Annotated in this window: 54 protein-coding genes and 1 tRNA gene (2 of these 55 cut by a window edge); 27 read left to right on the top strand and 28 right to left on the bottom strand. The window is 64.3% G+C overall.

Features of this window, described 5'->3' with window-relative positions:
- The 3 genes from F7R19_RS04725 to ltrA form a co-directional block, all read right to left on the bottom strand.
- Positions 1–73 (bottom strand) — tRNA-Pro (locus F7R19_RS04725) (it extends 4 nt beyond the left edge of the window).
- Between the two features lie 106 nt (positions 74–179).
- A complete protein-coding gene (ispB, locus tag F7R19_RS04730; RefSeq protein ID WP_061955316.1) occupies positions 180–1109 on the bottom strand; it encodes an octaprenyl diphosphate synthase in 930 nt (309 codons plus the stop codon).
- A gap of 163 nt (positions 1110–1272) precedes the next feature.
- On the bottom strand, positions 1273–2973 hold the full coding sequence (gene ltrA / locus F7R19_RS04735; RefSeq protein ID WP_150979519.1) for a group II intron reverse transcriptase/maturase: 1701 nt from the start codon (positions 2971–2973) through the stop codon (positions 1273–1275).
- A gap of 1579 nt (positions 2974–4552) precedes the next feature.
- Here ltrA and rplU point away from each other — a divergent pair.
- The 4 genes from rplU (at position 4553) to proB (ending at position 7697) form a co-directional block, all read left to right on the top strand.
- Complete coding sequence (gene rplU, locus F7R19_RS04740; protein WP_008647259.1) at positions 4553–4864, top strand: 50S ribosomal protein L21; 312 nt, start codon at positions 4553–4555, stop codon at positions 4862–4864.
- A 51-nt stretch (positions 4865–4915) separates the two neighbouring features.
- Entirely contained in the window at positions 4916–5176 is a 261-nt protein-coding gene (rpmA, locus tag F7R19_RS04745; RefSeq protein WP_061955320.1) for a 50S ribosomal protein L27, read from the top strand.
- A gap of 244 nt (positions 5177–5420) precedes the next feature.
- Complete coding sequence (gene obgE / locus F7R19_RS04750) at positions 5421–6521, top strand: GTPase ObgE (protein ID WP_150979520.1); 1101 nt, start codon at positions 5421–5423, stop codon at positions 6519–6521.
- A 57-nt stretch (positions 6522–6578) separates the two neighbouring features.
- Positions 6579–7697 (top strand): glutamate 5-kinase, encoded by a 1119-nt coding sequence (gene proB, locus F7R19_RS04755; protein WP_061955324.1) that lies wholly within the window; start codon positions 6579–6581, stop codon positions 7695–7697.
- Positions 7698–7773: 76 nt separating this feature from the next.
- Here proB and F7R19_RS04760 read toward each other — a convergent pair whose 3' ends face one another.
- Positions 7774–8349, bottom strand: a complete 576-nt coding sequence (locus tag F7R19_RS04760) for a CNP1-like family protein (RefSeq protein WP_061955326.1) — start codon at positions 8347–8349, stop codon at positions 7774–7776.
- Positions 8342–9037, bottom strand: coding sequence for an RNA pyrophosphohydrolase (locus tag F7R19_RS04765; protein ID WP_061955328.1), 696 nt, complete (start codon positions 9035–9037; stop codon positions 8342–8344). Before F7R19_RS04765 ends, F7R19_RS04760 begins: the two co-directional genes overlap by 8 nt.
- A 184-nt stretch (positions 9038–9221) precedes the next feature.
- On the opposite strand from F7R19_RS04765, the gene F7R19_RS04770 reads away from it, so the two are divergent.
- The 6 genes from F7R19_RS04770 (at position 9222) to F7R19_RS04795 (ending at position 14957) form a co-directional block, all read left to right on the top strand.
- Positions 9222–10943: a proline--tRNA ligase gene (locus F7R19_RS04770; protein WP_150979521.1), complete on the top strand. Its 1722-nt coding sequence runs from the start codon at positions 9222–9224 to the stop codon at positions 10941–10943.
- 33 nt (positions 10944–10976) lie between these two features.
- A complete protein-coding gene (locus F7R19_RS04775) occupies positions 10977–11741 on the top strand; it encodes a lytic transglycosylase domain-containing protein (protein WP_061955531.1) in 765 nt (254 codons plus the stop codon).
- Positions 11738–12646, top strand: coding sequence for a 2OG-Fe(II) oxygenase (locus tag F7R19_RS04780; protein WP_150979522.1), 909 nt, complete (start codon positions 11738–11740; stop codon positions 12644–12646). The genes F7R19_RS04775 and F7R19_RS04780 overlap by 4 nt, the downstream gene beginning before the upstream one ends.
- Positions 12610–13428, top strand: a complete 819-nt coding sequence (locus tag F7R19_RS04785) for an AraC family transcriptional regulator (RefSeq protein WP_150979523.1) — start codon at positions 12610–12612, stop codon at positions 13426–13428. Before F7R19_RS04780 ends, F7R19_RS04785 begins: the two co-directional genes overlap by 37 nt.
- 81 nt (positions 13429–13509) lie before the next feature.
- The gene (locus F7R19_RS04790; protein ID WP_061955336.1) at positions 13510–14166 is read left to right on the top strand and encodes a LysE family translocator; all 657 of its coding nucleotides are present in this window, start codon (positions 13510–13512) and stop codon (positions 14164–14166) included.
- Between the two features lie 149 nt (positions 14167–14315).
- Positions 14316–14957, top strand: a complete 642-nt coding sequence (locus F7R19_RS04795; protein ID WP_150979524.1) for a LysE family translocator — start codon at positions 14316–14318, stop codon at positions 14955–14957.
- Positions 14958–14980: 23 nt separating this feature from the next.
- Here F7R19_RS04795 and F7R19_RS04800 read toward each other — a convergent pair whose 3' ends face one another.
- Entirely contained in the window at positions 14981–15523 is a 543-nt protein-coding gene (locus F7R19_RS04800; RefSeq protein WP_061955340.1) for a hypoxanthine-guanine phosphoribosyltransferase, read from the bottom strand.
- 64 nt (positions 15524–15587) lie between these two features.
- Positions 15588–16979, bottom strand: a complete 1392-nt coding sequence (gene ffh / locus F7R19_RS04805) for a signal recognition particle protein (protein ID WP_061955342.1) — start codon at positions 16977–16979, stop codon at positions 15588–15590.
- 117 nt (positions 16980–17096) lie between these two features.
- On the opposite strand from ffh, the gene F7R19_RS04810 reads away from it, so the two are divergent.
- The 7 genes from F7R19_RS04810 (at position 17097) to F7R19_RS04840 (ending at position 27565) form a co-directional block, all read left to right on the top strand.
- Positions 17097–18044: a cytochrome C assembly family protein gene (locus F7R19_RS04810; RefSeq protein ID WP_150979525.1), complete on the top strand. Its 948-nt coding sequence runs from the start codon at positions 17097–17099 to the stop codon at positions 18042–18044.
- Between the two features lie 49 nt (positions 18045–18093).
- Positions 18094–18363: a PP0621 family protein gene (locus tag F7R19_RS04815; RefSeq protein WP_150979526.1), complete on the top strand. Its 270-nt coding sequence runs from the start codon at positions 18094–18096 to the stop codon at positions 18361–18363.
- Positions 18360–20369 (top strand): PAS domain-containing sensor histidine kinase, encoded by a 2010-nt coding sequence (locus tag F7R19_RS04820; protein WP_150979527.1) that lies wholly within the window; start codon positions 18360–18362, stop codon positions 20367–20369. Before F7R19_RS04815 ends, F7R19_RS04820 begins: the two co-directional genes overlap by 4 nt.
- Positions 20370–20402: 33 nt before the next feature.
- Positions 20403–22112: a sigma-54-dependent transcriptional regulator gene (locus F7R19_RS04825; protein WP_150979528.1), complete on the top strand. Its 1710-nt coding sequence runs from the start codon at positions 20403–20405 to the stop codon at positions 22110–22112.
- The gene (gene ampD, locus F7R19_RS04830) at positions 22105–22704 is read left to right on the top strand and encodes a 1,6-anhydro-N-acetylmuramyl-L-alanine amidase AmpD (protein WP_150979529.1); all 600 of its coding nucleotides are present in this window, start codon (positions 22105–22107) and stop codon (positions 22702–22704) included. Before F7R19_RS04825 ends, ampD begins: the two co-directional genes overlap by 8 nt.
- A 581-nt stretch (positions 22705–23285) precedes the next feature.
- Positions 23286–26225 carry a ribonucleoside-diphosphate reductase subunit alpha gene (locus F7R19_RS04835; RefSeq protein ID WP_150979530.1) on the top strand — a complete coding sequence of 980 codons (2940 nt, stop codon included), beginning with the start codon at positions 23286–23288 and terminating at the stop codon, positions 26223–26225.
- Positions 26226–26377: 152 nt separating this feature from the next.
- The gene (locus tag F7R19_RS04840) at positions 26378–27565 is read left to right on the top strand and encodes a ribonucleotide-diphosphate reductase subunit beta (protein ID WP_061955356.1); all 1188 of its coding nucleotides are present in this window, start codon (positions 26378–26380) and stop codon (positions 27563–27565) included.
- Between the two features lie 173 nt (positions 27566–27738).
- Here the strand turns inward: F7R19_RS04840 and F7R19_RS04845 are convergent, their stop codons facing one another.
- Entirely contained in the window at positions 27739–28758 is a 1020-nt protein-coding gene (locus F7R19_RS04845) for a tripartite tricarboxylate transporter substrate binding protein (protein ID WP_407648841.1), read from the bottom strand.
- Between the two features lie 111 nt (positions 28759–28869).
- On the opposite strand from F7R19_RS04845, the gene F7R19_RS04850 reads away from it, so the two are divergent.
- Positions 28870–29874 (top strand): quinone oxidoreductase family protein, encoded by a 1005-nt coding sequence (locus tag F7R19_RS04850; RefSeq protein WP_211922711.1) that lies wholly within the window; start codon positions 28870–28872, stop codon positions 29872–29874.
- Between the two features lie 65 nt (positions 29875–29939).
- Here the strand turns inward: F7R19_RS04850 and F7R19_RS04855 are convergent, their stop codons facing one another.
- Both F7R19_RS04855 and F7R19_RS04860 read right to left on the bottom strand, forming a co-directional pair.
- Positions 29940–30878, bottom strand: a complete 939-nt coding sequence (locus tag F7R19_RS04855) for a recombination-associated protein RdgC (RefSeq protein WP_150979531.1) — start codon at positions 30876–30878, stop codon at positions 29940–29942.
- Between the two features lie 171 nt (positions 30879–31049).
- Positions 31050–31649, bottom strand: a complete 600-nt coding sequence (locus F7R19_RS04860; protein ID WP_061955362.1) for a BPSL1445 family SYLF domain-containing lipoprotein — start codon at positions 31647–31649, stop codon at positions 31050–31052.
- Positions 31650–31834: 185 nt separating this feature from the next.
- On the opposite strand from F7R19_RS04860, the gene F7R19_RS04865 reads away from it, so the two are divergent.
- The gene (locus F7R19_RS04865; RefSeq protein ID WP_317851309.1) at positions 31835–32350 is read left to right on the top strand and encodes a hypothetical protein; all 516 of its coding nucleotides are present in this window, start codon (positions 31835–31837) and stop codon (positions 32348–32350) included.
- An 87-nt stretch (positions 32351–32437) separates the two neighbouring features.
- Here F7R19_RS04865 and F7R19_RS04870 read toward each other — a convergent pair whose 3' ends face one another.
- Both F7R19_RS04870 and F7R19_RS04875 read right to left on the bottom strand, forming a co-directional pair.
- Complete coding sequence (locus F7R19_RS04870) at positions 32438–33271, bottom strand: aldo/keto reductase (RefSeq protein ID WP_150979532.1); 834 nt, start codon at positions 33269–33271, stop codon at positions 32438–32440.
- A 110-nt stretch (positions 33272–33381) separates the two neighbouring features.
- Positions 33382–33780 (bottom strand): tautomerase family protein, encoded by a 399-nt coding sequence (locus F7R19_RS04875; RefSeq protein WP_150979670.1) that lies wholly within the window; start codon positions 33778–33780, stop codon positions 33382–33384.
- Positions 33781–33910: 130 nt separating this feature from the next.
- On the opposite strand from F7R19_RS04875, the gene F7R19_RS04880 reads away from it, so the two are divergent.
- Positions 33911–34798 carry a LysR family transcriptional regulator gene (locus F7R19_RS04880; RefSeq protein ID WP_061955366.1) on the top strand — a complete coding sequence of 296 codons (888 nt, stop codon included), beginning with the start codon at positions 33911–33913 and terminating at the stop codon, positions 34796–34798.
- Between the two features lie 53 nt (positions 34799–34851).
- Here the strand turns inward: F7R19_RS04880 and F7R19_RS04885 are convergent, their stop codons facing one another.
- From F7R19_RS04885 to F7R19_RS04905, 5 genes are all read right to left on the bottom strand, one after another.
- Positions 34852–35538 carry a Fe2+-dependent dioxygenase gene (locus F7R19_RS04885; RefSeq protein WP_061955367.1) on the bottom strand — a complete coding sequence of 229 codons (687 nt, stop codon included), beginning with the start codon at positions 35536–35538 and terminating at the stop codon, positions 34852–34854.
- Positions 35539–35600: 62 nt separating this feature from the next.
- Complete coding sequence (locus tag F7R19_RS04890; protein WP_150979533.1) at positions 35601–37874, bottom strand: TonB-dependent receptor; 2274 nt, start codon at positions 37872–37874, stop codon at positions 35601–35603.
- Positions 37875–38189: 315 nt separating this feature from the next.
- On the bottom strand, positions 38190–39161 hold the full coding sequence (locus tag F7R19_RS04895; protein ID WP_150979534.1) for a Bug family tripartite tricarboxylate transporter substrate binding protein: 972 nt from the start codon (positions 39159–39161) through the stop codon (positions 38190–38192).
- Between the two features lie 163 nt (positions 39162–39324).
- Positions 39325–39798, bottom strand: a complete 474-nt coding sequence (locus F7R19_RS04900; RefSeq protein WP_061955373.1) for a DUF2147 domain-containing protein — start codon at positions 39796–39798, stop codon at positions 39325–39327.
- A gap of 673 nt (positions 39799–40471) precedes the next feature.
- Positions 40472–40858, bottom strand: coding sequence for a hypothetical protein (locus F7R19_RS04905; protein WP_150979535.1), 387 nt, complete (start codon positions 40856–40858; stop codon positions 40472–40474).
- A gap of 448 nt (positions 40859–41306) precedes the next feature.
- Here F7R19_RS04905 and F7R19_RS04915 point away from each other — a divergent pair, with 448 nt between their 5' ends.
- Positions 41307–41732, top strand: a complete 426-nt coding sequence (locus F7R19_RS04915; protein WP_223505845.1) for a hypothetical protein — start codon at positions 41307–41309, stop codon at positions 41730–41732.
- 36 nt (positions 41733–41768) lie between these two features.
- Positions 41769–42335, top strand: coding sequence for a histone H1-like DNA-binding protein (locus F7R19_RS04920; RefSeq protein ID WP_061955379.1), 567 nt, complete (start codon positions 41769–41771; stop codon positions 42333–42335).
- 153 nt (positions 42336–42488) lie between these two features.
- Here the strand turns inward: F7R19_RS04920 and F7R19_RS04925 are convergent, their stop codons facing one another.
- The 11 genes from F7R19_RS04925 to F7R19_RS04975 all read right to left on the bottom strand — a co-directional run bounded on the left by F7R19_RS04925 (position 42489) and on the right by F7R19_RS04975 (position 52138).
- A complete protein-coding gene (locus F7R19_RS04925; protein ID WP_150979537.1) occupies positions 42489–42674 on the bottom strand; it encodes a hypothetical protein in 186 nt (61 codons plus the stop codon).
- A gap of 116 nt (positions 42675–42790) precedes the next feature.
- Entirely contained in the window at positions 42791–43258 is a 468-nt protein-coding gene (locus tag F7R19_RS04930; RefSeq protein ID WP_061955382.1) for an outer membrane lipoprotein, read from the bottom strand.
- 65 nt (positions 43259–43323) lie between these two features.
- On the bottom strand, positions 43324–44271 hold the full coding sequence (locus tag F7R19_RS04935; protein WP_150979538.1) for a carbohydrate kinase family protein: 948 nt from the start codon (positions 44269–44271) through the stop codon (positions 43324–43326).
- Between the two features lie 106 nt (positions 44272–44377).
- Entirely contained in the window at positions 44378–44878 is a 501-nt protein-coding gene (gene tpx, locus F7R19_RS04940; RefSeq protein WP_061955386.1) for a thiol peroxidase, read from the bottom strand.
- Between the two features lie 78 nt (positions 44879–44956).
- The gene (locus F7R19_RS04945; protein ID WP_150979539.1) at positions 44957–47071 is read right to left on the bottom strand and encodes a DUF3426 domain-containing protein; all 2115 of its coding nucleotides are present in this window, start codon (positions 47069–47071) and stop codon (positions 44957–44959) included.
- Positions 47072–47080: 9 nt separating this feature from the next.
- Complete coding sequence (gene prmA, locus F7R19_RS04950) at positions 47081–48010, bottom strand: 50S ribosomal protein L11 methyltransferase (RefSeq protein WP_150979540.1); 930 nt, start codon at positions 48008–48010, stop codon at positions 47081–47083.
- 42 nt (positions 48011–48052) lie between these two features.
- Positions 48053–49420 carry an acetyl-CoA carboxylase biotin carboxylase subunit gene (gene accC / locus F7R19_RS04955; protein ID WP_061955541.1) on the bottom strand — a complete coding sequence of 456 codons (1368 nt, stop codon included), beginning with the start codon at positions 49418–49420 and terminating at the stop codon, positions 48053–48055.
- 112 nt (positions 49421–49532) lie between these two features.
- Positions 49533–49994: an acetyl-CoA carboxylase biotin carboxyl carrier protein gene (gene accB, locus F7R19_RS04960; RefSeq protein ID WP_061955389.1), complete on the bottom strand. Its 462-nt coding sequence runs from the start codon at positions 49992–49994 to the stop codon at positions 49533–49535.
- A 131-nt stretch (positions 49995–50125) separates the two neighbouring features.
- Positions 50126–50620 (bottom strand): type II 3-dehydroquinate dehydratase, encoded by a 495-nt coding sequence (gene aroQ / locus F7R19_RS04965; RefSeq protein ID WP_061955391.1) that lies wholly within the window; start codon positions 50618–50620, stop codon positions 50126–50128.
- Positions 50621–50858: 238 nt separating this feature from the next.
- A complete protein-coding gene (locus tag F7R19_RS04970; RefSeq protein WP_150979541.1) occupies positions 50859–51413 on the bottom strand; it encodes a TlpA family protein disulfide reductase in 555 nt (184 codons plus the stop codon).
- Positions 51414–51454: 41 nt separating this feature from the next.
- Complete coding sequence (locus F7R19_RS04975) at positions 51455–52138, bottom strand: hypothetical protein (RefSeq protein ID WP_061955395.1); 684 nt, start codon at positions 52136–52138, stop codon at positions 51455–51457.
- Positions 52139–52298: 160 nt separating this feature from the next.
- Between F7R19_RS04975 and mpl the strand changes: the two genes are divergently transcribed.
- The 5 genes from mpl to F7R19_RS05000 form a co-directional block, all read left to right on the top strand.
- Positions 52299–53678 (top strand): UDP-N-acetylmuramate:L-alanyl-gamma-D-glutamyl-meso-diaminopimelate ligase, encoded by a 1380-nt coding sequence (mpl, locus tag F7R19_RS04980; RefSeq protein ID WP_150979542.1) that lies wholly within the window; start codon positions 52299–52301, stop codon positions 53676–53678.
- 15 nt (positions 53679–53693) lie between these two features.
- Entirely contained in the window at positions 53694–54293 is a 600-nt protein-coding gene (locus F7R19_RS04985; protein ID WP_150979543.1) for a YqiA/YcfP family alpha/beta fold hydrolase, read from the top strand.
- Positions 54294–54319: 26 nt separating this feature from the next.
- Positions 54320–54964 carry a chorismate--pyruvate lyase family protein gene (locus tag F7R19_RS04990; RefSeq protein ID WP_084003919.1) on the top strand — a complete coding sequence of 215 codons (645 nt, stop codon included), beginning with the start codon at positions 54320–54322 and terminating at the stop codon, positions 54962–54964.
- Positions 54961–55701 (top strand): 3-oxoacyl-ACP reductase FabG, encoded by a 741-nt coding sequence (gene fabG / locus F7R19_RS04995; RefSeq protein WP_061955401.1) that lies wholly within the window; start codon positions 54961–54963, stop codon positions 55699–55701. The genes F7R19_RS04990 and fabG overlap by 4 nt, the downstream gene beginning before the upstream one ends.
- 137 nt (positions 55702–55838) lie before the next feature.
- Positions 55839–57233 carry the 5' portion of a ribonuclease catalytic domain-containing protein gene (locus tag F7R19_RS05000; RefSeq protein WP_150979544.1) on the top strand. Its footprint extends 753 nt past the window's final position, so the window shows 1395 of its 2148 coding nt (coding positions 1–1395); the start codon lies at positions 55839–55841; its stop codon lies beyond the right edge, outside the window.

A 57233-nucleotide genomic window follows, 5' to 3' on the forward strand; every position in this document is an offset into this window, starting at 1 on the left:
CGGGGTGAGAGGATTCGAACCTCCGGCCTCTACGTCCCGAACGTAGCGCTCTACCAGGCTAAGCTACACCCCGATTTCGTTTGCCGTGCAACTTGCGTCGCGAGCAGCAAAGAACAAAATTCTAGCAGCGTTTTTTGCGGATGGGAAGTGAAAAGCCAAAGAAAAGGCGTCACCGATCTTTAGCTCTGGCGTTGCAGCGAATAGGCGCAGAGTTCCACCAGGGTCGTCTTGAGGTCCGAATCGGGAAATTGCCGTGCGGCTTTTTCCGCGGCTTCGGCTTCGCGCTGGGCGGCCGCGAACGTTACCTCGAGCGCGCCGCTGGCGTGGATCGCGGAGAAAACGGCGTCGAAATGTTCGGTGCCGCCTTGCACGATCGCGTCGCGCGCCAATTCACGCTGCTCGCGGGTGCCGTGTTCCAGCAAGTGCAGCAGCGGCAGCGTGGGCTTGCCCTCGCGCAGGTCGTCGCCAGCGTTCTTGCCCATCTGTTCCGCACTGGCCGTGTAATCGAGCATGTCGTCAATCAACTGGAACGCGGTGCCGATGCGGCGCCCGTATTCGGCGGCGGCTTCTTCCATTTCCGCGTCCGCGCCGGCCAGCACGGCGCCGAGTTGTGACGATGCCTCGAACAACTTGGCGGTCTTGTAGCGGATGACCTGGAGGTATCGTTCGACCGTCACATCGGGGTCGTGCATGTTCAGCAACTGCAGCACTTCGCCTTCGGCGATCACATTGGTGGCGTTGGAGAGAATCTCCATGATCCGCATGCTGCCGGCTTCCACCATCATCTGGAAGGCGCGCGAATAGAGGAAATCGCCCACCAGCACGCTGGCCGCATTGCCGAATACCGCGTTGGCGGTCTCGCGGCCGCGACGCAGCTCGGATTCGTCCACTACATCGTCATGCAGCAGCGTGGCGGTGTGGATGAATTCCACGACGGCGGCCAGTTCGTGGTGGCGGTGGCCCTCATAGCCGAACGCGCGCGCGGACAGCAGCAGGATGACCGGGCGCAGGCGCTTGCCGCCCGCGCCGATGATGTATTCGCCGATCTGTTCGATCAGCGGAACCTCCGACGACAGGCGTCGGCGGATAACGGCGTCAACGGCGCGCATGTCGGCAGCGAACGGGGCAAGCAAGGCAGTGGCGGAAGACTGGGACAAGATGAGATCACCGTTTCGGGAGGGTAGGAGGAGCCCATTGCTAGACCCCTCCCCCCTAAGAACCGTACGTGCGAGTTTCCCCGCATACGGCTCAAGCCTCTACAAAATGTATGAGTTATTCAAACACCGGCTTCACTGCGACTCTTCCGTAGTGATGAACCTGGACATGGCAGTCGGGATGTACCAGTACACGATTGCTTAGAGCGTCGGACCCACCTACTACTCGGGGTTCGATGTGATGGTCATGCCACCCGGTCTCTTTGCTTATCGCGCTGTGACACACCGCGCACAAGCCTCGCTGGGACATGAACAGCTTTGCCCACTGCTTCCGGTACGCCATGCTTTCTGCCATGCGTTCCTGTCGCAGCGTTTCGCCATACATTTCCTGCGCTGGGTCGAAAGGGTTGTAGTCCCCCCGCACCTTCTTGTGCCTCCGGATTGGCGTACTCGGGATCGAATACAGTCCTTTCCAGTAGCGTTCGCCAGCCTTGTTCACTTCCGTGGAACCGAACACCCAATTCCGATCATCGATTGATGCGAAATATTTCTTTCGCACCCAGTCAACTTTCTTTCTTCGATGTCGCCGTTTTGCCCACCGCCACAGAGCCCTAAAAATCAGGTGCTCCATTCTGGTGAACGTCGCCTTCGCAACCACTGGGCTGTGATACTGCGCCCAGCCCCTAAGCATCGGGTTCAGCGTTTGGACCAGGTCCGCCTGCTTTCGCCCGCTGTGAGTACTGATGACCTCCTTCACCTTGCAATAAAACGTTTGTGCGTTCTTCTTGCTCGGTTTGATGAGCAGGGTTCCCGAGTACTTCCGGAAATTCCACCCAAGGAAGTCAAAGCCTTCAGCGATGTTGACGATTCGCGTTTTCTCCGTGGACAGCGAAAGCCCCCTTGTTGCTAGGAACTGTTCCACCCACGGCTTCACTTCGTTTTCTAGGACTTCCGGCGTGTAGCCGGTGATCACGAAGTCATCCGCATACCGTACGACATTCACTTTCAACTTCTTAGTGTTGGTTACTCCCAGCTTTGCCCGTAGGGACTCGACCAGTTGTTGTTCCAACCCATTCAGTGCCACGTTAGCCAAGGTCGGGGAAATGATGCCCCCCTGTGGTGTTCCAGCGTCGGTCGCCTGAAACTGGCCTTGAAATACCACGCCAGCTTTCAGCCACTTCCGCAGGATTGCTTTGTCCATAGGGACATTGCGTTCCAGCCAGTCGTGGCTGATATGGTCGAAACACCCTTTGATATCCGCTTCTAGGATCCATTGGGCCGAAGCCTTTCTGGATAAGTTGACGAATAGCTGGGACATGGCATCCGCCGTGGATCGATTGATCCGGAACCCATAGGAGTTCGGATCGCTCGTCCCTTCGGACACTGGTTCCAGCGCCAGCAGATACAACGCCTGCATGGCTCTGTCCAACATGGTCGGAATACCCAGAGGGCGTTCCTTCCCGTTGGCTTTGGGGATAAAGACCCGCCGTAATGGCATGGGCCGATACCCCCGGCGCTTCAACCGCCCAATGGCTTCCCATCGGGCCTCAGGCGATTTCCACTTTTCGCGGTCGACTCCTGCCGTCCGCGCACCTTGGTTCATCGCCACTCGCCTTACCGCCGATGCTTTGGCGGAAAACGAGCGGGTCAGGGATCGTTGCAAGGCTTTCACCCTGCGCCAGTCCCTTTCCTGTGTTGCCTTCGCAATTCGAATCTGCATTGCCCGAACATTCCGATCGACGCGGCGCCAATTGATGTCGCCCCATCGTTGCGGGATGCCGGAGGGCGCAGATTCATCCTCTCGGATCAATGCTTCCATGCTGCTCTCCTATCTTGAGGACTTCCCCAAACAGCAGAGACAACATGCCCCCTTGGGGGCATGTCACCCCCCAAGGGAAGAAAATTAAACAAGCGAGTTCAGTCAGCCGCCTTGCGACGAAAGACCAGTTGGAAGTCTGCTCGCTTTCGCGTGGGATGATGTTTCAACCCCTATCCGGACCATTACAGCCTGGCGTTCGCTTTCTCCAACCTCCCATACCCGCACAGCCAACAGCGTTCCTTACGGTTCGCCTGCCTGAGTCAAACTGCACTCCGGCAGCCATACGGGCTTACCACGTTCCCTGCGCATTACACGACTGGGTTAGGGCCTGCCTCTCCGCCGGTGGTCATACTAGCGACGTGTCCCGAGTTTTGAGCGGGGCATCCGACCACGTACCTTTTGGTTAGTGCCTATCAGCAGCTTTGGCACCGCAATCCTTACGACGTTTATCAGCAGTTCACTGCGTTACCCATACCAGCCAGCCCGCACCTCGACCCCTTTGCTGCTTGGAGCCTTTACATCCCCGCCTCACGGCATGGACGCACCCTTACGGGGGCAGCGTTGTCAGAAGAGCTTCACACCCCACCGTTACCAGTGACGCATGTCTCCCTAGGCTACTGCTAGTCGCATAGCAGGTTCTCTATCGAGGCACCCTCGCGGGTGTATTCGACCGAACCATAACGCGCAGAGCTATACGCTCCGGGAAACCTCACTTCATTACTTCAGTGCCTCCGTGCTGGCAGGCGCTTGACAACAGACGGGCTCTTACGAGCGCATGGCCTGTGTCCCAAAGAACGTAGCGCCGACCCTATTGGGTCGGTTTAAATGCTATGTAGCGAACACGCAGCGAAACTGCCGCTGCATGTCCACCCGCACCCTCCGGGGAGAGCGCGTACTGCAAAGACACCTGCCCAAAGGCAAGCGTCCCCGCCTTTGGGCAATGGCTGGAAATCCATCCAGCAAATAGCAAGCTGCGAGTTAGCCGATACGCTGGCCTTCCCGCAACACATGGACTCGCTCCAACCTTGCGGCTGGGCTTGTCAAAGCAAGAAATGGTTGAGATTGGACGGTTCAGGCCGAGGCTTTCCCCTTGTCTCAACGGAAGGTCGATGCTCCTTACGTTGGAGCTACCCGGACACGAGTGTGCGTGTCGCACCAAAACCGGAGGATTATATGCGATGCGCGTGAGGCCATGACGGTCCATGCGCCGCATTGGAAGGGTTTATCGGCCGTCTCACGCGGTAGCAGCCGCCTCTATAATCCCGTCATGAACAAACAAAGGGTGACTCGACGGCCTGTCCGCCGCTCCGCCTGGTGGGTGGCGTTTGCTGCGCTTGCCGGGTTCCTGCTGGCCGACTTGACCTGACGCATCGCGCCACGAAGTGCGCAGTCCGCCGCAGCATGCGCCGCGGCGACGTATCTTATTGTTTTCTTTGCGCTTTTCTTTGAACCGGTCTATAATCGCCGGTTCCTTCGGTCGCGCTCACGCGCGCACCGTCTGCGGCGCACGAAACGGCGCCGACTCCGGAAGGTCTCGGAGCAGCATTCAACGTTTCACTCAACATCGAGAGGTTCGACAATGTACGCGGTCGTAAAAACCGGCGGCAAGCAATACAAGGTTGCTGCTGGCGAAAAACTGAAAGTAGAACAGATACCGGCTGACATTGGCGCAGAAATCACGCTGGACCAGGTGCTCGCAGTGGGCGCTGGCGACCAAATCAAATTTGGTACGCCGCTGGTGAGCGGGGCTTCCGTCAAGGCTACCGTTATCGCCCAAGGTCGTCACGACAAGGTGAAGATCTTCAAGATGCGCCGTCGCAAGCACTACCAGAAGCGTCAGGGCCATCGTCAGAATTACACCGAACTGCGCATCGAAGCCATCGTGGCCTGAGCTGGCGCTCAACCACAGGCAACATCGCAATAGGTCAACTGGAGTTAAGACATGGCACAGAAAAAAGGCGGCGGTTCTACGCGGAACGGCCGTGATTCGGAATCGAAGCGTCTGGGTGTGAAGGTGTACGGTGGCCAGGCCATCAACGCCGGCGGCATCATCGTTCGTCAACGCGGCACGCGCGTGCACGCCGGTGACAACGTGGGTATCGGCAAGGACCACACCCTGTTCGCGCTGGTGGACGGCCACGTGCAGTTCGCCGTCAAGGGCGCTGCCAAGAAGCAGCAAGTCAGCGTCGTCCCGGCGGCCTGATAACAGCCTTTGCAGCACGAAGGCCCCGCATCGCATGCGGGGCTTTTTGTTTTCCGGCGCCCAGAAGCGCCAGTCAAACGCTTCTGGCGTCGTGGTGCGGCCTTGCCGTACCATTTGCTCTGTCTGCCGCCATGCAGACGGCCCGTGCGCGGGCCGAAACCTTGCCGCGCGCTTGCCGGCACCGCTTCGCTTCGTTATGTCGACGTTTCCGGAGCGGGAGTCTGACCCACCACGGAAAACCAACATGAAGTTCATTGACGAAGCCCGTATCGAAGCGATCGCCGGCAATGGCGGTAACGGAAGCGCTTCGTTTCGGCGCGAGAAATTTGTGCCCTTCGGTGGCCCCGATGGCGGCGACGGCGGCCGCGGCGGCAGCGTGTTCGCGCAGGCCGACCGGAATATCAATACGCTGATCGACTTCCGCTACGCCAAGAAGCACGTGGCCAAGAACGGCGAAAACGGCCGCGGCTCCGACTGCTATGGCGCGGCCGGCGAAGACATCACGCTGCGCATGCCAGTGGGCACGCTGATCACCGACATGGATTCCGGCGAGGTCATTGCCGATCTGACCGAGCATGGCCAGATCGTGTGCCTGGCCGAGGGCGGCATGGGCGGCTGGGGCAACCTGCATTTCAAGTCGAGCACCAACCGCGCGCCGCGCCAGCAGGTCGACGGCAAGCCCGGCGAGCGCCGCATGCTCAAGCTCGAACTGAAGGTGCTGGCCGACGTCGGTCTGCTGGGCATGCCGAATGCCGGCAAGTCGACGTTCATCTCGCATATTTCTAACGCCCGGCCGAAAGTTGCCGATTACCCGTTCACCACGCTGCACCCGAACCTGGGCGTGGTGCGCGTCGATCACGAACAATCGTTCGTGGTGGCCGACATTCCCGGCCTGATCGAAGGCGCGGCCGAAGGCGCCGGGCTGGGACATCAGTTCCTGCGCCATCTGCAGCGCACCGGCCTGCTGCTGCATATCGTCGACATCGCGCCGTTCGATGAAACCGTCGATCCCGTGGCCGAAGCCAAGGCGATCGTCAACGAACTGAAGAAGTACGACGAAACGCTCTATCACAAGCCGCGCTGGCTGGTTCTGAACAAGCTGGACATGGTGCCGGACGAAGAGCGTGCCACGCGGGTCAAGGACTTCATCAAGCGTTACAAGTGGAAGGGCCCGGTGTTCCATATTTCGGCACTGACCGGCGAAGGCTGCCGCGAGCTGATCTATGCGATCAAGGACCATCTGGCGGCGCTCAAGGCCGAAGAGGCCGCGGCCTTGGCCGAGCCCGACATCCGCCTGGACGACCGCCTGCATAACGTCGAACGCGGCGACGGCAGCGAAGCCTAAAGCCCGCACGCATCGCCACAACCATAACAATCCGTTCCCCGAGACAGGAAATTCGTCATGCAATCGGTCATCGCCCAGGCAAAACGTATCGTCGTCAAGGTGGGTTCGAGCCTGGTTACCAACGACGGCAAGGGCTTGGACCACGACGCCATCGCGCGCTGGGCGGCGCAGATCGCCAAGCTGCGCGGCGCCGGCAAGGAAGTGGTGCTGGTCAGCTCGGGAGCGATTGCCGAAGGCATGCAGCGTCTGGGATGGGCGCGTCGTCCGAAAGAAATCCACGAGTTGCAGGCGGCGGCGGCGGTGGGGCAGATGGGACTGGCGCAGGTCTATGAGAGCCAGTTCGGCCGCTACGGCATTCGTACCGCGCAGGTGCTGCTGACCCACGCCGACCTGGCCGACCGCGAGCGCTACCTGAACGCGCGCTCCACGTTGCTGACGCTGTTGTCGCTGGGCGTCGTGCCGATCATCAATGAAAACGACACGGTCGTGACCGACGAAATCAAATTCGGCGATAACGACACGCTCGGCGCGCTGGTCACCAATCTGATCGAGGGCGATGTCCTGGTGATCCTGACCGATCAGCAGGGCCTCTACACCGCCGATCCCCGCAAGGACCCGAACGCCACGTTTGTCCACGAGGCGCTGGCCGGTACACCGGAGCTCGAGGCCATGGCCGGCGGCGCCGGTACGTCGATCGGGCGCGGCGGCATGCTGACCAAAATCCTGGCGGCCAAGCGCGCGGCGAAGTCCGGCGCGCATACGACCATCGCATCGGGGCGGGAGCCCGATGTGCTGGGCCGGCTGGCCAACGGCGAGGGCATCGGCACGCAACTGCTGGCGCCGACCGGGCGGCTCACCGCGCGCAAGCAATGGATGGCGGACCACCTGCAGCTGCGCGGCCGCGTGGTGATCGATGCCGGCGCGGTCGAGAAGCTGACCAGCGGCGGCAAGTCGCTCCTGCCGATCGGCGTGACAGAGGTGCAGGGCGAGTTCGCGCGCGGCGAAGTGATCGCCTGCGTGGATGGCGCCGGCCGGGAGGTCGCGCGTGGCATCACCAACTATTCCAGCGCGGAAGCGCGCCTGATCGCTCGTAAGCCATCGTCGGAAATTGAATCGGTGCTTGGCCACCTGAACGAGCCGGAACTGATTCATCGCGACAATCTCGTGCTGGTCTGAGCGCGCCTAGGCGACCAAACAAAAAGGCGAGTCCCGTAACAGGACTCGCCTTTTTTCGTCTGCGGACGCCGCCGGATCAGTGGCTCGGCGCGTAGGCCTTCAGATCGCGGATCAGCTTTTCCGGCTTGCCCGCAACGGTGCGGCCTTCGCAGAAATAGTCCGTCGCCAGGGTGGCCGCATAGGCATTGCGGGACCGCGTCTCCATGCGGCGCCACAGGTCGCGGTCCTCGCCGAGATTCGGCACCCAGGCCGTCGCGCCCTTCGGCAGCGTGGCGTAGATGCGCCGCTCGAATGCGTCGCAGCGCATGCCTTCGTAGGTCACGTTGCGTCCACCGCCAGCACTGGTGATCACGACTGTGTAGCGCACGACTCTGTCTGCGCCGACCGAAATCGACTTGGGATCCACTGCGAAACGGAAACTGTCGGATCCATTGACCGTGAATGGGATCAGGTCCTCGTCGCGCGGCAGCGCGGGCAAGGTGAACTCGTTTTCCTTGAACGGCTTGTCCTCGAAGGGATTGATCCAGGCGCTATCGGCCTGCTGTTCTTCCTCGGGCATGCCCTTGCCGGTGGTCTTGCAGCCGGCCAGGGCCAGGCAGGCCATGGCCAACAACAGGCCGGCGCGAATGCCCCGGCCGCTGAAACTAGTCATCGGAACTCCGTGAGGTGGTTGCCGGCGTGGCCGGCGATACGGGTGCTGCGGCCGCTACATCCTGCGCGGCCCCCTGAATGGTAGCCGATGCCGTGACCGTCACGCTCACCGTGGTCGACGCCACCGCCGCCACCGCCGGCGCGCGGGCCTGTCGGCCGCCGTCGCCGTGTCGTCCATGGCCGCCGTGATGCCCGTACGGGCTCAGTGGCGCGCGCCCGCGATGCAGGAAGCGCGACAACTCCGTCAGCGCCAACTGGTACACCTCGCGCTTGAATTCGATCACCGCGTCCAGCGGCACCCAGTAATCGCTCCAGCGCCACGCGTCGAATTCAGGATGATCGGTCGCACGCAGGTGGATGTCGCAATCGCGGCAGACCATGCGCAGCAAAAACCAGATCTGTTTCTGGCCCCTATAGTGGCCGCGGATCTCGCGGCGGATGAACTTGTCCGGCACCTCATAACGCAACCAGTCGCGCGTGCGACCGACGATCCTGACGTGCTCCGGAAGCAGGCCGACCTCTTCATGCAGCTCGCGGTACATGGCCTGTTCCGGCGTTTCGCCGTACTTGATGCCACCTTGCGGGAACTGCCAGGAGTGTTCGCCGATTCGCTTGCCCCAGAAAACCTCGTTACGTGCGTTGATGAGGATGATGCCGACGTTCGGGCGAAAGCCTTCACGATCGAGCATGACTGCACCTCGAATCCTTTAGAATTACGTCGATTATAAAGGATGCGCGCGCGACGGCCTGACACCGGGGATGCTGGTTTTCCCCGACGAAATGGGCAGTTTCAGGCGCGTCCGACCCAATGGATGCCGCGCGAGCGGCAAGTCGGGAAGCCCAGCCGGCGCCCGGCCTTACGAGAAAGCACGCATGAAAGCCTCGCAATTCTTTATTTCCACCCTCAAGGAAGCACCCGCCGACGCGGAAATCGTGTCGCACAAACTGATGATGCGCGCCGGCATGATCAAGAAGCTGGGCGCCGGCATCTACAGCTACATGCCGGTGGGATTGCGCGTGATCCGCAAGGTGGAAAACATCGTTCGCGAGGAAATGAACCGCGCCGGCGCGGTCGAGCTGCTGATGCCGGTGGTCCAGCCGGCCGAGCTGTGGCAGGAAACCGGCCGCTGGGACAAGATGGGCCCCGAACTGCTGCGCCTGAAGGATCGCCACGAGCGCGACTTCGCCGTGCAGCCGACTTCCGAGGAAGTGGTGACCGATATCGCCCGCAGCGACATCCGCAGCTACAAGCAGTTGCCGGTCAATTTCTACCAGATCCAGACCAAGTTCCGCGACGAGCGCCGCCCCCGTTTCGGCATCATGCGCGGCCGCGAATTCACGATGAAGGACGCGTATTCGTTCGATCGCGACATCGACGGCCTGAAGGTTTCGTACCAGAACATGTACGACGCCTACGTGCGCATCTTCAAGCGGTTCGGCCTGGAATTCCGCGCGGTGGCCGCCGATAACGGCGCCATCGGCGGCTCGGGCTCGCACGAATTCCACGTCATCGCCGATACCGGCGAGGATGCCATCGTCTACTGCCCCACGTCCGATTACGCGGCCAACATGGAAGCCGCCGAGGCCCTGCCGCTGCAGGCCGAGCGCCCCGCACCCGCCGAGGACCTGGTGAAGGCGTCGACGCCCGGCAAAGCCAAGTGCGAGCACGTGGCCGAATTCCTGAACATCCCGCTGGCGCGCACGGTCAAGTCGATCGTGCTGGCCACCGAGGGCGACGCCGGCACGCAGATCTGGCTGCTGCTGATCCGCGGCGACCACGAACTGAACGAGGTAAAGGCGTCGAAGGTCGCGGGCCTGGCTGAATTCCGCTTCGCCACCGAAAGCGAGATCGTCGAGACCTTCGGCACGCCGCCCGGCTACCTCGGCCCGATCGGCACCAAAAAGCCGGTAAAGGTCGTGGTCGACCGCACCGTCGCCAACATGAGCGATTTCTGCTGTGGCGCTAACGAGCGCGATTATCACTACACCGGCGTGAACTGGGGCCGCGACCTGCCCGAACCCGTCGTGGCGGACCTGCGCAACGTGGTGGTCGGCGATGCATCGCCTGACGGCAAGGGCACGCTCGAGATCTGCCGCGGTATCGAAGTCGGCCACGTATTCATGCTTGGCACCCGTTATTCGGAATCGATGAATGCCGTGTTCCTCGACGAAACCGGCAAGACGCAGCCGATGCAAATGGGCTGCTACGGGATCGGCGTCACGCGCATTCTGGGTGCCGCGATCGAACAGAACTACGACGAGCGCGGGATTATCTGGCCGGCCGCGATTGCGCCGTTTGCAGTGGTGGTGTGCCCGGTCGGTTACGACCGCAACGAGGCTGTGAAAGCCGAGGCGGACCGCATCCACGCCGAGCTGCTGGCAGCCGGCATCGACGTGATGCTGGACGACCGCGGCGAACGGCCGGGCGTGATGTTTGCCGACTGGGAACTGATCGGCGTGCCGCATCGCGTGGTGGTGGGCGACCGCGGCCTCAAGGAAGGCAAGGTCGAATACCAAGGCCGTCGCGATGCGCAGGCCACGCAGGTCCCGGTGGCCGACGTGGTTGCGCACGTGCGTAACCTGCTGGCCAATTGATCGACGGATGACCGACCTTTGATCGCCTTCGCCATGCGTGCTGCCGGCCTGCAGACCTCCCGCCGATGGACCGCCGCAATCGCGGGAGGACTGCTTTGCGCCTTGCTGGCCTCGGCCGCTCACGCCGGCGCGCAGAAGGAAGAGGCGCTGGCCGATTCCGTGCGCAGCGCGCTGGCATCGGCCATTGCCGACAACCGGCCGGTGCGTCCGACTTTTGTCTCCGGCGCCGAAAAGCTTGGCTACCTGAAGTGGTTGGGCGAAATGTCGCGCCGGCTCGAAGCCCGCATGCCGGACCCGCAAACGCGTGTCGAGTTGATCGAATCGGTCTACTACGAGGCCAAGCGTGCCGGCCTGGAGCCGTCGCTGGTGCTTGGGCTGGTGCAAGTGGAGAGCGGCTTTCGCAAATATGCGATCAGCTCTGCCGATGCGCGCGGCCTGATGCAGGTGATGCCGTTCTGGGTGCGCACCATTGGCGATGGCGATACGCGCAAGCTGTTTCATTTGCAGAGCAACCTGCGCTACGGCTGCACGATTCTGCGCCACTATCTGGATCGGGAAAACGGCGATCTATTCCTGGCGCTGGGCCGCTACAACGGTAGCCGTGGGCGTCCCGAGTATCCCAACGCGGTGCTGGCCGCGTGGAAGCGCTGGCAGTATTCCGAGGCCACCGTGACGATCGCGGGCGATCCGGACGGCGCCGCGGCTGCCGCGGCCGCTGCGCCCGCGCGTCGCGCATTGCCGCCAGAGGCGCCGGCGCGCAATCCTTTTTCGCCGCAACGATTGACCAATCCATCATGACCCGCGAACCCCGCGCGGGATACAGCGCATCGTCGCCGGAGCTCGAGCGTTGGCTCGCGCGGCATATCGAACAGGGCTTCGACGCGGAGTCGCTGGTGCTGTCGATGCTGCGCTCCGGCTACGATGCCACCTTTGCGCGCGATATGGTCAACGCGGCGCTCGCCTCTCCCGCATCGCCGCGCGAGCGGCCATCGCCCCTGCCGCCCCCGGCGCGCCAGCCCGCGATGCGTCCGGGCGCGGCCACACCGCAAGCCATGGCTGCCGGCGGCAATGTTTTCCGCCACGAAGGCCGCGACATTCCCATCCTGTTCGCGATGGAAGCGCCGCGCATCCTGCTGCTACAGAATCTGCTCGACGGTCCCGAATGCGATGCACTTGTTACGCTGGCGCGCGACCGCCTGCAGCGCTCGCCGGTGGTCAATCCCGATACCGGGGACGAAAACCTGATCGATGCACGCACGAGCATGGGCGCGATGTTCCAGGTGGGCGAACACCCGCTGATCGCCTGCATCGAGGCGCGCATTGCCGCCGTGACTGGCTTGCCCGTCGATCATGGCGAAGGGCTGCAGATCCTCAACTACAAGCCCGGCGGCGAATATCAGCCGCATTTCGATTTCTTCAATCCGCAACGCCCTGGCGAAGCGCGCCAGCTGCGCGTCGGCGGCCAGCGCGTGGCCACACTGGTGATCTACCTGAACAGTCCGCCCGCGGGTGGCGCCACCGCGTTTCCGCGGCTCGGCCTGGAAGTGGCGCCGGTCAAGGGCAATGCGGTGCTGTTCGGCTACAAGCTGCCCGACGGCTCGCTCGACGAGCGCACGCTGCATGCCGGGCTGCCCGTCGAATCCGGCGAAAAATGGATTGCCACCAAATGGCTGCGCGAGCATCCGTACCGCAGCCGCGGTTGAGCCGCTGCTGGTTCGATACGGCGCTGCCCATGGTGGAAAGCCGGCGCGCCTGCGACAGCCGCGCCGCTTATCAAAGTCACACGCATCCCACGCTGTCCGTGGGCGCAGTCGACGCCGGCAACAGCGTGTTCAGTCACGATTCGCTGACGTCGGCGCTGCGTCCAGGCGCGGTCGTGTGGGTGCCGGCAAACTGCGTGCACGCGTGCAATCCCGCGCCGGATAGCCGCTGGAGCTACCAGATGATCCACATCGATGCGCAATGGGCCGACGCGGTGCTCGATGAAGCGGGGCGTGGGCGCGTGCGCCGCATTCACGTCAAGCACGATCCGACAGCCTACCGGATCGTGTGCGCGCTCAATGCGATGTTGTTTTCCGAAGCCGATCCGGCCGAAAAGGAAGCCGCGCTTATCGCGTTTGTCGGCGACATGCAGCAATTGCTCGGCGAAGGCGCGGAGGCGGCGCACAGTGCGTCCGCAAATCTCACCTCCGTGACGGCGATTTTGCGCGCGCGCCACGACGACCGCCTACCGCTGGCAGATCTCGCCGCCGCGGCCGGCGTGAGCCGCTATCAGCTGATCCGGCAGTTTCGTGCGCAGTTCGGCATGACGCCGCATGCATTCCAGCTCGACCTCCGCATCAACCAGGCGCGGCGGCTGCTGCGTCGTGGCGACGCGCCGGCCGATGTGGCGCAACGGCTCGGGTTTGTCGACCAAAGCCACTTTCATCGCGCTTTCCAGCAGCGCGTCGCCATGACGCCGGGCGCCTATCAGCGCGCGCGCTGACGCCGCAATTTTCTACAATCCGCGCCGCGCCAATTTGGCCAGACTGCTTGCCTTTGCGGGATTTGCCGCGCGGAGGCAGCGATGGTTTTCGATCAGGTGTCCTGGCAGCAGTTTGCGATGGTGGCCGGCGCGCACGCGCTGGCGCTGCTCAGTCCGGGGCCGGACTTCTTTCTCGTGGTGCGCGCCGCGATGGTGTTCGGCGTGCGCCACGCCAGCGGTGTATGCCTCGGCATTGCGCTCGGCAACGGCGCGTATATCGCGATGGCGGTCGCCGGCCTGGCCGCCTCGGCCGGGGTTCACGACCTGTTTTCCGCACTGCAATGGATGGGCTGTATCTATCTGGCGTGGCTGGGCTGGAAGTTCCTGCGCTCGCGCGGTGATGTGGCGCTGTCGCCGCAGCCAGCGGAGCCACCGCCGCCGCGCGCCTATATGTCCCAGGTCGGCACGGGATTTCTCAGCGCGATCCTGAATCCCAAGAATGGCCTGTTTTACGCGAGCCTGTTTGCCGTGCTGACCGGCGCACATACGCCGCTCGCGGTGCAAGCCGGATATGGCGTCTGGATGTTCGGCCTCGTGCTGGCGTGGGACATCGCTGTGGCGGCGGCCGTGCGCCATCCGGCCGTGATGCGGCGCTTTGCGCGATCGGTGCGTATGGTCGAGCGCGTGACCGGAGCGGTGCTGCTATGTATGGCGGTGGGGGTGGCCGCGAGCGTGGCGAAGGGATTGGGCGGCCGCTAGGCGCAACGGCGTGTCGAAGCGGTGGCGTCCAGGCTGGCTGGCGTGGGCCGGACGATCAGTATTGGCAGTTTTCCGGCCAACTGTACCGGTACTGTTTTATAAAGTGTGCGTAGCCTGACTCCCTGGATTTCCTGCCGAGTCGTGTTGCCATGCACCTTCCTGTTTCCCTCTCGAATAGCTTGCCCGGTTCCAGCGTGTTGATCGCGTTTTGCGCCTTCGTGCTGGTGTCGTCGATCACGCCGGGCCCGAACAACACCATGCTGCTGGCCTCGGGTGTGAATTTCGGATTCCGACGCACCGTGCCGCATCTGTTCGGCATCTGCGTCGGCATGATTTTCATGCTGACCGTGGTGGGTTTGGGTCTCGGATCGGCCTTCACGGAATTTCCGTGGACCTGGCACGTGCTGCGCGTGGCCGCCACGATTTACCTCGTGTGGCTGGCATGGAAGCTGGCCACCGCCGGGCAGTTACAGGACAGCGACGTGGCGCGCCCGATGAGCTTCCTGCGCGCGGCGGCGTTCCAATGGGTCAATCCCAAGGCGTGGGTGATGGCGGTGGGCGCATGCACGGCTTACGTGCTGCATCCGAACATCTGGATCAACGCCGCGGTGATGGGGGGAGTGTTCGCTGCGATCAACCTGCCTAGCATCACCACGTGGGCGGTCTTTGGCGCCGGGCTGCGCCGTTGGCTGGCGCAGCCGCGCGTGTTGCGGGTGTTCAACCTGGTGATGGCGCTGCTGCTGCTCGCATCGTTGTGGCCGATCCTCGGCGCCCAGCCACACGGGGCGTAGGCGCGCCGCGCATGCGGCGTGGTTCAGACCAGCGCGCGGATCGCGCCGAGATTGCGCCAGTAGCCCTTGACGTCCATGCCGCAGCCAAAGACATAGCGGTCCGGCACCTTGAAGCCGCAGAAATCGGGATGCATCGGCTTGAGCTTTGTCAGGGTCTTTTCGCACAGCACGGCAGCGTGGAATTCCTTGGCGCCCATGTCCATGATGCGCTGGCGAATCGCCGCCATGGTCTCGCCTTCATCGAGGATGTCGTCGAGCACCAGCACCACGCGATCCTTCACCGATTCGCGCGGCGCCACGCGCCATTGCATCTCGCCGCCCACGGTCTTGTTGTTGTAGCGCGACAGGTGGATGTAGTCGAACTCCAGCGGAAATTGCAGCTTGGGCAGCAGCATGCCGGTGAACACCACGGCGCCGCCCATCACGGACAGCACCAGCGGGAAGGCGTCGCCCATCTTCTCGGTGATGTCGCGCGCCATGCGGTCCAGCGAGTCTTGCACTTCCTGGGCGCTGACGATTTCCTCGGAGCTGGTCCAGAGCTCGCGGGCCTGTTCGGCAGTCATCATGATCGGTGTCCTGTTTGTCTTTTGCGGGAGAGAGCAGGGCGCGGGCGGCCCTGGCGTTCAGCGTTCAGCGGTTGAAAAGGCCTTTCATGCCGCCTTTCATCGCGCCCATCTGGCGCATCATCTTCATCATGCCGCCGCCCTTGAGCTTCTTCATCATGCCTTGCATCTGGTCGAACTGGTTCAGCAGGCGGTTGACCTCCTGAACGGGCACGCCGGCGCCGGCCGCGATGCGGCGTTTGCGGCTGGCCTTGATCAGTTCGGGCTTGGCCCGCTCGGCGGCCGTCATGCTGTTGATGATGCCTTCCATGCGGCGCACCTGCTTTTCCGCCTGATCCATGTTGGCGCCTTGCGCCTGCTGGGCGAACTGCGCCGGCAGCTTGTCCACGAGGCTGCCCAGCCCGCCCATCTTCTTCATCTGGCCGATCTGCGCCTTGAAGTCTTCGAGGTCGAAGCCGCCGGTCTTCTTGATCTTCTTGGCCAGCTTCTCGGCCGCTTCCATATCGACGCCGCGCTGGGCTTCCTCCACCAGCGCGAGGATGTCGCCCATGCCCAGGATCCGCTGGGCCATGCGATCGGCGTAGAACGGCTCGAGACCGTCGAGTTTTTCGCCGACGCCGACAAACTTGATCGGGCGGCCGGTGATGTGGCGCACCGACAGCGCGGCGCCGCCGCGTGCATCGCCATCGAGCTTGGTCAGCACCACGCCGGTCAGCGGCAGGGCGTCGTTGAACGCCTTGGCGGTATTGACGGCATCCTGGCCCAGCATCGCGTCGACCACGAACAGCGTTTCGGCCGGTTTCAGTTCGGCGTGCAGCGCGGCGATCTCCTGCATCATCGCCTCGTCGATACCAAGGCGGCCGGCGGTATCGACGATCAGCACGTCGTGGTAATGCTTGCGCGCCCAGTCCAGCGCCGCGCGGGCGATCTCGACCGGCTTCTGGTCGGGCTGCGACGGGAAGAAGTCCGCGCCGACCTGTTCGGACACGGTCTTGAGCTGGGCGATTGCGGCGGGACGGTACACGTCGCAAGACACCGTCAGCACTTTCTTCTTCTTGTTCTCCTTGAGCCACTTGGCAAGCTTGCCCGACGTGGTGGTCTTGCCGGCGCCCTGCAGGCCGGCCATCAGGATGATGGCGGGCGGCTGCACGTTCAGGTTCAGCTCGTTGAGCTTGGGATCGGTCAGCGCCTCGTCGCCGCCGATCACGGCGGTCAGCTCGCGCTGCACCACGCCGACCAGCGCCTGGCCCGGCGTCAGGCTCGATACCACTTCCTCGCCAAGGGCCTTTTCCTTGACGCGGGAAACGAAGTCGCGCACGACCGGCAGCGCCACGTCGGCTTCGAGCATGGCAAGGCGCACTTCGCGCAGCATCTCGGCAGTGTTGGCCTCGGTCAGTCGGGCCTCGCCGCGCATGGTCTTGACGACCCGCGCCAGGCGTTGAGTGAGGTTATCCAGCATGGCAGGAAGGGGGAGGAAAATCGGCTTGTGTGCGGGACGCAGCGGGCCGTGCAGGAGCGTTGTGGCGGGAATCCATCGCCGAAACCGCCCGTGATGGCACTAAGGTAAACTGCGCAAATGGCCATTGTACTGTATGCCTTGACGGCACTTCTCTACTGCGGCCTGGCCTTTCACGGCTGGGCGACGCGCAACCCGCGGCTGGCGGCTGCCGGCGGGGCTCCGGCTGGCCATCCGGGGCGTCCTGGCGCCAGCGCCACGGCCGTGCTGATGCCGCCTGCCGCGCCGGCCGGCGGCCGCGCCGACGGCCAACCGGCGTGGTGGCATGCACTGGTGATGGCCGCACTGGTCAGCCACGGCATGCTGCTGCACGAAACCATCTTCCCGGCGGACCGGATGATATTCGGCTTCGCCTTCGCGCTGTCGGCGATGCTCTGGCTGGGCGTCGGCATCTACTGGATCGAGAGCTTTTTCTTTTCGCTGGCCGGTCTGGGACTGATCGTATTTCCGGTAGCGATGCTGACCAGCCTGATTCCGCTGGCCTTTCCGGGCTCGCAGATTCTCGGATACGCTGCGCGGCCGCTGTTCAAGCTGCACTTCGTGATTGCCAACGTGGCCTACGGGCTGTTCACGCTGGCGGCGTTCCACGCGTTCCTGATGCTGCTGGCGGAGCGCCGCCTGCACGGCTTCACCCGCCCCGTGTCGGGCGGCGAACGCGCGCCCGGGCAATGGCTGGGCCGCTGGCTCGATCTGCTGCCGCCGTTGCTGACGCTGGAAAAATTGCTGTTCCGGCTGATCAGCGCCGGCTTTGTGCTGCTGACGCTGACGATCGCCTCGGGCTTCCTGTTTTCGGAACAATTATTCGCGCGCGCTTTCCGCGTTGATCACAAGACCGTGTTCGCCGTCATCTCGTGGCTGATGTTCGGCGGCATCCTGATCGGCCGGCATTTCCGCGGCTGGCGCGGGCGCACGGCGCTGCGCTGGGTGATCGCATCGTTCGGCATATTGTTGCTGGCCTACGTCGGCAGCCGCTTTGTGATCGAAGTGGTGCTGCACCGGATTACCTGACTTCCGGCCGGCGCGCCCCGGCCAACGCCTTTTCGGTACTTTCGATCCCATGGCAAGAATCTTCCTCCTGCTGGCCATCGTGCTGGGCATCATCTGGTGGCTGCGTGATCGCGCCAGCGCGCGCGACGCCGCCAACCCGCCATCGCGCGCAGCCGGCCAGCCGCGCGGTGCCAGCCCCGCCGATACGGATATCGAGCCGATGGTGCAATGCGCGCAATGCGGCGTACATCTACCGCGAACCGACGCCATTGCCTGGCACGGCGCGCACTATTGCCGACGCAGTCACCTGCCTGATTCCCCGGGCGAGGGCAGCGCATGACGCGCCGGGCCTCGGCCTGGTCGACCCTGAGCGGCTGGCGCGCGCTGGGCGATCTGTGGCGCCAGCCCGAGCCGCCCGACTTTCACTGGCGCCTGCTGCGCTATTTCTGCTGGACCCGCGTGGCCGTGGCGCTGCTGCTGCTGGGCTATGCGTGGCTGCCGCTGGAACGCGCCGCCGCGGGCGCGGCCATCGGCGTGGGCGCCAATGCGCGCACGGCAGCCGCCATTCCCGTCGTGCTGCCCTATCTCTGCATCGGCGTGGCGACGTTGCTCGGCACGATGTGGCGTCGCCGTTTCCACCTCCGCGTGCGTGCGCAGGTTCTCGTCGATCTGGCGCTGCTGGCTGCCATCTATATCGTGCTCGGCCGCAATGCCAGCCATGCCGAAGGGCTGGCGATGATCTTCCTGCTGCCGGCACTCGAAGCCGGCGCACTGACCAGCCTGCTGTTCGCGCTGTTCGCCGCGGCCGTGTCGGCGATGCTGGTGATGGTCCATCCCTTCTTGCAGACCATGCTCGCGCGCCAGGCCGATGCCAATCTGCTTGGCTCGGGACTGTTCGGGCTGGTCTTCATGATTGCCGCGCTGGTGATGTACATGCTGGCCAACCGGCAGATCGCCCAGGAACAACTGGCGCTGGCGCGCGAGCAGGAGCTGCGCCTGCAGCAACTGGTCAACCGGCTGATGGTCAACGACATGCAGGACGGCGTGATGCTGGTGCGCGCCAACGGCGTGGTGGTGGCCGCCAATCCCGCGGCCTTTGTGCTGCTGGGCGTGCAGCCGCATGAGCGGATCCAGCAGGGACAGGTGCGCATGGGCGAGCGCGACAACGTGCTGTTCGACCTGCGGCGCATGCCGCGTCTGCAGCCGCTGATGGAAATGCTGCGCGACTGGATCCAGCGCAAGGACGATGTGCCGCGCATCCTGCAACTGCTGCCGATTTCGTCGCGCCCCACGCCGTCGCGCAATCCGCTGTTACACACGCGGCTGCGCCTGCGTTTCGTCCTGCCGGGGCTGGCGGGGCTGCGCTCCACGCTGGCCGGCGCGGGTTCGTCGCCGACCGGCCCGGACACTGTCGGCTGGAACGACATGTCGCCCGAGGGCGCGGCGCGGCTGCGCCTGGCCATCGCGCAGAGCGAGGCGATGGCCTGGAGCCCCGAAGACGAGACGCTGCTGCGCAGCGAGATGCGCGACACGGTGCTGGTCCATATCGAAAGCTGGGAGCGCATCGCCGAGCAGGTTCAGCAGGAAAAGCTCGCCGCGATGGGCCGGTTGGTGGCCAGCGTGGCCCACCAGATCCGCAATCCGCTGGCCGCGATCAGCCAGGCCAACGAGCTGCTGGCCGATTCCGGCGGCGGCGAAGGCAATATCGACGCGCGCCTGCTGCGCATCATCAGCGACAACGTACGCAGGCTCGACCAGGTAATTTCCGATGTCCTGCAGTTGTCGCGCCGTCCCAAGGTGGGTCACAGCGCAATCGACCTCGGCCAGGCGCTGCCTGAGATCGTCGACCGCTGGCGACTGGAAATGCGCGCGCGCGCCGGCGCCCGTGCCGAAGTCAACGCCAATGCGATCCGCGTGGTGGTGGACCTGCAGCGCCCCGTGATCTTCGATACGCCGCAACTGCAGCAGGTGCTGGGCAATCTGCTCGACAACGCGTGGCGCTATTGCAGCCGCCTGCCCGGATCGATCCGCATGCTCGCGCACGCGCTGGACCAGCACCACGCCGAACTGATCGTCTGGAACGACGGCGCGGAAGTCACGCGCGAGCAGCAGCGCAGCCTGTTCGAGCCGTTTTTCACCAGCAATCCGCAAGGCACGGGTCTGGGCCTGTTCATGGCGCGCGAGCTGTGCGGCGCCAACGATGCGCAGGTGCGCTACGGCACGATCGCGCTCGAAGCGTTGCTCGATCGCACCGGCATGCTGGTCGGCGGGGCTCGCGATACACTGCCGACCAAGGCCTTCGTTCTGACCATGCGCATCGAGACGTCCGACGTCGTCGCCGCCTGATCCACGCCGCATTCCCACCGAACCCCCGTCCCCATGCCAGCCAGACCGCCCGCCCCCGATCCGATTCTCGTCATTGACGACGAGGCCGACCTGCGCGAACTGCTGGACATTTCGCTGCGCCGCATGGGGCATGACGTGGTGATGGCGGGCTCGCTGGCCGAGGCGCGCGTGCGTCTGGCCGAGCGCCGCTACAGCCTGGTGCTGACCGATATGCGGCTCGGCGACGGGCTTGGCATCGAGATCGTGCGACAGTTGTCGGCCTCGCCCGAACGCACGCCGGTCGCGGTCATCACGGCCTACGGTAGCGCCGACAACGCCGTCGATGCGCTCAAGGCCGGCGCGTTCGACTACATCGCCAAGCCGGTGTCGCTCGACCAACTGCGCACGCTGATTCTCAATGCGCTCGGCCGCCATCCGCGCGCCGCGGCCGACGACGCGCCGGCTGGCGAAGTGGCTGACGCCGGCGATCGCGCCGCCGGGCTGCTGCCGGGGCTGTCGGCGGCGATCCAGGACGTGCGCCGCTCGCTGTCGCGGCTGGCGCGCAGCATGGCGCCCGTGGTGATCAGCGGCGAATCGGGCAGCGGCAAGGAGCGCGCTGCGCGTGCGATCCACGCCATCAGCGCGCGCTCGGCGCATCCGTTCATCGCCGTGAACTGCGGCGCCATCCCCGAGACGCTGATGGAGGCCGAGTTCTTCGGCCACGTGAAGGGCGCCTTTACCGGCGCCGATGCCGAGCGCGGCGGTTTTTTCCAGGCCGCTCATGGCGGCACGCTGCTGCTCGATGAAGTGGCCGACCTGCCGCTGGCCATGCAGGTCAAGCTGCTGCGCGCGCTGCAGGAGCGTCGCGTGCGCAAGATCGGCGCGAGCCGCGAAGACAGCGTCGATGTGCGCGTGATGTGCGCGAGCCACAAGGACCTGGCCGCGATGGTGGCGGCCGGATCGTTCCGGCAGGACTTGTACTACCGTCTCAACGTGCTGGAACTGCGCATGCCGACGCTGCGCGAACGCGCCGAGGACGTGCCGGTGCTGGCGCGCGCCATCCTCGAACATCTGGCCGTGCGCTATGGCGATGCGCATCCCAAGCGCCTGTCGCGCGCCGCGCTGGCGCGCCTGGCGGCCTATCCGTTCCCGGGCAACGTGCGCGAGCTGGAAAACTTGCTCGAGCGCGCGTACGCATTTGCCGAGACCGAGGAAATCGAAGTGGCCGACCTGGGCCCGCTCGAAGCCGACCTGGGCCCGCTCGAAGCCGGCATGGAACGCGCCAGCTTGCTGCAGGCGGGTCATGTGGCCGCACCGCCGATGTCATCCGCATCGTCAGCATCGTCCGCATCGTATGTGGCGCCCGGCGGCGCGGGCCTGCCGTCGGCCGCCGCCTACCAGCCATGGGGCGTCGGTGGCGTATGGCCGGCGGCCTCGCCCGCGGCCGCGCAAGCGGAGCCGGAGCCCATGCCTGTCGCCGAGGAGGCCGCGCCGCCCGCCAGCGATGCGCTTGCAACGGCTTTGGCCGACCTCACTTTTCCGATCGATCTGCCCGCGCGCCTGGAGTCCGTCGAGCGCGAACTGATCCTGCGCGCGCTGCGCCAGACCGGCTTTAACCGCACGGCGGCCGCGCCGCTCTTGGGCCTGAATTTCCGCCAGTTGCGCTATCGCATCCAGCAACTGGAAATCCGCGACGAACGCGAAGGCCGGGACGGGCGCGACGACAGCGAGTCGATGGCCGAAGGCGAGGGCCGCGATGCCTGATCGCGCCGCCGTCCACCGCTTCACCCCCGATGCGCAGGGCTGGGTGCCAGCCGCCCGGCGCGTCCCGTCGCCCAATTTCGACGCGCGTCCGGACGGCGCGCCGACCGATGTGGTGGTGATCCACAACATCAGCCTGCCGCCGGGCCAGTTCGGCACCGGCGACATCGAGGCGTTCTTCCAGAACCGGCTCGATGTGTCGCGCCATCCGTTCTTTGAGACGATCCGCGACGTGCGTGTGTCCGCTCATTTCCTGATCACGCGCGAAGGCGAACTGGTGCAATTCGTCGCGTGTACGCAGCGCGCCTGGCATGCCGGGCAGTCCGAATACTGTGGCCGCCCGCGTTGCAACGACTTTTCGATCGGCATCGAGATCGAGGGCGCCGACGACCAGCCATTCACGCTCGCCCAGTACGACACCGCCGCGAGCCTGGTGGCCGCGTTGCGCCTGACCTATCCGATTGCCGGGATCGCTGGACACAGCGACATCGCCCCGGGGCGCAAGACCGATCCTGGTCCGCATTTCGACTGGGGCCGATTTGCAACACTGGCCCAGTTGCCGGCCAACCTTTTGCCCTATCGACGACAGGGTTAAACGTGCGCTGGCCGATCGGTCATCGGCCTGCCACAAGGTTGTGCATCGACGTTCACCTGCCTCATTCCGGCGCAATGCCGGGTACAATCGCGCCCCCGCCGATGTCCGCTTGGCCCCATTTCGGGTCACCTATCAGCGACAAATTCTCATTAATAAATTTTCGTGAATTTGTGCGGCACCGAACGTCTTGCCGCCAGCCCTTGAGGCAGCGCGCTTTGCGGGAATGTGGCGCTGCCGCACGGCGCTTCCGGATGTGGCTGCTGCGCTTGTCAAGACTGGTCTTCCAGACTCTTTTCACTATACTTAGGCCTGTTTTTGATTGAGACCACTATATCTAGTGGTTTAACCGGGGGATCGGCCCCCGATGTGGTGCAGGCGCCGCAGCAGCCAAGCGGTGGAGTCGGCACACAGGGTCATGGGGCCGACGCAGCACCAAAAGTCCCTAGCAAAGTGATCGCACGTGCAGTTTAGGTTCTCCGTTGGCACGGCCAGCGTCGAGTGTCTTCTGAAGCGCATTTTGCTAGGGACTTTGTCATCTTCACTACAAGACTTCATACAAGGGTTAAAACAGGAGTTACCTCATGCAAACGGCCCAGAACGAACAACAATCCACCGGTGTGACTGGCGTTGTCGGCGCAGCAGCCGGCACTTCGCAGCAGACCCCCGCCGCTGCAGGCGTTTCGTACCAGGATTACAAGCTGATCCGCCGCAATGGCGCAGTGGTGGCATTCGAGCCGAACAAGATCAGCGTGGCGATGACCAAGGCGTTCCTGGCGATCAATGGCGGCCAGGGCGCCGCATCCGCGCGTGTGCGCGAAATCGTCGAGCAACTGACCCAGAACGTGGTGCGCGCGCTGGTGCGCAGCCGCCCGAATGGCGGCACGTTCCATATCGAGGACGTCCAGGACCATGTGGAACTGGCGCTGATGCGCTCGGGCGAGCATGAGGTGGCCCGCGCCTATGTGCTGTATCGCGAAAAGCGCACGCAGGAACGCGCGCAGGCCAACGCACAGGCCGTGGCGCGTGTGCAGGAAAGCGGCGTGTCGGTCAACGTGACCGACGACGGCGTGACCCGTCCGCTGGACCTGACCGCGCTGCACGCGCTGATCGACAACGCCTGCAGCGGCCTGGGCGACGCCGTGAGCGCCGAGCCGATCCTGAAGGAAACGCTGAAGAACCTGTACGACGGCGTGCCGATGACGCAGGTCTACGATTCGGCCATCCTGGCCGCGCGTACGCTGATCGAAAAGGACCCGGCCTACAGCCAGGTCACGGCCCGCATCCTGCTGCACACGATCCGCAAGGAAATCCTGGGCACGGAAGTCACGCAAGCCGAAATGGCGTCGAAGTACGCCGAGTACTTCCCGAAGTTCATCGCGCGCGGCATCGAGGCCGAACTGCTGGACGAAAAGCTCGCCACCTTCGACCTGGCCCGCCTGGGCGCCGCGCTCGATGCGTCGCGCGATTTCCAGTTCAACTACCTGGGCCTGCAGACGCTGTACGACCGTTACTTCCTGCACGTCGATGAAGTGCGCATCGAAATGCCGCAGGCGTTCTTCATGCGCGTGGCCATGGGCCTGGCGCTGGAAGAGAAGGACCGCGAAGCCCGCGCCATCGAGTTCTACCAACTGCTGTCGTCGTTCGACTTCATGTCGTCCACGCCGACGCTGTTCAACTCGGGCACGCGCCGTTCGCAACTGTCGTCGTGCTACCTGACCACCGTGTCGGACGACCTCGAAGGCATCTACGAGGCGCTCAAGGAAAACGCGCTGCTGTCCAAGTTCGCCGGCGGCCTGGGCAACGACTGGACCAACGTGCGCGCGCTCGGTTCGCACATCAAGGGCACCAATGGCAAGTCGCAAGGCGTGGTGCCGTTCCTGAAGGTGGTCAACGACACGGCCGTGGCTGTGAACCAGGGCGGCAAGCGCAAGGGCGCCGTCTGCGCCTACCTGGAAACGTGGCACCTGGATATCGAAGAATTCCTGGAACTGCGCAAGAACACGGGCGACGACCGCCGCCGCACGCACGACATGAACACGGCCAACTGGATTCCGGACCTGTTCATGAAGCGCGTGATGGAAAACGGCGAATGGACGCTGTTCTCGCCGTCCACCTGCCCGGACCTGCACGACAAGGTCGGCAAGGAATTCGAGAAGGCCTACGTGGCCTACGAGACCAAGGCCGCCAATGGCGAGCTGAAGCTGTTCAAGAAAGTGCCGGCGATGCAGCTGTGGCGCAAGATGCTGGGCATGCTGTTCGAAACCGGCCATCCGTGGATCACGTTCAAGGATCCGTGCAACATCCGCAGCCCGCAGCAGCACATCGGCGTGGTGCATAGCTCGAACCTGTGCACGGAAATCACGCTGAACACCAACGACAGCGAAATCGCCGTGTGCAACCTCGGTTCGGTGAACCTGGTGGCGCACCTGAAGCAGCAGGCCGACGGCACGCACGTGCTCGATCACGCCAAGCTGCAGAAGACCATCCGCACCGCGATGCGCATGCTCGATAACGTCATCGACATCAACTACTACGCGGTGGACAAGGCGCGCAATTCCAATCTGCGTCACCGCCCGGTCGGCATGGGCATCATGGGCTTCCAGGACTGCCTGCACGTACTGCGCACGCCGTACGCCAGCGATGCGGCCGTCAAGTTTGCCGATACGTCGATGGAAGCGGTCTGCTACTACGCCTACCAGGCGTCGACCGAACTGGCCGAAGAGCGCGGCCGCTACAGCACGTACGAAGGCTCGCTGTGGGATCGCGGCATCCTGCCGCAGGATTCGCTCAAGCTGCTGGCCGAGGAACGCGGCGGCTACCTCGACGTCGATATGTCTTCGACGATGGACTGGGACAGCCTGCGCGCCCGCATCAAGCAACACGGCATGCGCAACTCGAACTGCATCGCGATCGCTCCGACCGCGACCATTTCGAACATCATCGGCGTGTCCGCGTGCATCGAGCCGACGTTCCAGAACCTGTACGTGAAGTCGAACCTGTCGGGCGAATTCACGGTGGTGAACGACTACCTGGTGCGCGATCTGAAGGCGCGCGGCCTGTGGGACGAAGTGATGGTGGCCGACCTGAAGTATTTCGACGGTTCGCTGGCCCGCATCGACCGCATCCCGCAAGACCTGCGCGAGGTCTACGCCACTGCGTTCGAAGTGGAACCGACCTGGCTGGTAGAAGCGGCAAGCCGCCGCCAGAAGTGGATCGACCAGGCCCAGTCGCTCAATATCTACATGGCCGGTGCATCGGGCAAGAAGCTGGACGACACCTACAAGCTGGCCTGGCTGCGCGGTCTGAAGACCACCTACTACCTGCGCACGATGGCCGCGACGCACGTGGAAAAATCCACCGTGTCGCGTGGATCGCTAAATGCGGTGTCTTCGGGTTCCGACGGCCAGTCGTCCATCGACGCCGCCGCCGCAGCGGCCCCGGCCATGCCGGAAGCCGAAGGCGCGGTGTGCACGATGCGTCCGGGCGATCCCGGCTTCGAAGAGTGCGAAGCCTGCCAGTAAGCGGCCTCCACGAAACATCTGAAACAACCCTCGGTCTGCACCGGCTTGCGCCCAGCGCGCAAGCCGGGCGGGGGAGAGGGCCGGCGCGTCGCTGACTGTGTTGCGCGACGCCGGCCACAGCCGCCCCTGAACGAATCATCGGAGAACACAACATGCTGAGCTGGGACGACGACGTTCAAGCCACGCCGCAAGCTGCGCCGCAGCCTGCCCTGCAACCCGCCGTACCGGCCGCCACGGTCGACCAGCAAGGCGTACTGCCGCCGGCCGCCACGGCGCCGGGCATCCTGGGCAACAACCCGAACGCCGCTGCCGCGCAAAGCACGCGCCGCGTGAACGCCGCCGACAAGCGCGTGATCAACGGTGCCACCGACGTGAACCAGCTGGTGCCGTTCAAGTACAAGTGGGCGTGGGAAAAGTATCTGGCCGGCTGCGCCAACCACTGGATGCCGCAGGAAATCAACATGTCGCGCGACATCGCCCTGTGGAAGGACCCCAATGGTCTGACCGAGGACGAGCGCCGCATCATCAAGCGCAACCTGGGTTTCTTCGTGACGGCCGATTCGCTGGCCGCCAACAATATCGTGCTGGGCACGTACCGCCAGATCACCGCGCCGGAATGCCGCCAGTACCTGCTGCGCCAGGCTTTCGAAGAGGCCATCCACACGCACGCCTACCAGTACATCGTCGAGTCGCTGGGCCTGAACGAGGCCGAGATCTTCAACGCGTACCACGAGGTGCAGTCGATCCGCGACAAGGATGAATTCCTGATCCCGTTCATCGACACGCTGACCGATCCGTCGTTCAAGACCGGCACGCCCGAAAACGACCAGAAGCTGCTCAAGAGCCTGATCGTGTTCGCCTGCATCATGGAAGGTCTGTTCTTCTACGTGGGCTTCACGCAGATCCTGGCCATGGGCCGCCAGAACAAGATGACCGGCGCCGCCGAGCAGTACCAGTACATCCTGCGCGACGAATCGCTGCACTGCAATTTCGGCATCGACCTGATCAACCAGATCAAGCTCGAAAACCCGCACCTGTGGACGCCGGAATTCAAGGCGGAGATCACCGAGCTGTTCAAGAAGGCCGTGGATCTGGAATATCGCTACGCCGAGGACACCATGCCGCGCGGCGTGCTGGGCCTGAACGCGCCGATGTTCAAGGGCTATCTGCGTTTCATCTGCAACCGCCGCTGCCAGCAGATCGGTCTGGACCAGCTCTTCCCGAACGAGGAAAACCCGTTCCCCTGGATGAGCGAAATGATCGACCTGAAGAAGGAACGCAATTTCTTCGAAACCCGCGTGATCGAATATCAGACCGGCGGCGCGCTGTCGTGGGATTGATGGCGTCTGCCGTGTGCGGCGCACTTCGTTGCGCCTCGACGGCTTGAAGGGTCGGCTGCTGTCGAGCAGCCAGAACGGGTGAAAGGCGGACATCGGGCGAGGGCCCGGTGTCCGTTTTTCTTTGGGGGGATGCCGATGCGCCGTATCAGTCGGCTCCCATCAGTCGGCTGCGATCAATCGGCCGTCGCGCCCGAGCGCTTGACCACTGTCGACCATTTGCGGATTTCGCTGTCGACGAATTTGCCGGTTTCGGCCGGCGTCATCGGCATGGGCTCGGATCCGCGGTCGGTGATGAACTTGTGCAGCTCCGGCGATTGCAGCGCCTTCACGGTTTCTGCGTTGAGCTGGCTGACGATGGCGGGCGGCGTGCCCGCCGGCGCCATCATCACCGCCCAGCCGAGCGCCTCGAAGCCGGGCACGCCTTCCTCGCGCACGGTCGGCACCGCCTGCAACTGCGGCACGCGCCTGGCCGTGGTCACCGCCAGCGGCACGGCCTTGTTGGTCTGGATCAGCGGCATCGCGGCCGTGACCGAATCCACCATCAGCGGAATCTGGTTGCCGAGAAAATCCGCCTGGGCCGGACCGCTGCCCTTGTACGGGATATGGACGATAAAGGTGCCGGTCTGCGCCTTGAGCATTTCCGCCGACAAGTGCTGCGTGCCGCCAATCCCGGCGCTGGCGTAGCTGTACTTGCCCGGCGCGGCCTTGGCCTTGGCGATCAGGTCCCGCAGCGACCTGAAGCCCGATTGCGGCGTCGCCAGGAACACCAGCGGCACCGAGAACACGCCGGAAACCGGCGCGAAATCCTGCCGCGGATCGTAATTGAGCTTCTTGTAGAGCGTCTGGTTGATGGCCATCGCGCTGCCTGCCATCACGATCGTGTAGCCGTCGGGCGCGGCCTTTGCCGCGACTTCCATGCCGATATTGCCGCCCGCGCCGGCCCGATTCTCCACGATCACCGACTGGCCCAGTTGCTTGCCGAGCTTCTCGGCTAGCGCACGCGCAAAGATGTCGGTGGCTTGCCCCGGCGGAAAGGGCACGATCAGTTTGATCGGCCGTTCCGGCCAGGCGGCATGGGCGGTGCCGGCGGCGGCCAGCAGCAATGCGGCCAGCGGCAGGCCAAGGTGGGGGCGCAACGACTTCAAGGAGGTCTCCTTCAACGGGTTGTGGAATACAGCTGACGCCTTGTCCATGGCGTCTTTCGGCCAGATTCTACGCCTCATGCATTTTCAGAATCGGCTCAAAGACGCGCGCCCGGCGACTGCCTACGATCGACGGCAGACATCACCAAGGAGAGCGTCACGATGCAAGCCGTTGTATTGCACCAGCTTGGCCAGGCTCCGCGCTTTGGCGCATTTCGCGACCCCGATCTGCGCGCCGGCGAGATCCTCGTATGCGCCAGCGCCGCCGTGGTCCGTCCGTCCGACCTTGCCATCGCGCGCGGCTGCCACGCGCACATGCCGCGCGAACTTCCATACATCTGCGGCCGTGACGGCGTGGGGTGGCTGGCGGACGTCCCGCACACCGGCCGGCAGCATGTCCGGCAGGGCGGCCAGCGCGTTTACTTCCGGGCCGCGCGCAGTCCGTTCGGATCGATGGCCGAGTACGTGCCCGCGGAATGGGTAGTGCCCGTGCCGGACGGCGTCGATTCGGCCATGGCGGCGGCGCTGGTCGGCCCGGCGATGACGGCCTGGCTGCCGCTGGCCATGCGCGCCGACCTGTATCCCGGAGAAACCGTGCTGGTGCTGGGTGCCTCGGGGCTGGTCGGGCGGCTGGCCGTTCAGGCGGCGCGGCTGCAAGGCGCGGGACGGGTGATTGCAGCCGGGCATCGCATCGACATGCTGACCGCACTCGGCGCCGATGCGCTGATCGACCTCGCCCAGCCGCCCAGCGTGTTGCAGCACACCTTTGCCACCTACGCCGACGACGGAATCGACGTGGTGGTCGATCTGGTCTGGGGCAAGACGCTAGAGCTATTGCTATCGGCGCTGATCCAGACCGATGGCATTCCGATGTACGGCAACGATCGCGGCGTCCGGATCGTGTCGGTGGTGGACCGCTCGGCTGGCAGCCTGATCATGGCGCCCACGGCATTGCGCGATTCGCGCGTGACACTGATCGGCTGCGGACCGGCCAATCATCCCCCGGCCGACGACCTTATGCTGTTGGTCGAAGAAATTCTCGGCTGCATGCGCGACGGCGAGCTTGCCGTCGACACCGAGCAAATGGCGATGGCCGACGTGGAGAGTGCGTGGGGACTGGCGCAGGCGCCAGAGCGGCGGGTGGTCCTGACGCTGGGGGCGCCGTGATCGCGGACCGCCCACGCCCGCGTGCCTCCGGTGGCGGGGCGTCCGGGGCGGGGCGGCTGGCCGGATCAGGCGGCCTTGCGTACGTCGGCTGGCGCCGATGCCGATTCGGCCTTGCGCTCGCCGCCCAGGGCTTCCGTCAGGTCGCTCAGCAGGCCAGCCAGTTCGCCGGCCATCAGCGCAAAGTAGGCGTCGAAGCGCTCGTCCTCGTCGTGAAGCGTGGCGTCCGCCTGCTCCTTGATCACGTCGAGCGGGTTCACGCGCTTGACCGCCAGGGCGTCGGTGAGCACGAACGAAACGCGGTCGTTCCAAGTCATCGCCAGGCGCGTGCAGCGCTTGCCGGCGGCAATGTGGCGGCGCAGGTCTTCGGGATCGAGCGGGTGGCGCACATAGCGCACCGTCGCCTTGCTTTCGCTGCTGGACTGCAGTTCGATTTCCTGGTCGACCGTAAAGCCGGCCGGCGCGGTATCGGTGGCAAGCCACTCGGTCATCGCCGCCACGGGCGACAGGTTGACTTGCAGGCCTACGACCGGCAGCGGATCGATGGCCTTGAACAGCATGCCGCGCACTTCGTCGGCCTTTGCCGTGCCTGCCGCGTCGATGGCAAGCCAGCCATTGGTCGGGTCGATCCAGACCCGCGTGTCGCGGCGAATGCTGAAGGCGCGCGGCAGCAGTTCCTCGGTGATCTGCTCCTTGAGTTCCTTCAACTGCTTGCGGCCCGGCTTGAATCCCTGCTGCTCTTCCAGCTCGGCGGCGCGGGCCTTGGTGACCTGGTTGACCACTGTGGCGGGCAGCAGCTTCTTCTCGGTGCGCAGCACCAGCAGAATCTGGCGATTGACGCAATGCACCAGACGATCGTTGTCACGCGGCGATGCCCAGCCCTGCGTTTGCATTTCGAGGCTGGTGCCGGGATAGAACGCGTGCTTGGCCAGGCAGGCCTCGACGTCGTCGGCGCTTAACGTCCACGGGGCGGAGAAACGATGAATCTGGAGATTCTTGAACCACATGAGAATTCGGCCTCGCGTACGGATTGGAAAATTGTGAGAGGGACGAATTCTAACGGGTCAACGTGCGCGGCTACCGCGACGAAAAAAAATGCCCATGGTGCGGGAACAGGAAATTCCGCGCCATGGGCACTGCATGATATGCGCCGCGGATGCCGCCGCGGCGCAGGGTCGTCAGATATCGAGCTTCGAGATCTTGGTGCCTTCCAGGCTCAGGCCCGCCATCAGCCCGGCGTTGGTCATCGCAAAGCCGATGATCGGTTGCTGCGCCGTGTTGGTGTCGATCTGCCCGTTTGCGCCGATGGTCGCCAGTGCTACCGTCGCGTCGGCACCCACTTGCCAGCCGCTGCTGCGCACGAACTTGTCGTAGGCTTCCTGCGTCATGAACATCAGGATGAAGGCCTTGGACTGAGCGCCGATCTGCCAGCCCACCGACCCGGAGATCGCGCGGTAATAGCCGCGATCCGCGCCGCCGGAGCGCAATACGCCGTCGCCGTATTCGCCACCGACGATAAAGCCGGCGGAGAGCAGTTTCGGGAAGATCAGGATGCCCTTGGCCTTGGCACCCAGGTCTCGCGCGCCCTTGGCAGTGGCATACAGTCGGTTCAGCGTGTCGGTGGCGCCGGTGTCGATTTCGCGGCGCTTGGATGCGGCATCGCCGGAGTCTTTCGGCCCGGTCACGCTACAGCCGGCGAGCGACATGGCGCCCAGGGAAAGGCCCGTCAGGCCGACAAGACCAGCACTACCAGCGGACAGGAAGGTTCGTCGTTTCATTGTTTCCTCCAGGAGGGTGTCATGTGTTGCAACCGCCTCTACAGCATAGGCGCGCAGAGCACATCCGCCAATGCGAAGTTGTCTGACACGGACCGGGCGAGTCTCTGACATGGCATCGTCATACTTTCTTGCAAATCCGCCTTACCATTGCCGGAACCCGCTTAAAACGTCTGTGTCTGTGCAGCATGCAAAAAATATCCGCGCCCCCCACCATTTCCGCCGGCCACGCCGATTTCCGAAACGCCCTGAGCAATATTGCTGCGCCGCAGCGCCAATCCCAACGCCGCACCGGCCTGGGTGTCGCCGCGCTATCGCTGGCCACGCTGATGCTGGCCGCCTGCTCAAGCGCGCCGAGCGTGGAGACTCCCGAAGCCAAGCAGGAAGTGGCGCAAATGAACGCCGGCTGGCAAGCCGAGCGCGCGAAGTACATGGACTGCGTGCAACAAAAGGCAGACGACGGCGCCCGGGGCAAGGGTACGCCCAAGGAAGTGGCAGCCGGCGCCATCGATGCGTGCAAGGACCAGCTCAAGGTCATGCACGACGCCTTCCATTCCTATCTGTCAGCGCAGATGAGCACGGCCCATGGCCAGACCAGTGCGCGGCAGGCGGCCGACCGCGTTACCACCGATACCAGGGAAAAAGCGCGCACTTACCTCACGCGCTACGTCGAAGTCGAACGATACAAGGCCGGCCAGCGTTGAGTGTCGCCGCGCGCCGGCGCCAAGCCCGCCGCGTCGCGCGCCTGGGTCGCAAGCCAGGAGATGCCGCTGCGTTCAGAGTGCCGCTGCTCAGAGCATTGCCAGCGGTTGGGCGTGCCGGGGCGGCGGAAAGATCTTGTCCAGTTCGGCCATTTGTTCGGGCGTCAGGTCGATCGTCAGCGCGTCAAAATTCTCGCGCAGGCGCTCGCGGTGGCTGGTCTTCGGGATCGCGATGACGTCATCGAAAGAGAGGAGCCAGGCCAGTGCGGCCTGAGCCGTCGTCATGTCGTGCGCGGTGGCAAAGCGCTGCAGGCCGTTGTTGCGCAGGAGCCGCGCCTGTTCGATCGGCGAATAGGCCATGATCGGGACGTTGCGTTCACGCAACCATGGCAGCAGATCGAACTCGATGCCGCGGCGGCCGAGGTTGTATAGCAACTGGTTCACGGCCACGCCGTCGCCGCCGGGCGCGTCCCAGAATTCCTCCATGTCGGCCCGATCGAGATTGCTGACGCCGAAATGACGGATCTTGCCCGCCTGTTGCAGCGCGAGAAACGCCTCGATGGTCTCCTCGAACGGCACGTCGCCGCGCCAGTGCAGCAGGTACATGTCCAGATGATCGGTGCCGAGCCTGCGCAGACTGCGCTCGCATGCGGCAACGGCGCCCTTGCGGCTGGCGTTGTGCGGATACACCTTGCTGACCAGAAATGCGTCGTCGCGGCGTCCGGCGATGGCCTCACCGATAAGCGATTCGGACAACCCTTCGCCGTACATTTCGGCGGTATCGATCAACCGCAAGCCCATCTCCAGACCCAATTGCAGCGTGGCCAATTCTTCGGCGCGCGTGCCAGCGCGGTCCCCGATGTTCCAGGTGCCCATGCCCAGCGCGGGAACTTGCTCGCCGCCGGGCAGCGTGACGTACTTCATGCGATGTCTCCGGAAGGAATTGCAGCCCTTCACACTAGTGAACATCGCGAAGCAGTACAAGCCCGCTACCCGCACGACCCTTTTAACCGCGCTGAACAATGGGACGCGGATTAGCGATGCTGGTGGCGGAATTCCTGCGATTTGCCGCCATAACCATAGGCCGCCGCACGCGCATCGATCACGTGGATGTAAGACACTTCGTTGACATCGCCGATCACTTCCGACAATGCCTCAAACGCCTGCTGAAGAAACGCGGCTTTTTCTGCCTTGGTGTTCGTCTCGTCGGTGACGCTGATATCCAGTTGAAACGCGTTGCGCCCCGTGCGGTGCTCGGACAGCGGCTTCCCGCCGATAAACCATTGCTCGCGCGGAATGAACGTAATCGTGGTGGCGATCACCGGCGCGTCCTTGCCCAGCACACGCTGGGTCAGATCGCCCACCGCGGCGACGGCGCGATGCATCAGTTCGGTATCGGGATGGCCGGAAATTTGCAGGGTGACGTGGGGCATGACAGGCTCCTTGATCTGTTTCGATTTGCAGCGTCTTGGTGCTGCAGTGATGTCATGGTAGGCCGCGTCTTGATATCGGAAAAGCGGGAATATACGATATGATCCATCGGTGAATCCGATGGAAGAAACGATGCGCACATTCGAAACCGACCAGCTCAAAACGTTCGTGGCGGTGGCGGACAGCGGAAGCCTGTCGGCCGCGGCGCCGCGCTTGTTCCTGTCCCAGTCGTCAGTCAGCGAACAACTCCGCAAGCTGGAAGAGCGTGCCGGCGTGCCGTTGCTCACGCGTGGGAAGAAGGGCGCAGCGCTGACGCCTGCCGGGGCGCGGTTGCTCGACTATGCGCGGCGCATCCTGTCGTTGAACGCGCTGGCCATGGCCGAACTGCGCGGGCAATCGCTCGATGGCGAACTGCGTCTCGCGGTGACCGACTATTTCCGTCCCGGCGAAATTGCTGGCATGCTGCGACGCCTGCGCGACAGATATCCATATTTGAAACTCCATGTGACGGTCATGAAGAGCGCCGCCATCGAAGCGGCTGCGGACATGGATGCATTCGACATCGGGTTGAGCATGCGGCTGATCGGTATGCGCGGTGGCGACAAGGCGACGACCGCGCGCCGCGGTGTCGTGCTGCGGCGGGAAGCGCTGGCGTGGGTGGCCGCGCCGGAGCTGGCCGATGCGCCGCAAGATGTCATGCCGCTGGTGCTGTTGCCGGACACCTGTTCGATGCATCAGTTTGTGGTGCAACTGCTGATGCGCCGCAAACGCGAATTCGAGATCGCGCATTCGGCGTCGGGCGTGGCGGGTTTGCATCTGGCGCTGGCCGCCGGGCTTGGCGTGTCGTGCCTGAATGCGTCGGCAATCGGCCCGGGCGTGACACCGCTCGATGCTGCAGCCGTCGCGCGCTGGAAGTTGCCTGCGTTGCCGTCGGCCGAGTTCTATCTATTAGGCGCGCGAGCTGGCGAGAGCGATTTCATCGGCCAGGCCCGCCAGGCGCTGGCGGAGCAATTTGGCTGAGGCTGCGCCGGCCAACCTGCCGTCGACCGGCGATGGCGCCTGCGGAGCTCGGCTCAGGTCTCGCTCCACTGGCGCAGCAGGTTGTGATAGCAGCCAATCAGACTGCGGCGGGCGCGCTCGTCGGCGTTGGTCTGGTTCAGCGTCTGGATGGCGTTGTCCATGTCGAACAGCAGCGCGCGCTGGCCGTCATCGCGAATCAGGCTCTGGATCCAGAAAAAACTGGCCAGGCGCGTGCCGCGCGTGATCGGCGTCACCTGATGCAGACTGGTGGCGGGATAAACGATCATGTCGCCGGCGGCCAGCTTCACCGCGTGCACGCCGTAGGTGTCTTCCACCTGCAATTCGCCGCCGTCGTAACTGGCCGGGTCTGACAGGAACAACGTTGCCGAGACATCGGTGCGCAGCTTGCGGCCATTGTGCGGATGAATGCGTACGCCTCCATCGACATGCGCGCCGAACGTCATGCCGGCGCCATAGCGGTTGAACATCGGCGGATAGACGATGTTCGGCAGCGTTGCACTAATAAATAGTGGATGCCGTTCCAGCGCGGCAAGGATCAGGTGCTGGCATTGCGCCGCAACCTCGGACCGCTCGTCGATCTGCTGATTGAACTTGACCGGCGCGCCGGAGTAGCCAGCCGAAACGCGGCCGTCCACCCAGGCATCGCCAGCGTGCTCGAGCTGTTGCACCACGGTCGCCAGTTGCGCGGCGTCGAGAACTTTCGGAATACGAACCAGCATGCGGGAATCCGGTTGGGACCGCCGGCGAACGCGACCTGCGCGAGCAGCGCGGCGCCGGGGCCTTACATGCGATAAGCGAACGACAGCATGGCGGTGCGGCCCGTACCGGGCACCGAACGGCCGCCGTCCGACTGAATCAGCGCATCGTAATACTTCTTGTCGAAGATGTTGAACAGATTCAGGCGCACATCGTACTTTGGCTGATGGTAGGCAATCATGCCGTCCCAGCGCACAAATCCTCCCACCTGCACCGTATTGGTATTGTTGGCATAGCGTTGCGACATATAGAACGCGCCGCCGCCAATTTCCCAGTCCGGCATGACGCGGTAGCTGGTCCAGGCCGTGGCGGTGTGCTTCGGCGTATTGGTCGGCACCTTGTCTTGCGTGTTGGCCGCGATGCCGTTCTTGATCACGGCGTCGAGATACGTGTAGCCGGCAAATACCTGCCACTTTGGCGTGATGCGGCCGGTCACGCCGGCGCGGAAGCCATCGACCTGGATCTTGCCGGTCAGCGCGTAGGTGGTGGCGTCGATCTGGCTGCGCGCATTGTCCTTGGTGATGCGGAAGACCGCCGATGTCAGCGACAGGTTGCCATCCATCACATCCCACTTGCCGCCAGCCTCGTACGACTTGTTCTTTTCGGGATCCAGCGATTGCTGTCCCACCGTGCCCACCAGCTGTTCGAGCGACGGATTGAAAGATGTGCCGTACGAGATGTAGTAAGACTGCTGCTCGGACGGCTGCCAGATGCCACCCAGCCGCACGCTCGTGAAGTTGACCGACTGATTGGCGTTGGCCAGCGCGGTGTTGCCGGCGGTATTGCCCGCGTTGATCGAGTTGCTGATGCTGGCGATGTACTTGTCGTAACGCAGCCCCGCCACTGCTTTCCACTGTTTCGTAAATTCGATCGAGTCGTTGGCGTACACCGCCACCGTATTGGCCGATCCGCCCTGGAGATTTCCAGTGCTGGTAGCCACGCTGCCCGGCGAGTCGCGATAGACCGGATCCACCACTGGCGTGCAGGCGACGTAGCCGGCTGTGGTGCCCGTCGGATTCAGCGGCGTGGTGCCGCAACTGCCGTTGCGGTAGTAGTTCTGGTTGTTGTAGCCGTCATGGCCAAACTCCAGGCCCGTCAACAGCGTGTGCTTGATCGGACCGGTGTCGAATTTCGCGGTCAACTCGGTCTGGTTGAAGATCGAATAGTCGCGAATGTTGCGATCGTGACTCTGCTGGCGCACATAGAGCTGCGACAGCGGCAGATTGGTGGTGGTCAATGCTGTGAATGCGCCCGCCGCATTGATCGTGCCCACGGCGTTCGGAGCCGTCTCGCGCGCATCGGTTTCCACATAGTTGAACGCGGTGACGTTTCGCAGGCGCAGGTTGGGCGAGAACTTGTGATCGACCCCGGCCGACAGCGACGCAATGTTCTGGCGTGTACGGTCATTGTTGAACCCATAGTAGGTGTTGCGATCGACATTGACCGGGTGCCCGTTGATCGCTGGCAGGCCATAGTCGGGCATGTCTTCGTTGTGCTGGAGCAACGCCGACAACGTGATTTCGGTGGAGGTGCCGATGCCATAGCGCCACGACGGCGCGATGCCGAAATCCTGCACCGTCATTTCGTCGCGCGTGCTCGGCTTGCCGTCCTGCGCCATGGCCGAGACGCGGAATGCAGAGGTATCGCCAGTCGGCGTGTTGACATCCGCGGTGGCGCGCACCAGACCGTTGGTCGTAACCGAACCTGTCACCTCCGTGGCGGCCTTCAACTGCGGCTTCTTGCTGACCTGATTGATCACGCCGCCCGTGGAGCCCCGGCCGAACAGCATCGACGAGGGGCCCATCAGCACTTCCACCTGATCGAGCGCAAAGGTGTCGCGATAGTACTGGCCGCGATCGCGAAAGCCATCGAGATAGATGTCGGTGCGCGCCGAAAAGCCGTTCAGGTTGATGTTGTTACCGATCTGGCCGCCTTCCGCGCCGCCGATGGTGATGCCCGGCACGTTGCGCAGCGCATCGGCCAGCGAACTGACACCTTGCGATTCCATCAGCGCGCGATTGACGATCGTGACCGATTGCGGCACGTCGCGCAGGTCGGCAGGCAATTTCGACAACTGGCTGCCCGACGGGTTGAAATCGTCGCGCGACGCCGCGCCCTGGACGGTGATCTCGCGCAGCGTCACCGGCGCGGTTTCGCCTTTCGGCGTGGCTGCCTGGGCCGCCGCTACGGGCGTCTGTGATGCGGGCGCGGGCGCCGCTTGGGCGAATGCCGAGGGCGCTGCAAACAACGCGACGAGCGCAGCGGCAACAGGGGTCAGTCCGGGGGTGCGACGATTCATTCTCGAGTCCAGTTCGCCCCGTGTGGCCGGGCCCTTACCGGCTCGATATCCGGGGCATATGTGCGGGCGATTCGGGAATATAAATACGAACGATTCTCGTTGCAATTGCGTTGTTTGGCGTTCACAGACAACAGATCTGGATATCGAATGACTTATTCAAAATACATACGAGGGCCGAATTCTGCGCGATCTGATATTTCTTATGGCTTATTCGACGCATTAAGCGGTTTGCGCAAAAGAAACGGCCCGCATGTCGCGGGCCGTCGGGCAATACATTCGGATAACAGACTTTATTTTTATTTGCTCACCGATCGGTTACTCGGCGGTCATGTGGGCATTCTTGGCAATACGTCCGAGCCGTTCGCGTTCGCTCTTGATGAACGCAACGAAGCTGTCGACGGAACCACCCGCCGGCTCGATGCCGTTCTGGATCAGGCGCTCACGAATTTCCGCATTCTGCATGCCCGCAGTCAGCTCGGCATTCATGCGCTTGATGATCGCGGGGTCGGTGCCCTTCGGCGCGAAAATGCCGGCCCAATGGCCGATGCGCACTTCCGGCAAACCTTGCTCGGCGGTGGTTGGGATATTCGGCGCCGCGGGCATGTGCTTGTCCCACGTCGCGCCCAGCGCCTTGAGCTTGCCTGCCTTGATTTGCGGCAGCACGACGATCGACGCTTCCGACGTGGCAGCCACCTGGCCGCCGATCACCGCGGTGATGCTCTCCGAACCGCTCTTGTACGGCACCACGGTCAGGTCCGCACCTTTCTCCTTGAGCATCTCTTCAACGAAGTGGGGCGTGCTGCCGCTGCCTGCGGTGGCAAACGGCACGCCGCCTTGCTTCTTCGAATATTCGATCAGTTCCTTGACGTTGTTCACCGGCAGCGAAGGCGATGCCACGATCACCGAAGGGCTGACCGCGATCAGCCCCACCGGCACCAGGTCGTCGGGCTGGTACGGCATCTTGATGCGAATCAGGCCGTTGGTCACGGTGCCCACGGCGCCCACCAGAAACGTGTACCCATCGGGCTTGCTCTTGGCCACGTAATCCGCACCGACGATGCCGCCCGCGCCCGGACGATTTTCGATGACCACAGGCTGGCCGATGCGCTTGCTGACGGCGTCGGCGCCAGCACGCGCCACTAGATCGTTGGCGCCGCCCGCGGTGAACGGCACGACGAACTTGATGACATGGTTTGGCCACGCATCGGCCGCGTGGGCCGTGGTGACAAACAGCGGGGCGGCGGCCAGTGCGAGGGCCAGCTTGCGGCGGCGAACGGATGTGCGCATGAGTCAGTCTCCGGTAGTTGTTGTGAGGCTCGGGATGCCGATCTTACCGAAGGAACCTGTCAGTTGCCTTAAGCGCCGCCGAGCTGGTGGCACGCCGCCGATGGCTGTCGCCGCTTCGCTTGCAAGACGCGTGGTGGCAAGCGCTCGGCAACATCTTCGTGGGTCACTGCTGACGCACCCAGGTCTGCGTCCGACCGATCAGGCTGATGCCGATGAAGCCGCGCACGTTGAGCTTCTTGCCGTCGTCGGCAAGCGACATCTTGCATTTGTAAAGCTTGCCGCTTTCGGGATCGAGGATCTCGCCGCCGCTCCACTCGTTGTCTCCGGTCTTGCGCAAGCCGGTCAGCAGCGTCATGCCAATGATGGGCTGGTCCTTGCGCGAGTCGGTGCACTTGTCGCACACCTTCGGCGGTCCCTCGGACGGCACGAGGCTCTTCACGAGCTTGCCGCTGTACACGCCGTCCTTCTCCGCAATCTCGATCACGCCGCGCGGCTTGCCGGTGGCGTCGTCGATGGTGTGCCAGGTGCCGGCGGGGGTCGATTGCGCCAACGCCACGGCACTGGCGGTCATCATCGTTACGAAGGTGGCGGCGAGGGCGGTCGCCCGGACGAAGGCGCGGGGGGCGGTCATGCGCATGGAAATCTCCAGTTCGGTTTCGCGACGGCACAATGCCGATCGCGGAGTGCTCTTGCCGGATGGTACGGCGATGGCCGTCTTGCAAGTCGTACACGTAAGTCGTGCAGGATATCCGCACACGACCGACGATGGTGGGCGACGATCGCCACGCGCATCGCCGCCCGGCCGGCAGCAGCACCGCGCCGCCAATCTACTGTGGGCCATCCCGCGCCGCAATCTCCAACATCCGTTTGCGTACGCACCAAAGCACGCCGGGCCGCTGGCCGGAATCGACCGCTGGCTGCGGTGCGGCGGGATTCTGTTGCGCAACAAAACGCGGGCGGATGTCATACCCGAGACATTCCTCTAGCGAGCCGCGCATTGGCGCACTGGCGCAACAGCGGCCGCGTCGGAGCCGCCAATCAGGAGCGCGTGCACAGCGCGCGCCGACGTCGGTAGGAACCCGGATACGCGCCGACTCGTTGCCGATACGCGAGCAATGTCGCGTCCGAGATGCGCGCCAGAATGCGCACGCGCACGACGCGTGCCGACGAACATCGACGGCTATGGCACGTCGGCGAACCCGGATGCGAAAGCATCGCGCCGATGTGGGGCGATGTCTGACCTCGCAGCCGACATTCTTGCGTCGCACGGGGCGGGCACGGCATGCGATTCGATCTCGCCACCGCGCGCGTCATGCTCCGGGCGTGACGCACAACGCGGCACGAACCACGCGCATCCTGGCACGCACGATTGGGTCCGATTCGAACGCGCAACGACCATCGTCATCGATGCGATTCACATCGTTTCGAGTTGGTGAACGCGTCGGAAGACCATCGCGAAGCACGATCGACTTGGCAAACCGTTGCATCGACGCATCACTCTTTCGTCGTACTCGCGCAACTGTCCGATCGATGCGCGCGAGGTCCGACACACGCATCGCGCGATGGTCGCGCACGCGTTGCGATGCGACGACGACGCGCTCCTCGCACGTGGTGCAGCTGCAGTGTCTGCAATCGCGTGCGACGAATGTTTGCAGCGGTGCGACGCGCTGCGACGAAGCCTCGGTGCGCTCGCGCAAAGCCAATGTTCATGCGGGTTTCGAGACGATCGTCAGGTTTGCGCGGACGCTTCGAAAGCCGTTGCGCAATAGCGATGGAGAGGTCGAACGCGCTGCGCGAGCGTGACCGAAAATCAGTCGATGCGCGACGCGATACGGTCCATCGCGACCCGCCAAATTCGATCGCGATGGAACTTCGTTGGCGAGACGAAAGTCGAGATCAACATGTGTGTCGATGGTGTTGGCATCGAGGTGTCTGCGCGGAGTAGATCGATTCGTTCTTGCGCGCAAGTTTTTTTGCACTTTTTTCTTAACATCATCGAACAAACGAATTATGATTCGCCTTGACAAGAGTCTCACTTCATTGCATCGACACCAACGATGCGTGGCGTCGCCAGCAAGCAAGACGTCGCGATGATTGCGATGCGTTGATGCAAGTGAATGCGGGTAGCCGAGGAGCACTAGAACTTTGACGCAGACCGAGCCGATCCGGCTTCTTACAACGCGTGCAGTCTCCTGTAGCCCTGTCTCGGGATGGGCGAACTACCCCTTGATGATTGCTGTCTGCAGCGCGCGAGGCCATGCCCGCGCTGCAGGCCTGCTGACCGATATCTCCTCTTTCCTGGCCGCGCGCCGACACAACGGCCGGCGCGGGCCAATCGAATATTTCAGGGCACCGCCTGCCCCGGAAATCCGCCTGCACGCTGGCTTCGAAGCTGGCGCGCGGATTTCGGGCCGCGGTGAAAGTACCGCGCTGTGCGACGTCATCCACGGCGGTTTCCCTGTCACCGAATTCATTAGCGTGCGGTCTGAGTTGAGTCGTGCGCCGATGAATCGCTCGCTCGATTGGGGTTCGCGGCAAACGCGCCTCGGGTCGGTCGGGTCGTCCATTTAGGTCATTCGATATTTCACGCTAGTGAAGGAGTTATCCATGGCAACTGCTGCAAAGAAAAAGCCGGCGGCTAAGAAGGCCGCCAAGCCGGCCGCCAAGAAGGCTGCTGTGAAGAAGGTCGCCGCCAAGAAGGCTGCCCCGGCCGCCAAGAAGGCTGCTGCCAAGAAGGTCGCAACGAAGAAGGTAGCTGCCAAGAAGGTCGCCGCCAAGAAGCCGGCCGCCAAGAAGGTAGCCGCGAAGAAGGTTGCAACCAAGAAGGTCGCCGCCAAGAAGGCCGTCGCCAAGAAGGCGGCACCGGCCAAGAAGGCTGCAGTGAAGAAGGTTGCTGCCAAGAAGGTCGCAACCAAGAAGGTCGCCGCCAAGAAGGCAGCACCGGCCAAGAAGGCCGCAGCCAAGAAAGTAGCCGCCAAGAAGCCGGCTGCCAAGAAGGCCGCTGCCAAGAAGCCTGCCGCGAAGAAGGCCGCCAAGCCTGCCGCTGCGAAGAAGCCGGCTGCGAAGAAGGCTGCCAAGCCTGCTGCTGCGCCTGCCGTTGCGCCTGCCGCTGCTGCAAAGACCGCGCTGAACCCGGCTGCGGCCTGGCCGTTCCCGACGGGCAACCGTCCGTAATTGACTCGCCTCGTGCGAGCGATGACAACTGGGAAATGCCTGGGCACGCATCGCGTGCCGCACTGACCGGATACCTCGTATCCGGTCCGCAAGACAGCGAGTCTTGCCAACCCGCCGATGGCCACCGTGCCCGGCGGGTTTTTTATTGGTCAGTCAGCATTGGATGCTTTCGGCATCGGCATCGGCATCGGCATCGGCATCGGCATCGGCATCGGCATCGGCATCGGCATCGGCAGCGCGTGGGCGCGTGCTCTGGCGAAGCGGCTGGGCGATGGCGGAAGGTTCAGGCGGCCGAGGGTAGGCGAAAGAAAGCAGGCAGAAGAAGGGAGCGTGCAGCAAGGTATCGGCGCAAGGGCAACGGCAGGAGGGCGCAGGCCGATTGGCAAGGGCACAAAGCAGAACGCCGCGGCCCAGGGGCTCGCGGCGTTCTTCATGACAGCTTTGTCATGTCGCGATCAGTGTGTGACGCGCGTCGTCCCGCCCGAGGACAGCAGACGCACCCGGTCGCCAGGGCGGAACACCTCGTCGGCTTCCTGCGTGATAGCCCGCATGTCGCCGTCTTCCAGGCGCACGGTGATTTCCAGGCCGCGTCGCTGCGTCAGACGGTTTTCAGCCGCGCTGCCGGCGATGCCGCCGAGCACGGCGCCCAGCAGCCCGGCTGCGACCGATCCACCGCCGCTGCCGATGGTGCTGCCGGCCGCCACGCCGCCGATGGCACCACCTGCGATGGTCCCGGCGCCGGTCGAGCCGCCCTGGATCATCACTTCACGTACACCCTCCACCACGCCAAAGCGCACCACCTGCTCGCGCTGTGCCTGTCCCGGCGAATAGACGCTGTTTGAATTGGAGTAGTTGGCGCAGCCGGTCACCAGGGCCGCGGTAGCCAGCACCGCTGCGCCGCTAAGTCGAAGGATCTGATTCATGGCAACTCCCGTCTGAATGCCGCGCGGTTCATCGAATTTCGGTGCGCGCGGTGCACCGTTTTATCTTAGGCGTATCGGTATCCGAAAGCGGACTCGAAACGATTGCCGATTTCGTCGCGCGAGACCCAGTGATTCTGCGGGCCTTGCTGGGCGATCTTGAGCGCGCCCATCAACGAAGCGAGTCGGCCAGTGGTTTCCCAGTCCAGTCCGTTTTCGATGCCGTAGAGCAGGCCGCCGCGGAAGGCGTCGCCGCAACCGGTGGGATCGACCACGCGTTCGGCCTGCACCGCCGGAATCGCAAACTGCTGGCCATCCGCGAAGATGCTGGCGCCGCGCTCGCCGTGCGTGACGACGAAGGCGCGGACCTTGGCGGCAACCTCGGCGCTGGTCCACGCGGTGCGCGACAGCATGACCTGCGCTTCGTAGTCATTGACCGTCACGTAACTGGCGAGTTCAACGAACTGGCGCAGGTCCTCGCCGTTGAACAGCGGCATCGCCTGGCCAAGATCGAAGATGAACGGAATGCCGGCTTCGGCAAACTGCTGTGCATGGTGCAGCATGCCTTCGCGGCTGTCCGGCGCGACGATGCCAAGCGCCGGACGCTTGCCCGCGCCGAGCGCATCCTGCACGCTGTTCAGTTGCGATTGGCCCATCGCGCCCGGGTGGAATGCGGTGATCTGGTTGTTGTCCAGATCAGTGGTGATCATGGCCTGCGCGGTGAACGTGTCCGGCAGCGTGCGGATGTGGTCGGTGCCGATGCCGAGGTCGCGCAGATATTGCAGATACGGTCCCGCGTCCTGACCGACGGTGGCCATTACAACCGGATCGCCGCCCAGCATCTTGAGGGTGTAGGCAATATTGCCGGCGCAGCCGCCGTATTCGCGCCGCATGCCGGGAACCAGGAACGACACGTTCAGCATGTGGATCTGGTCCGGCAGGATGTGTTCACGGAAGCGCCCGTCGAAGGTCATGATGGTGTCGTAAGCGACGGAGCCGCAGATCAGGCTGGACATTGATTCTCCATGTGGCCCGGCGTTGGGCCATTTGCATAAACGGTAAAGAATTCCGCCCGTGCGTGACGGGCGGATTCGCATCAACGACTGTGTGCTACCGCACAGATTACTTGAGCGCGGCCAGGGCAGCGTCGTAGTTCGGTTCCTGCTTGATTTCCGGAACCAGTTCGCTGTACTTCACGGTGTCGTTCTCGTCGACCACCACCACGGCGCGTGCGCAAACGCCCGCCAGCGGGCCGCTCTTGATATCGACGCCGTAGGCGTTCTTGAATTCGGCACCGCGCATCGTTGACAGCGTGACCACGTTGGTCAGCCCTTCAGCCGTGCAGAAGCGGCCCATGGCGAACGGCAGGTCGGCCGAGATCGTCAGCACGACGGTGTTGGCCAGGCTGCTGGCGGCTTCGTTGAACTTGCGCGCGGATGCCTGGCACACCGGCGTGTCCAGGCTCGGCACGATGTTCAGGACCTTGCGCTTGCCCGCGAAATCGGCCAGCGACACGTCCTTCAGGTCCTTGCCGACCAGCGTGAAGGCCGGGGCCTTGTCGCCAGCCTGGGGAAACTTGCCGCCAACTTCGATGGCGTTGCCGCCGAGGGTCACATTGCTCATGGTCTCTCCTGTCAGGAAAAGTAAATACGGCACGCCGGCCCGGTGCATTGCCGGCCGGCGTGGCGGGGGCGTTGGAATTCAGGGGTAGAAGATCAGCACGCGGTAGTTGGCTACCGTCTGCTGCGTCCGGAATCGTACCCGAACCGGTAGCTCGCTGCCCGCGCGCAGCCCGGTGGCGGCGAATCCACGCTGCACCGGCTCCAGATATTCGGAAGGCTGCAGCACGCGGCGCAGCAGCAACTGGTCCTGCAGGTCGGTCATCACCAGTTCGATCGCGGGCAGCGCCGTGGTGGCGCGTCCCTGGTTGCGCAGCGTGACGGCGAGCTGATACACGTCGCTGGCTTCGTCCTGCTTCTGCAACTGCGAGGTGTCGATACGCAGCGATTCCAGGTCGCGCCATGGCGGCACTTCGCAGCCGAACGGCGCGCACGCGGCTTCAAGTACCGGACGCAGCACCGGCAGGCTGCCAGCGACCTGGCTGCGCGCCAGAAACACGCCTTGCACGATGACGCCAAGGCCAAGCACGACGGCTGCGATACGCATCCATGTGCGCTTGCTGACCGGCGAGGGCGTGGATTTCCGCTCCGTGCGCGGTGCGGCGCGCCCGCGGGAATGGCGCAGGAAGTCCGGGGCGAACACGGGGCCCGTAGCGGCCGTGGCCGACGTGTCGCGGCGCAGCCAGTGTCGCATCGCGGATTCGCGCGCCCCGGGATCGCGCGCGTCGTCGCGCGGCAATTCATCCGCATCGTCAGACACCTGTTCGAGCCCCATCTTGGCCTGCGCAGCCCACGCTTCGGCTTCGGGATCGGCGGGATCCGCGGCCCGCAGAAATCCGCTCGCACTGCGCACGGGCTCCGGGGCAGGAAATGGATGGGCTGAAGGCGCCGCATCGGCGGGATCGGCGGCGCGTGCAGCTGGCTCGATATCGCCGATGCCGTTGCCAGCGCCGTGATGGTCGACATTGCCGACATCGTCGACCGGGTTGCCATCGCCGACGGCGCCGGCCGCGTCGCTTGCCGTTGGCGTGTGGCCCTGCGGCGGCACAGGTGCATCCGTGTCGCGCGCCATGTCGGATTCGCTCGCCGGCTCTGCATCCAGTGCCGGGAAGCCGGCGCCTTGGCCGGAGGGCTGCGCGGTCTGCAACGGCGGCCAGATCGGCTTTGCGCTGTAAGCGCCGGCGGGCGGCAAACCGGAGGGCGTGGCGGGCGCAAATGCGGCGGCGGGATCCAGCGACGAGTGACCGGTTGGGCGCGCCGGCTCGTCATCGAACGCGGAGTGGTCGAGTGTCGGCCACGGCGCGGAGGACGTCGATGCGGATGGCGCGGCATCGGCTGCCGCGGGCGGCGGAACAGTCTGGGGCGCCTCGCCTGCGTCGGCTGCGTCGCCGATATTGGCCGCATGCGCGTCGGACGAGACCGAATCCTGGTCGTCCGCCTCGGCGGCGGCTGGTGCTGCGGTATCGCGTGGCTCGACAGCCGGCGTGGAATATTCCGTCGATGTCGTGTCGGAGGCCGACGGCTGCGGGGCGTCGATGTCGCGCGCAGGAATCGCATGCGCGGCACCGACGTCGACGGCCATGCCGTTGAACCCGCTCGGAGGCGTGGCGGTGGGCGGGCGCGGCGCTTCAATCGGCGCGGTTTCGTCGGCGCGGCCGTGGTCGCGCGCGTGTTCCGTACTCGTGGTTTCGGTGTGCGATGGCGCCGCGTCGTCAGCCGCCGGGGCCCGTGCCGCGGCTGCGATCTCGTCCGCATCCGACATCAGTGTGGTCGGAGAGTCGAGCGCGGGCACTTCGTACCCTGGATCGAACCCCGGATCGAACGGCGCTTCGCCTTCCCTTGCGCGCGCCATCGCCTGTGCCTGCTCGGCATGCGCCAGCGCGGCGGCGATGCTGACAGAGGCGGATGCAGGGTGGGCCGGCGGCGCGACAGGCGCACCGGACGCAGAACTGGCAGCGGATTGCGCGGCCGGCGCGGCCGGTACGGGCGATGCAGCCGGTGTAGGCGATGCAGCCGGTGTAGGCGATGCAGCGGGTGCGGGCCGTGTGGGGACTTCGATCAGATGTTCGCGCGCGTCAAAGACGGTGTCGCATTGTCCGCAACGGACCAATCCCTGGCGCAGCCGCAACTGATCCGCGACAAGCCGGAACGCGGTGCGGCAGGCCGGGCAGCGCGTGACGAGCTTGGCAGCGGCCATGGTGAGCAATCAGGAGCGAGCGGCGGAGTTGCCGGGTAAATCGTCGGATGCGGCGCGCGTGCCGTGCAGGCAGACCCAGCCTTCCTCGCTGCGCCAGACGGACATTTCGAGCCACGGCGCATATGCCGCCGCCACTTCGTCGGCCTGCCGTTCAAGCACCCCGGAAAGGGTCAGGCGGCCACCCGGACGCACGCGCGCCGACAGCATCGCCGCCATGAGCTTGAGCGGATTGGAAAGGATGTTGGCCACAACCAGGTCATAACTGGCGTCGGACACTGCTTCAGGCAACGCGAAGGTGGCCTGCACGCGATTGCGCTCGGCGTTGTAGCGCGAGGCTTCGACCGCGTTCGGGTCGATGTCGATGCCAACGGTATCGCCGGCGCCGAGCTTCTTCGCCACGATAGCCAGGATGCCCGACCCGCAGCCGTAATCAAGCACGGTTTCGCCCGCGCGCAGGTTCTGTTCGAGCCACTGCATGCACAGGCGCGTGGTCGGGTGGCTGCCGGTGCCGAAGGCCAGGCCCGGATCGAGTTCCAGAATCACGGCGGCCGGGTCGGGCGCGTCGTGCCACGAAGGCACGACCCAGATCTTCTCGCCGATGCGGATCGGCTCGAACTGGGACTGCGTCAGCCGCACCCAATCCTGATCTGCCACGTCGCGCAACGTGTACGACGGTGCCTCGACGCCGAGCGCATTCGCCGCAGCCAGCACCACCAGCGCGGGGTCGGTTTCCTCGTCGAACAGGGCCACCACGCGCGAGCGGTTCCACGCGAGCTTGGTGGGCTCCAGTCCTGGCTCTCCAAAGAGCGGTTGCTCGTCAGGCGTATCGGCGTCGGCGTCTTCCACCGATACCGACAGCGCGCCGAGGTCGAACAATGCATCGGACCAGGCTTCGGCCTGATCCTGCGCAATTTCGATCACACATTCCTGGAAAGCCACGAGGATCCTTTATGACTGCATGCCGGCCAGGATGGCCGCGCCTCAGGCCTTTTCGCCGTGGGCGTTGGCCTTCTGGGCCAAGCGGTGTTCAAGATAGTGAATGCTGGTGCCGCCTTCCACGAAGTTGGCGTCGAGCATCAGATCGCGGTGCAGCGGCACGTTGGTCAGGATGCCGTCGACCACCATTTCCGACAGCGCAATGCGCATCCGGGCAATCGCCTGGTCGCGCGTGGCGCCGTACGTGATGATCTTGCCGATCATCGAATCGTAGTTGGGCGGCACGAAGTAGCCATCATACGCGTGCGAGTCGACGCGCACCCCGGGGCCGCCGGGCATGTGCCAGGCAGTGATGCGGCCCGGCGAAGGCGTGAACTTGAACGGATCTTCGGCATTGATGCGGCATTCGATGGCGTGGCCGCGCAGTTCCACGTCCTTCTGGCGGAAGCGCAGCTTCTCGCCGTAGGCGATGCGGATCTGTTCCTGCACGATATCGATGCCCGTGATCATCTCGGTGACCGGGTGCTCCACCTGCACGCGCGTGTTCATCTCGATGAAGTAGAACTCGTTGTTTTCGTACAGGAATTCGAACGTGCCTGCGCCACGGTAGCCGATCTTCTTGCACGCCTCTGCGCAGCGGTCGCCGATGCGCTCGATCAGGCGGCGCGGAATGTGCGGCGCGGGCGCTTCCTCGATCACCTTCTGGTGACGACGTTGCATCGAGCAATCGCGCTCGCCCAGCCAGATGGCCTGCCTGTGCTGGTCGGCCAGGATCTGGATTTCCACATGGCGCGGGTTCTCGAGGAACTTCTCCATGTAGACCTCGGGATTGCCGAAGGCGCGGCCCGCTTCCTCGCGCGTCATGTTGACGGCGTTGATCAGCGCGGCCTCGGTGTGCACCACGCGCATGCCGCGTCCGCCGCCGCCGCCGGCCGCCTTGATGATCACCGGATAGCCCACACGGCGCGCGGTGGCCAGGATTTCCTTCGGATCGTCCGGCAGGGCGCCTTCCGAGCCCGGCACGCACGGCACACCGGACTTGATCATGGCCTGCTTGGCGGACACCTTGTCACCCATCAGGCGGATGCTGTCCGAGGTCGGGCCGATGAAGACGAAGCCGGATTTTTCGACACGTTCGGCGAAATCGGCGTTTTCCGACAGGAAGCCGTAACCGGGGTGGATTGCCTGCGCGTCGGTGACTTCCGCCGCCGAGATGATGGCCGGCATGTTCAGGTATGACAGTGGCGACGGAGCCGGTCCGATGCAGACGGCTTCATCGGCCAGCTTTACGTACTTGGCTTCCTTGTCGGCTTCCGAGTACACCACTACGGTCTTGATGCCCAGCTCGCGGCAGGCGCGCTGGATGCGAAGGGCGATTTCGCCGCGGTTCGCGATCAGAATTTTTTCAAACATGGTCTCTCTCTGCGAGAACAGGGGCGGGCCCGCGCGCCAGCTGGCGCGGCCGGACCAACGCATGCGGCGTGGCCCATCGGGCCGATGCGCCGCGTCAGCCGGTCACGCCGGCTTAGCCGATCACGAACAGCGGTTGGCCGTATTCCACGGCCTGACCGTTTTCGACGAGGATTTCCTTGATCACACCGGCCTTGTCGCACTCGATCTCGTTGAGCAGCTTCATGGCTTCGATGATGCAGACGGTCTGGCCTTCCTTGACGGTGTCGCCGACGTTGACGAACGGCGCGGCGCCCGGCGACGGGGCGCGATAGAACGTGCCAACCATCGGCGAGGTCACGATATGGCCGGCCGGCAACTGCGGCGCGGCTTCGGCGGCGGCAGGAGCCGGTGCGGCGGCGGCCGGCGCGCCCGCGACGGGCATGGCTTGCATCTGCGGCATGGCCATCGGCGCGGCCACGACCTGCGGGGGTTGCTTGACGATCCTCACCTTGCCGTCGCCCTCGGTCACTTCGAGTTCCGAAATGCCGGATTCGGCCACCAGGTCGATCAGCGTCTTCAGCTTGCGCAGGTCCATCTTCTTATCCTCCAGAATCGGGTTGTCCGGTCACTTCCTTGTTGGGAAGGGACGGCGGTGGTCAGTCATTGATTGGTTCTGCCACACGTTGTGCGGCAAAGCCCCATTGTCTCGATCTCTATATGAATGGCTCAGGCGCCAGCTGCCGGGGCGTCCTGCTCCTGTGCCAGCACGTATTCCAGCGCCAGCAGGTATCCCTGCCATCCCAGTCCGCAGATCACGCCAATCGCCTGGTCGGAGAAATAGGAGTGATGACGGAACGGCTCGCGGCGATGCACGTTGGACAAATGCACTTCGACAAAAGGAATGGCCACACCCGCCAGCGCATCGCGCAGCGCCACGCTGGTATGCGTGTACGCGGCGGGATTGATGACGATGAAGTCCACGCCTTCCGTGCGCGCCGCGTGAATGCGATCCACCAGCGCGCCCTCGTGATTGGACTGGAACGTGTCCAGCCCGATGCCCGCAAGGGCGGCGCGTTTCGCCAGCGCTTCGTCGATATCGGCAAGCGTCGTGTGCCCGTAGGTCTGGGGCTCTCGCGTACCCAGCAGGTTCAGGTTCGGACCATGCAGAACCAGCACTTTGCGGTAGCGGGCGGAGCGGCTGACGGTAGGGGTGGATGACACGGCGGCTCGACCATTTCAACGAAATTGCGCGGAGATTACCGTAGCTTAGAGGGATTTGTCTAGCACGCGATACAAGGTCTTATGTCGGGAAATCGGCATATTCGGCTAGATCTGTGATGAGTCAGGCGCAAAACCCCAAAACACCGCAGCATGTCTGCAAGTTCGCAACGAAATCGTAGCTTTTGTACGCGAGTTGGGTGCAGATATGCGTCGTTTGTGACCGCCGAAAAGGGGTGGCCTATGCGCCCGGCAATTCCTTGCGCAATTCGTCGGCATGCACCCGACCCATCTTGCGGAATTTCACCGCACCATCAGGAGAAATGACCACCGTGTATGGCAGGCCACCCTGCGCGTTGCCAAAGCTCTTGGACAGTTCGGTGCCGGCAAAACCGGCGACCGCCAGCGGATACTGCACCGGGGTTTTCTTGAGAAATTCCTGGATATTGCTGGCGGAATCGATGCCGATGCCGACAAACTCAACATTGCGTGGCGCGTACTCGGCGTGCAGCGCCGTCAGTTCCGGCATCTCTTCCACGCAGGGGCCGCACCACGGCGCCCAGAAATTGACGACCAGAGTCTTGCCGCGAAATTTCGACAGATCGAGCTCCGATCCCGCCGGATCGGGCATTTTTGCCTGAAAAAGCGCTTCGACGGCGTGCTCGGACGCCTGTTTGGGCTTGAGGACGAAATTGGCGACCACCACGCCCGCCGCCGCAGCGACGATGGCGATGAGGATCCACAGCATGACGGAAGAACGGCGCGTCGGGATGGAGCGGGGTGCGGATGCAGTCATATTCGAAGTCGATGGTGACAGTTCTATATAGATAGGCCGGCTCACTGCGCCGCGTTGGTCTCGTCGACCAGGGCGCGGACCGCCTTGAGGTCCGCGCGCGCCGGGCGGCCGGTGGCGTCTGCCCTGGCGGCGCCGCGTTCGTCGTCGGCATCATACAGCGCGACGTGGATGCCCACCGGCGCCCCCAACGTGCTGCGCACCTCGCCGGCAAGCTGGCGCGCCTCGCGCGATGCGGGCCATTGGCCGCGCCACAGAAAGCTCAGTGTCTCGACGTCGGCGCGCCCGGCAAAGTGGCGGCTTTCGCTCGTGTCGAAATCGACGCCGGCATTCAGGAAATGCAGCGCAACGTCCTTGGGACTATCGCAGAAACACTGAAGATAGACGTCGGAATGCTCGGACGCGGTGCCGTTCAATACGGCACCGACCAGATACGGACGGTAGGCCGCCAGATCGTCCATGGCCAGCAAGGCCAACTGGCGCAGCAACGCCAGGATGCGCGGCTGGTGCTCGCTCTGGAACAGCGCCTGGTAGGCGCGCACCTCGTCTTCGATCATGTCGTTGTCGGGCAGCCACTCGCCGGCCACGCGGATGTCGCCCAGCACCTGGCGGGCGGCCTTGCGCTTGGCCGTGGCGTAGTCGGCGCCATCTTCGGCGATCATGCGGGCGGCGGCCTGGGCAATCTCTTCGCGCAGGCGGGTGGGGTCGGAAGGCATACGTCGGGACATGGCCCGATGATACCCGCATGCCTGGTTTGCGCGCCGTGCGGCGCGGCGACGCAGCCCGCGGAGGGGCCATGGGCGCGGCGTGCACGGGACATGCGGGTACAATCGGAGCCTTATTTCGCGCCGCGCCCGCCGCGGCCTCAAGTCTCCCCCCGAAGCTCCCATGCATATTCATATCCTCGGTATCTGCGGTACGTTCATGGGCGGCCTTGCGGTTCTGGCCCGTCAGGCCGGCCACCGCGTGACCGGCTGCGATGCCAATGTCTATCCGCCGATGAGCACGCAGCTCGAAGCGCAAGGTATCGACCTGATCGAAGGCTTCGACCCCGCTCAGTTGGCGCTCGAACCGGATCTGTTCGTAATCGGCAATGTCGTGTCGCGCGGCAATCCGCTGATGGAAGCGATCCTGAACCGCAACCTGCCGTACGTGTCCGGCCCGCAATGGCTGGGCGAGCATGTGCTGAACGGCAAGTGGACACTCGCCGTTGCGGGCACCCATGGCAAGACCACCACTACGTCGATGCTGACGTGGATTCTCGAGGACGCCGGCTACAACCCTGGCTTCCTGGTGGGCGGGGTGCCGCAGAATTTTGGTATTTCCGCGCGGCTGACCGAATCGGACTTCTTTGTCATCGAGGCCGATGAGTACGATACGGCGTTTTTCGACAAGCGCAGCAAGTTTGTCCACTATCGTCCGCGTACCGCGATCCTGAACAACCTCGAATTCGATCACGCCGACATCTTCCCGGATTTGGCCGCGATCGAGACCCAATTCCATCATCTGGTGCGAACCGTGCCGGGGCAGGGGCGTCTTGTCGTCAACGGCATGGAGCCGGCCTTGGCCCGCGTGCTGGAGCGCGACTGCTGGAGCGAAGCCGAGCAGTTCGGCGTGGGCGACTGGCGCGAAGGCGATGCCCGCACGCCAGCGCCGGAAGGCAAGGACGTGTTCGACGTGTACTTCCAGGAGGCCGTCCAGGGCACCGTGGTGTGGGACCTGCAGGGCACCCACAACCGCATGAACGCGCTGGCCGCGATTTCCGCCGCGCGCCATGTCGGCGTGCCGCCGGCCCAGGCGATCGAATCGCTGGCGCGTTTCGCCAACGTCAAGCGACGCATGGAAGTGCGCGGCGTGGCCAACGGCGTGACCGTGTATGACGATTTCGCGCACCATCCGACCGCCATCCAGACCACGCTCGACGGCCTGCGCCGCCGCGTCGGCAATGCGCGCATTCTGGCGGTGCTCGAACCGCGCTCGAACACCATGAAGCTTGGCGTGATGGCCGCCCAGTTGCCGGCCAGCCTGGAGGGCGCCGATCTGGTGTTCGGCTACGGCGCGCCGGCGGGCAAGGACGCGCTGGGCTGGAACCTTGGCGAAGCGCTGGCGCCGCTGGGCGACAAGGCCACGGCATTCCAGGATCTCGATGCGCTGGTGCACGCCGTGACCGCCGCCGCCAGACCGGGCGATCACGTCCTGGTGATGAGCAACGGCGGCTTCGGCGGCGTGCATCAGAAATTGCTGGACTCGATCGGCGCCAAGCCATAACGGGCGGGAACAGACATGCTGCTGTACCTGCACGGTTTCCGCTCCTCGCCGCAGTCGATGAAATCCCGGCTCGTGCAGGAGCGCATGCGTCGCTGGGGCCTCGAAAAGTACTTCGCCTGCCCCATGCTCAATGTGTCGCCTTCGGCGGCGATTGCCCAGGCCGAAGCGGCCATTCGCGGCGCAAAGGCCGGCGGCGAGACCGATATCGCCATCGTCGGCTCGTCGCTGGGCGGCTTCTATGCGCGTTGGCTGGCCGAACGCCATGGCTGCCGCGCGGTACTGCTCAATCCAGCGATCCACCCCTGGACCGACCTTGAGAAATATCTCGGCGAGCAGCCGCTGTATCACGGTGGCGGATCGGTGGTGGTCAAGCCCGAACATCTGCAGGAACTGCTCGACCTGCGCGTGGATACCATCACGCGCCCGGAACGCTATTACCTGCTGGCGGCAACCGGCGACGAAGTGCTCGACTATCGCGAGATGGTCGACGCCTACCCCGGCGCACGCATCCGCATCATCGAAGGCAGCGATCACGGCATCTCGGAATTCGACGACTACGTCGACGACGTACTGGCTTTTTGCGGCTACACACCGGGCGGGCGGCTTCCGTCATGAGCGAGCGGATGGCCGGATTGCCGGGACTGCAGCGCCTGCGGGCGGCGTGGCATGCGCATCTGCCGTTCGACGCGGCGATTCCACTGAACCAGCGACGTTGGGCGACCGGTGAGGGATCGCTTACGGCGCGACTGATGTCGGCTTCGTCGCGCTTCCGCGTCGAACGGCTGGCCCAGGCGCCGCAAGTACCGTTTGCCGACGAGTGGCAGGCGTTGGGCCTGGATCGGCCGCTGCCGGCCATCACACGTGAAGTGCTGCTGATTTGCGACGATGTGCCGGCAGTTTTTGCGCACACCATCGTCGATGCGTTTCGCGCGCGGCGCGACTGGCCGTTCCTGCGCGGCCTCGGCAACCGGCCGCTCGGGGGCGCGTTGTTCGTGGATCCGCGCGTGCGACGCGATCCGTTCCAGTTTGCGCGGCTCTCGCCGCACCACCCGTTGCGTCAGGCGCTGCAACGGGTGCTGCCGACGCTGGCGTCGGTGCCGATGCTGCCCGCGCGGCGTTCGGTATTCCGGCGCGGCGGCGGCGCCATGCTCGTGACAGAGGTCTTTCTTCCCGACCTGCTGGAACGGGTTGCGCCAGCCAACACCGGCGCGGGCGGCACCAGACTGCCCCGCCGTATCGACACCCACAACACACTGCCAAGGCAGGAACTGAGACAAGCATCATGAAATTGGAAGGACGGGTTGCCATCATCACCGGCGCTGCAGCCGGTATTGGATTTGCCACAGCGCAACGTTTTGCCGCGGAAGGCGCAAAACTGGTCCTGTGCGATGTGAACGAGGCGCGCGTGCGCGAAGCCGCTGACCGCCTGGCCGCCAGTGGGGCGAGCGTGGATGCACACAAGGTCGACGTGACGCGCCGCGAGGAAGTCGACGCGATGGTGGCCGCCACGCTGGCGCGCCATGCCCGGATCGACATCCTGGTCAACAACGCCGGCATCACCAAGGATGCCCGCCTGGTCAAGATGACCGAGGCGCAGTTCGACGCCGTGGTCGACGTGAACCTCAAGGGCGTTTTCAACTGCGCGCAGGCTGTGGCCACGATCATGGCCGAGCAGGGCGGCGGCGTGATCCTGAACGCGTCGAGCGTGGTGGGGCTGTATGGCAATTTCGGCCAGACCAACTACGCGGCCACCAAGTTCGGCGTGATCGGCTTCACCAAGACCTGGGCGCGCGAGCTGGGTCCGAAGGGCGTGCGCGTGAACGCGGTGTGCCCGGGATTCGTCAACACGGAAATCCTGCAGACCGTGCCGGAGAAAGTGCTCGACGGCATGAAGGAACACTGCTGGATGCGGCGCCTGGCCGAACCGTCCGAAATCGCCGCGATCTACGCCTTCCTGGCCAGCGACGACGCCAGCTACGTCAACGGCATCGCGATCGAGGCCAGCGGCGGCATGTCGCTCTGATCCGTCCGGGCGTCGGCGGACGCCCGGCGTGGTGCGGTATCATCCACGGTCGAATATCCGTCCGGGGCATGCCGCCTGTGCGTGCGCTACTGCGCACCGCCCAGGCGCTGCCCCGGCACTTCTGAAAGTACCGATCCATGCAGTTGCTGTTCGAAGAAGGCGGCGAAATTCGCGCCGGCACCGTCCTTTCCCAACAGGGCGAGGCTTACCAGGTGGAGTTGCCCGCGGGCAAGCGCACCAAGGTCAAGTCCAAGGACGTGCTGCTGCAGTTTGCCCAGCCGTCGGCAATCGAAATGGTGCGGCAAACCGGCGACCTGACCGCCGAGATCGATCTCGACTTCCTTTGGGAGTGCGCGCCGCCCGATGAATTCGGTTTTGCCGAACTGGCGGCCGAATACTATGGCGCGGATGCCGGCGCGGTGCAGCAGGCGGCGCTCGCCATGGCGCTGCATGGCAATCCGGTCTACTTCCGCCGCAAGGGCCGTGGGCGCTATCTGCGCGCGCCCGAGGACCAGCTCAAGGCCGCGCTGGCCGCGGTGGAGCGCAAGAAGCGGCAGTTGCAACTGCAGGGCGAGTACGAAGCGCAACTGAAGGCGCACAAGCTGCCCGAGGCATTCCGCGGCAAGGTCCTGCAATTGCTGTTCAAGCCAGACAAGAACAGTCTCGAATACAAGGCGATGGATGCCGCCTGCACGGCGCTGGGCATGACGCCGATGCGGCTGATGGTGGCCGTGGGCGGCGTGGAAAGCCCGCGCGCGCTGCACGAGGCCAAGTTCCTGGCTGACTGCTTTCCCAAGGGCACCGGCTTTGCCGATGTCGACGTGCCCGAGCCGTCCGCCGACCTGCCGGTGGCCGACGTGCAGGCGTTTTCGATCGACGATGTCACGACGACCGAAATCGACGATGCGCTGTCCGTGACGCGCACCGCCGACGGCAAGCTGCGCGTTGGCATCCATATTGCCGCGCCGGGGCTTGGCATCCGCCGCGGCGACGCGCTCGACGCCATCGCGCGCCAGCGGCTGTCCACGGTGTACTTCCCCGGCGACAAGATCACGATGCTGCCCGACAGCGTGGTGGATCGCTACACGCTGCAGGAAGGGCGCACCTGCCCGGCGCTGTCGCTGTACGTGACGATCGACCTGAATGGGCCGGATGGCGTGGCCGTACTTGGCAGCGAAACCCGGGCCGAACTGGTGCCGATCGCCGCCAACCTGCGCCACAACCTGCTCGAGGATGTGGTGACCGAAGCCGCGCTGGCCGCTGGCACGGGCGACTACCCGTTCCGCGACGAACTGACCGAGCTGTATCGGCTGGCCAATCATCTGCACGACGAGCGCCAGAAGGCGCGCCTGGCAAGCGGATTGCGCCCGGAAAGCCATAACCGCGCGGACTTCAATTTCTATATTGACGTGCTGGATGGCGGCGGCGAACGCGTGCGCATCGAGCAACGCCGCCGCGGATCGCCGCTGGACAAGATCGTGGCCGAGCTGATGATCCTGGCCAACAGCACCTGGGGCAAGCTGCTGGCGGAC

The sequence above is a fragment of the Cupriavidus pauculus genome, from assembly GCF_008801835.1.
Lineage (GTDB): Bacteria > Pseudomonadota > Gammaproteobacteria > Burkholderiales > Burkholderiaceae > Cupriavidus > Cupriavidus pauculus.

Bases quoted from the DNA above. Each gene is read 5' to 3' on its own strand.
- ispB (WP_061955316.1), bottom strand. From the start codon at position 1,109: ATGCGCGCCGTTGACGCCGTTATCCGCCGACGCCTGTCGTCGGAGGTT.
- ltrA (WP_150979519.1), bottom strand. From the start codon at position 2,973: ATGGAAGCATTGATCCGAGAGGATGAATCTGCGCCCTCCGGCATCCCG.
- rplU (WP_008647259.1), top strand. From the start codon at position 4,553: ATGTACGCGGTCGTAAAAACCGGCGGCAAGCAATACAAGGTTGCTGCT.
- rpmA (WP_061955320.1), top strand. From the start codon at position 4,916: ATGGCACAGAAAAAAGGCGGCGGTTCTACGCGGAACGGCCGTGATTCG.
- obgE (WP_150979520.1), top strand. From the start codon at position 5,421: ATGAAGTTCATTGACGAAGCCCGTATCGAAGCGATCGCCGGCAATGGC.
- proB (WP_061955324.1), top strand. From the start codon at position 6,579: ATGCAATCGGTCATCGCCCAGGCAAAACGTATCGTCGTCAAGGTGGGT.
- F7R19_RS04760 (WP_061955326.1), bottom strand. From the start codon at position 8,349: ATGACTAGTTTCAGCGGCCGGGGCATTCGCGCCGGCCTGTTGTTGGCC.
- F7R19_RS04765 (WP_061955328.1), bottom strand. From the start codon at position 9,037: ATGCTCGATCGTGAAGGCTTTCGCCCGAACGTCGGCATCATCCTCATC.
- F7R19_RS04770 (WP_150979521.1), top strand. From the start codon at position 9,222: ATGAAAGCCTCGCAATTCTTTATTTCCACCCTCAAGGAAGCACCCGCC.
- F7R19_RS04775 (WP_061955531.1), top strand. From the start codon at position 10,977: ATGCGTGCTGCCGGCCTGCAGACCTCCCGCCGATGGACCGCCGCAATC.
- F7R19_RS04780 (WP_150979522.1), top strand. From the start codon at position 11,738: ATGACCCGCGAACCCCGCGCGGGATACAGCGCATCGTCGCCGGAGCTC.
- F7R19_RS04785 (WP_150979523.1), top strand. From the start codon at position 12,610: ATGGCTGCGCGAGCATCCGTACCGCAGCCGCGGTTGAGCCGCTGCTGG.
- F7R19_RS04790 (WP_061955336.1), top strand. From the start codon at position 13,510: ATGGTTTTCGATCAGGTGTCCTGGCAGCAGTTTGCGATGGTGGCCGGC.
- F7R19_RS04795 (WP_150979524.1), top strand. From the start codon at position 14,316: ATGCACCTTCCTGTTTCCCTCTCGAATAGCTTGCCCGGTTCCAGCGTG.
- F7R19_RS04800 (WP_061955340.1), bottom strand. From the start codon at position 15,523: ATGATGACTGCCGAACAGGCCCGCGAGCTCTGGACCAGCTCCGAGGAA.
- ffh (WP_061955342.1), bottom strand. From the start codon at position 16,979: ATGCTGGATAACCTCACTCAACGCCTGGCGCGGGTCGTCAAGACCATG.
- F7R19_RS04810 (WP_150979525.1), top strand. From the start codon at position 17,097: ATGGCCATTGTACTGTATGCCTTGACGGCACTTCTCTACTGCGGCCTG.
- F7R19_RS04815 (WP_150979526.1), top strand. From the start codon at position 18,094: ATGGCAAGAATCTTCCTCCTGCTGGCCATCGTGCTGGGCATCATCTGG.
- F7R19_RS04820 (WP_150979527.1), top strand. From the start codon at position 18,360: ATGACGCGCCGGGCCTCGGCCTGGTCGACCCTGAGCGGCTGGCGCGCG.
- F7R19_RS04825 (WP_150979528.1), top strand. From the start codon at position 20,403: ATGCCAGCCAGACCGCCCGCCCCCGATCCGATTCTCGTCATTGACGAC.
- ampD (WP_150979529.1), top strand. From the start codon at position 22,105: ATGCCTGATCGCGCCGCCGTCCACCGCTTCACCCCCGATGCGCAGGGC.
- F7R19_RS04835 (WP_150979530.1), top strand. From the start codon at position 23,286: ATGCAAACGGCCCAGAACGAACAACAATCCACCGGTGTGACTGGCGTT.
- F7R19_RS04840 (WP_061955356.1), top strand. From the start codon at position 26,378: ATGCTGAGCTGGGACGACGACGTTCAAGCCACGCCGCAAGCTGCGCCG.
- F7R19_RS04845 (WP_407648841.1), bottom strand. From the start codon at position 28,758: ATGGACAAGGCGTCAGCTGTATTCCACAACCCGTTGAAGGAGACCTCC.
- F7R19_RS04850 (WP_211922711.1), top strand. From the start codon at position 28,870: ATGCAAGCCGTTGTATTGCACCAGCTTGGCCAGGCTCCGCGCTTTGGC.
- F7R19_RS04855 (WP_150979531.1), bottom strand. From the start codon at position 30,878: ATGTGGTTCAAGAATCTCCAGATTCATCGTTTCTCCGCCCCGTGGACG.
- F7R19_RS04860 (WP_061955362.1), bottom strand. From the start codon at position 31,649: ATGAAACGACGAACCTTCCTGTCCGCTGGTAGTGCTGGTCTTGTCGGC.
- F7R19_RS04865 (WP_317851309.1), top strand. From the start codon at position 31,835: ATGCAAAAAATATCCGCGCCCCCCACCATTTCCGCCGGCCACGCCGAT.
- F7R19_RS04870 (WP_150979532.1), bottom strand. From the start codon at position 33,271: ATGAAGTACGTCACGCTGCCCGGCGGCGAGCAAGTTCCCGCGCTGGGC.
- F7R19_RS04875 (WP_150979670.1), bottom strand. From the start codon at position 33,780: ATGCCCCACGTCACCCTGCAAATTTCCGGCCATCCCGATACCGAACTG.
- F7R19_RS04880 (WP_061955366.1), top strand. From the start codon at position 33,911: ATGCGCACATTCGAAACCGACCAGCTCAAAACGTTCGTGGCGGTGGCG.
- F7R19_RS04885 (WP_061955367.1), bottom strand. From the start codon at position 35,538: ATGCTGGTTCGTATTCCGAAAGTTCTCGACGCCGCGCAACTGGCGACC.
- F7R19_RS04890 (WP_150979533.1), bottom strand. From the start codon at position 37,874: ATGAATCGTCGCACCCCCGGACTGACCCCTGTTGCCGCTGCGCTCGTC.
- F7R19_RS04895 (WP_150979534.1), bottom strand. From the start codon at position 39,161: ATGCGCACATCCGTTCGCCGCCGCAAGCTGGCCCTCGCACTGGCCGCC.
- F7R19_RS04900 (WP_061955373.1), bottom strand. From the start codon at position 39,798: ATGCGCATGACCGCCCCCCGCGCCTTCGTCCGGGCGACCGCCCTCGCC.
- F7R19_RS04920 (WP_061955379.1), top strand. From the start codon at position 41,769: ATGGCAACTGCTGCAAAGAAAAAGCCGGCGGCTAAGAAGGCCGCCAAG.
- F7R19_RS04930 (WP_061955382.1), bottom strand. From the start codon at position 43,258: ATGAATCAGATCCTTCGACTTAGCGGCGCAGCGGTGCTGGCTACCGCG.
- F7R19_RS04935 (WP_150979538.1), bottom strand. From the start codon at position 44,271: ATGTCCAGCCTGATCTGCGGCTCCGTCGCTTACGACACCATCATGACC.
- tpx (WP_061955386.1), bottom strand. From the start codon at position 44,878: ATGAGCAATGTGACCCTCGGCGGCAACGCCATCGAAGTTGGCGGCAAG.
- F7R19_RS04945 (WP_150979539.1), bottom strand. From the start codon at position 47,071: ATGGCCGCTGCCAAGCTCGTCACGCGCTGCCCGGCCTGCCGCACCGCG.
- accC (WP_061955541.1), bottom strand. From the start codon at position 49,420: ATGTTTGAAAAAATTCTGATCGCGAACCGCGGCGAAATCGCCCTTCGC.
- accB (WP_061955389.1), bottom strand. From the start codon at position 49,994: ATGGACCTGCGCAAGCTGAAGACGCTGATCGACCTGGTGGCCGAATCC.
- F7R19_RS04970 (WP_150979541.1), bottom strand. From the start codon at position 51,413: ATGACTGCATCCGCACCCCGCTCCATCCCGACGCGCCGTTCTTCCGTC.
- F7R19_RS04975 (WP_061955395.1), bottom strand. From the start codon at position 52,138: ATGTCCCGACGTATGCCTTCCGACCCCACCCGCCTGCGCGAAGAGATT.
- mpl (WP_150979542.1), top strand. From the start codon at position 52,299: ATGCATATTCATATCCTCGGTATCTGCGGTACGTTCATGGGCGGCCTT.
- F7R19_RS04985 (WP_150979543.1), top strand. From the start codon at position 53,694: ATGCTGCTGTACCTGCACGGTTTCCGCTCCTCGCCGCAGTCGATGAAA.
- fabG (WP_061955401.1), top strand. From the start codon at position 54,961: ATGAAATTGGAAGGACGGGTTGCCATCATCACCGGCGCTGCAGCCGGT.